47 protein-coding genes and 1 other annotated feature (2 of these 48 running past the window's edge) are annotated in these 57,671 nt (G+C 38.3%); of the genes, 14 read left to right on the top strand and 33 right to left on the bottom strand.

What is annotated here, in order from left to right:
* Both ACB089_RS05655 and ACB089_RS05650 read left to right on the top strand, forming a co-directional pair.
* Positions 1–930, top strand: the 3' portion of a protein-coding gene (locus ACB089_RS05655) for an iron-containing alcohol dehydrogenase (RefSeq protein ID WP_368635591.1). 276 nt of this gene lie to the left of the window's left edge; the window shows 930 of its 1,206 coding nt (coding positions 277–1,206); its start codon lies off the left edge, out of view; its stop codon occupies positions 928–930.
* Between the two features lie 133 nt (positions 931–1,063).
* A complete protein-coding gene (locus ACB089_RS05650) occupies positions 1,064–1,873 on the top strand; it encodes a cobalamin-binding protein (RefSeq protein ID WP_374965617.1) in 810 nt (269 codons plus the stop codon).
* A gap of 49 nt (positions 1,874–1,922) precedes the next feature.
* Here the strand turns inward: ACB089_RS05650 and ACB089_RS05645 are convergent, their stop codons facing one another.
* Together ACB089_RS05645 and tyrS are read right to left on the bottom strand one after the other, a co-directional pair.
* Positions 1,923–2,063, bottom strand: coding sequence for a hypothetical protein (locus ACB089_RS05645; protein WP_374965616.1), 141 nt, complete (start codon positions 2,061–2,063; stop codon positions 1,923–1,925).
* An 828-nt stretch (positions 2,064–2,891) separates the two neighbouring features.
* Positions 2,892–4,160, bottom strand: a complete 1,269-nt coding sequence (gene tyrS / locus ACB089_RS05640) for a tyrosine--tRNA ligase (protein WP_374965615.1) — start codon at positions 4,158–4,160, stop codon at positions 2,892–2,894.
* An 83-nt stretch (positions 4,161–4,243) separates the two neighbouring features.
* Positions 4,244–4,447: a binding site (T-box leader), on the bottom strand.
* 104 nt (positions 4,448–4,551) lie between these two features.
* Between tyrS and ACB089_RS05635 the strand changes: the two genes are divergently transcribed.
* The 3 genes from ACB089_RS05635 to ACB089_RS05625 all read left to right on the top strand — a co-directional run bounded on the left by ACB089_RS05635 (position 4,552) and on the right by ACB089_RS05625 (position 9,278).
* On the top strand, positions 4,552–7,668 hold the full coding sequence (locus ACB089_RS05635; protein ID WP_374965614.1) for a transglycosylase domain-containing protein: 3,117 nt from the start codon (positions 4,552–4,554) through the stop codon (positions 7,666–7,668).
* A gap of 96 nt (positions 7,669–7,764) precedes the next feature.
* Positions 7,765–8,646 (top strand): NAD-dependent epimerase/dehydratase family protein, encoded by an 882-nt coding sequence (locus ACB089_RS05630; protein ID WP_374965613.1) that lies wholly within the window; start codon positions 7,765–7,767, stop codon positions 8,644–8,646.
* A gap of 245 nt (positions 8,647–8,891) precedes the next feature.
* Positions 8,892–9,278, top strand: a complete 387-nt coding sequence (locus ACB089_RS05625; protein WP_375122134.1) for a hypothetical protein — start codon at positions 8,892–8,894, stop codon at positions 9,276–9,278.
* A gap of 70 nt (positions 9,279–9,348) precedes the next feature.
* Here the strand turns inward: ACB089_RS05625 and ACB089_RS05620 are convergent, their stop codons facing one another.
* The 5 genes from ACB089_RS05620 to acsA form a co-directional block, all read right to left on the bottom strand.
* Complete coding sequence (locus ACB089_RS05620; RefSeq protein ID WP_374965610.1) at positions 9,349–10,479, bottom strand: acetylornithine transaminase; 1,131 nt, start codon at positions 10,477–10,479, stop codon at positions 9,349–9,351.
* Positions 10,480–10,579: 100 nt separating this feature from the next.
* A complete protein-coding gene (gene argB / locus ACB089_RS05615; protein ID WP_374965609.1) occupies positions 10,580–11,371 on the bottom strand; it encodes an acetylglutamate kinase in 792 nt (263 codons plus the stop codon).
* Positions 11,334–12,566, bottom strand: coding sequence for a bifunctional glutamate N-acetyltransferase/amino-acid acetyltransferase ArgJ (argJ, locus tag ACB089_RS05610; protein WP_374965608.1), 1,233 nt, complete (start codon positions 12,564–12,566; stop codon positions 11,334–11,336). The genes argB and argJ overlap by 38 nt, the downstream gene beginning before the upstream one ends.
* 91 nt (positions 12,567–12,657) lie before the next feature.
* Positions 12,658–13,692 (bottom strand): N-acetyl-gamma-glutamyl-phosphate reductase, encoded by a 1,035-nt coding sequence (gene argC, locus ACB089_RS05605; RefSeq protein WP_374965607.1) that lies wholly within the window; start codon positions 13,690–13,692, stop codon positions 12,658–12,660.
* Between the two features lie 251 nt (positions 13,693–13,943).
* A complete protein-coding gene (gene acsA, locus ACB089_RS05600; protein ID WP_374965606.1) occupies positions 13,944–15,671 on the bottom strand; it encodes an acetate--CoA ligase in 1,728 nt (575 codons plus the stop codon).
* Between the two features lie 343 nt (positions 15,672–16,014).
* Between acsA and ACB089_RS05595 the strand changes: the two genes are divergently transcribed.
* From ACB089_RS05595 to ACB089_RS05585, 3 genes are read left to right on the top strand one after another with little or no spacing between them, the layout of a single operon-like run.
* On the top strand, positions 16,015–16,647 hold the full coding sequence (locus ACB089_RS05595; protein WP_374965605.1) for a GNAT family N-acetyltransferase: 633 nt from the start codon (positions 16,015–16,017) through the stop codon (positions 16,645–16,647).
* Positions 16,648–16,671: 24 nt separating this feature from the next.
* A complete protein-coding gene (locus tag ACB089_RS05590; protein ID WP_374965604.1) occupies positions 16,672–17,322 on the top strand; it encodes an acetoin utilization AcuB family protein in 651 nt (216 codons plus the stop codon).
* A complete protein-coding gene (locus tag ACB089_RS05585; RefSeq protein ID WP_374965603.1) occupies positions 17,319–18,479 on the top strand; it encodes an acetoin utilization protein AcuC in 1,161 nt (386 codons plus the stop codon). The genes ACB089_RS05590 and ACB089_RS05585 overlap by 4 nt, the downstream gene beginning before the upstream one ends.
* A gap of 106 nt (positions 18,480–18,585) precedes the next feature.
* Here the strand turns inward: ACB089_RS05585 and ccpA are convergent, their stop codons facing one another.
* Together ccpA and ACB089_RS05575 are read right to left on the bottom strand one after the other, a co-directional pair.
* A complete protein-coding gene (gene ccpA / locus ACB089_RS05580; RefSeq protein ID WP_374965602.1) occupies positions 18,586–19,590 on the bottom strand; it encodes a catabolite control protein A in 1,005 nt (334 codons plus the stop codon).
* A 187-nt stretch (positions 19,591–19,777) separates the two neighbouring features.
* Positions 19,778–20,863, bottom strand: coding sequence for a bifunctional 3-deoxy-7-phosphoheptulonate synthase/chorismate mutase (locus ACB089_RS05575; RefSeq protein ID WP_068984016.1), 1,086 nt, complete (start codon positions 20,861–20,863; stop codon positions 19,778–19,780).
* Between the two features lie 172 nt (positions 20,864–21,035).
* Here ACB089_RS05575 and ACB089_RS05570 point away from each other — a divergent pair, with 172 nt between their 5' ends.
* Positions 21,036–23,192: a cell division FtsA domain-containing protein gene (locus tag ACB089_RS05570; RefSeq protein ID WP_374965601.1), complete on the top strand. Its 2,157-nt coding sequence runs from the start codon at positions 21,036–21,038 to the stop codon at positions 23,190–23,192.
* 67 nt (positions 23,193–23,259) lie between these two features.
* Here the strand turns inward: ACB089_RS05570 and ACB089_RS05565 are convergent, their stop codons facing one another.
* The 9 genes from ACB089_RS05565 to ACB089_RS05525 all read right to left on the bottom strand — a co-directional run bounded on the left by ACB089_RS05565 (position 23,260) and on the right by ACB089_RS05525 (position 33,839).
* Positions 23,260–23,760 carry a YtxH domain-containing protein gene (locus ACB089_RS05565; protein WP_368638219.1) on the bottom strand — a complete coding sequence of 167 codons (501 nt, stop codon included), beginning with the start codon at positions 23,758–23,760 and terminating at the stop codon, positions 23,260–23,262.
* A 133-nt stretch (positions 23,761–23,893) separates the two neighbouring features.
* A complete protein-coding gene (locus tag ACB089_RS05560; RefSeq protein ID WP_368638218.1) occupies positions 23,894–24,400 on the bottom strand; it encodes a DUF948 domain-containing protein in 507 nt (168 codons plus the stop codon).
* Positions 24,401–24,511: 111 nt separating this feature from the next.
* Positions 24,512–25,825 carry a UDP-N-acetylmuramate--L-alanine ligase gene (murC, locus tag ACB089_RS05555; RefSeq protein WP_374965600.1) on the bottom strand — a complete coding sequence of 438 codons (1,314 nt, stop codon included), beginning with the start codon at positions 25,823–25,825 and terminating at the stop codon, positions 24,512–24,514.
* 227 nt (positions 25,826–26,052) lie between these two features.
* The gene (locus ACB089_RS05550; RefSeq protein WP_374965599.1) at positions 26,053–29,685 is read right to left on the bottom strand and encodes a DNA translocase FtsK; all 3,633 of its coding nucleotides are present in this window, start codon (positions 29,683–29,685) and stop codon (positions 26,053–26,055) included.
* A gap of 187 nt (positions 29,686–29,872) precedes the next feature.
* On the bottom strand, positions 29,873–30,487 hold the full coding sequence (gene ytpR, locus ACB089_RS05545) for a YtpR family tRNA-binding protein (RefSeq protein WP_368638215.1): 615 nt from the start codon (positions 30,485–30,487) through the stop codon (positions 29,873–29,875).
* Positions 30,484–31,308, bottom strand: coding sequence for a DUF1444 domain-containing protein (locus ACB089_RS05540; protein ID WP_374965598.1), 825 nt, complete (start codon positions 31,306–31,308; stop codon positions 30,484–30,486). Before ACB089_RS05540 ends, ytpR begins: the two co-directional genes overlap by 4 nt.
* A gap of 253 nt (positions 31,309–31,561) precedes the next feature.
* On the bottom strand, positions 31,562–32,080 hold the full coding sequence (locus ACB089_RS05535; RefSeq protein WP_374965597.1) for a hypothetical protein: 519 nt from the start codon (positions 32,078–32,080) through the stop codon (positions 31,562–31,564).
* Positions 32,081–32,174: 94 nt separating this feature from the next.
* Entirely contained in the window at positions 32,175–32,696 is a 522-nt protein-coding gene (locus ACB089_RS05530) for a DUF84 family protein (protein ID WP_374965596.1), read from the bottom strand.
* A 66-nt stretch (positions 32,697–32,762) separates the two neighbouring features.
* Positions 32,763–33,839: a M42 family metallopeptidase gene (locus ACB089_RS05525; RefSeq protein WP_068984025.1), complete on the bottom strand. Its 1,077-nt coding sequence runs from the start codon at positions 33,837–33,839 to the stop codon at positions 32,763–32,765.
* A gap of 180 nt (positions 33,840–34,019) precedes the next feature.
* On the opposite strand from ACB089_RS05525, the gene ACB089_RS05520 reads away from it, so the two are divergent.
* On the top strand, positions 34,020–34,334 hold the full coding sequence (locus tag ACB089_RS05520) for a peptidase M4 (RefSeq protein ID WP_053592328.1): 315 nt from the start codon (positions 34,020–34,022) through the stop codon (positions 34,332–34,334).
* A 200-nt stretch (positions 34,335–34,534) separates the two neighbouring features.
* On the opposite strand, the gene ACB089_RS05515 is transcribed toward ACB089_RS05520, so the two are convergent.
* Entirely contained in the window at positions 34,535–35,761 is a 1,227-nt protein-coding gene (locus tag ACB089_RS05515) for an ATP-grasp domain-containing protein (RefSeq protein WP_374965595.1), read from the bottom strand.
* Between the two features lie 406 nt (positions 35,762–36,167).
* On the opposite strand from ACB089_RS05515, the gene ACB089_RS05510 reads away from it, so the two are divergent.
* Positions 36,168–36,458: a hypothetical protein gene (locus tag ACB089_RS05510; protein ID WP_374965594.1), complete on the top strand. Its 291-nt coding sequence runs from the start codon at positions 36,168–36,170 to the stop codon at positions 36,456–36,458.
* 80 nt (positions 36,459–36,538) lie between these two features.
* Here ACB089_RS05510 and ACB089_RS05505 read toward each other — a convergent pair whose 3' ends face one another.
* From ACB089_RS05505 to pepV, 6 genes are all read right to left on the bottom strand, one after another.
* A complete protein-coding gene (locus ACB089_RS05505; protein WP_374965593.1) occupies positions 36,539–37,402 on the bottom strand; it encodes an MBL fold metallo-hydrolase in 864 nt (287 codons plus the stop codon).
* Positions 37,403–37,413: 11 nt separating this feature from the next.
* Positions 37,414–38,061 (bottom strand): tRNA (guanosine(46)-N7)-methyltransferase TrmB, encoded by a 648-nt coding sequence (gene trmB / locus ACB089_RS05500; RefSeq protein ID WP_374965592.1) that lies wholly within the window; start codon positions 38,059–38,061, stop codon positions 37,414–37,416.
* 96 nt (positions 38,062–38,157) lie between these two features.
* Complete coding sequence (locus tag ACB089_RS05495) at positions 38,158–39,090, bottom strand: diacylglycerol/lipid kinase family protein (protein ID WP_374965591.1); 933 nt, start codon at positions 39,088–39,090, stop codon at positions 38,158–38,160.
* Between the two features lie 3 nt (positions 39,091–39,093).
* Positions 39,094–40,095 carry a nuclease-related domain-containing protein gene (locus ACB089_RS05490; RefSeq protein ID WP_374965590.1) on the bottom strand — a complete coding sequence of 334 codons (1,002 nt, stop codon included), beginning with the start codon at positions 40,093–40,095 and terminating at the stop codon, positions 39,094–39,096.
* A 281-nt stretch (positions 40,096–40,376) separates the two neighbouring features.
* Positions 40,377–41,231, bottom strand: coding sequence for a D-amino-acid transaminase (gene dat / locus ACB089_RS05485; protein WP_374965589.1), 855 nt, complete (start codon positions 41,229–41,231; stop codon positions 40,377–40,379).
* 27 nt (positions 41,232–41,258) lie between these two features.
* A complete protein-coding gene (gene pepV / locus ACB089_RS05480; protein WP_374965588.1) occupies positions 41,259–42,665 on the bottom strand; it encodes a dipeptidase PepV in 1,407 nt (468 codons plus the stop codon).
* Between the two features lie 356 nt (positions 42,666–43,021).
* Here pepV and ACB089_RS05475 point away from each other — a divergent pair, with 356 nt between their 5' ends.
* Positions 43,022–43,243, top strand: coding sequence for a DeoR family transcriptional regulator (locus tag ACB089_RS05475; protein ID WP_049667439.1), 222 nt, complete (start codon positions 43,022–43,024; stop codon positions 43,241–43,243).
* Positions 43,244–43,609: 366 nt separating this feature from the next.
* Entirely contained in the window at positions 43,610–44,782 is a 1,173-nt protein-coding gene (locus tag ACB089_RS05470) for an MDR family MFS transporter (protein ID WP_374965587.1), read from the top strand.
* Between the two features lie 159 nt (positions 44,783–44,941).
* Here the strand turns inward: ACB089_RS05470 and ACB089_RS05465 are convergent, their stop codons facing one another.
* The 5 genes from ACB089_RS05465 to ACB089_RS05445 form a co-directional block, all read right to left on the bottom strand.
* Positions 44,942–46,456, bottom strand: coding sequence for a GGDEF domain-containing protein (locus ACB089_RS05465; RefSeq protein ID WP_374965586.1), 1,515 nt, complete (start codon positions 46,454–46,456; stop codon positions 44,942–44,944).
* Between the two features lie 174 nt (positions 46,457–46,630).
* On the bottom strand, positions 46,631–47,344 hold the full coding sequence (locus tag ACB089_RS05460; protein ID WP_374965585.1) for a pseudouridine synthase: 714 nt from the start codon (positions 47,342–47,344) through the stop codon (positions 46,631–46,633).
* A gap of 8 nt (positions 47,345–47,352) precedes the next feature.
* On the bottom strand, positions 47,353–48,966 hold the full coding sequence (locus ACB089_RS05455) for an oligosaccharide flippase family protein (protein ID WP_374965584.1): 1,614 nt from the start codon (positions 48,964–48,966) through the stop codon (positions 47,353–47,355).
* Positions 48,967–49,432: 466 nt separating this feature from the next.
* Positions 49,433–51,280 carry an asparagine synthase (glutamine-hydrolyzing) gene (gene asnB, locus ACB089_RS05450; protein WP_374965583.1) on the bottom strand — a complete coding sequence of 616 codons (1,848 nt, stop codon included), beginning with the start codon at positions 51,278–51,280 and terminating at the stop codon, positions 49,433–49,435.
* A gap of 208 nt (positions 51,281–51,488) precedes the next feature.
* Complete coding sequence (locus tag ACB089_RS05445; RefSeq protein ID WP_374965582.1) at positions 51,489–51,638, bottom strand: hypothetical protein; 150 nt, start codon at positions 51,636–51,638, stop codon at positions 51,489–51,491.
* 320 nt (positions 51,639–51,958) lie between these two features.
* Here ACB089_RS05445 and ACB089_RS05440 point away from each other — a divergent pair, with 320 nt between their 5' ends.
* Positions 51,959–53,209 (top strand): NAD(P)/FAD-dependent oxidoreductase, encoded by a 1,251-nt coding sequence (locus ACB089_RS05440; protein WP_374965581.1) that lies wholly within the window; start codon positions 51,959–51,961, stop codon positions 53,207–53,209.
* Between the two features lie 230 nt (positions 53,210–53,439).
* Here the strand turns inward: ACB089_RS05440 and ACB089_RS05435 are convergent, their stop codons facing one another.
* The 3 genes from ACB089_RS05435 to leuS form a co-directional block, all read right to left on the bottom strand.
* The gene (locus ACB089_RS05435; RefSeq protein WP_368638199.1) at positions 53,440–54,132 is read right to left on the bottom strand and encodes an AIM24 family protein; all 693 of its coding nucleotides are present in this window, start codon (positions 54,130–54,132) and stop codon (positions 53,440–53,442) included.
* 398 nt (positions 54,133–54,530) lie between these two features.
* The gene (locus ACB089_RS05430; RefSeq protein WP_374965580.1) at positions 54,531–55,802 is read right to left on the bottom strand and encodes an OFA family MFS transporter; all 1,272 of its coding nucleotides are present in this window, start codon (positions 55,800–55,802) and stop codon (positions 54,531–54,533) included.
* 1,574 nt (positions 55,803–57,376) lie between these two features.
* Positions 57,377–57,671, bottom strand: partial view of a leucine--tRNA ligase gene (gene leuS, locus ACB089_RS05425; RefSeq protein ID WP_374965579.1) — the 3' end only. 2,123 nt of this gene lie beyond the right edge of the window; 295 of the gene's 2,418 nt are visible here — the last part of the coding sequence; its start codon lies beyond the right edge, outside the window; it ends in the stop codon at positions 57,377–57,379.

Here is a 57,671-nt window from a genome sequence, read left to right as displayed (position 1 = left end):
TCAATCGTATCTCTTGGAGGAGGTAGCGCACACGATGCAGCGAAAGGTATTGGACTTATTGCTTCGAATGGTGGACGCATTCATGATTACGAAGGCGTTGACAAATCTCAAAACCCATTGGTGCCATTAATCGCTATCAACACAACTGCTGGTACTGCAAGTGAAATGACTCGCTTCACAATTATCACGGATACAGCACGTAAAGTGAAGATGGCCATCGTTGACAAACACGTTACACCACTTCTGTCAATTAATGACCCAGAGTTAATGGTTGGCTTACCTCCTGCCCTAACTGCGGCAACTGGTTTAGATGCATTAACACATGCTATCGAATCGTTTGTATCGACAAACGCAACACCAATTACTGATGCATGTGCTGAAAAGGTACTTCAGCTAGTTCCTGAATATTTACCACGTGCCTATGCAAACGGTGCAGATTTAGAAGCACGTGAGCAAATGGTCTACGCACAATTTTTAGCAGGTATGGCATTTAATAATGCATCACTTGGCTATGTACATGCGATTGCTCATCAATTAGGTGGCTTCTATAACCTACCACACGGCGTATGTAATGCTATTTTATTGCCACATGTTTGCCGCTTCAACTTAACAGCACGCACAGAGCGTTTTGCAAGAATTGCTGAATTATTAGGCGAAAACGTTGAAGGATTAAGTAAACGTGATGCTGCTGAAAAAGCAATTGCAACAATTGAAAATCTCTCTAAAGATTTAAACATTCCATGTGGCTTCCGCGAATTAGGTGCGAAGGATGAGGATATTGAAATCTTAGCGAAAAACGCAATGTTAGATGTATGTGCTGCAACAAACCCACGTAAAGCAACTTTAGAGGAAATTAAACAAATTATTACGAACGCGATGGGCCCTGTAGCGAAGAAAGAAGAGTCACTTGAAGCTGTCGCACTTTCTTAATAAACAATAAAACAAATAGAACGGCATGTCTTTTACAGGCATGCCGTTTTTGTTGAGTCGAAAATGCGTTCGCTCATTGTATGTAACGCCAACACTCGCTATACTTTTCTTAAAAAGAATTGGAGATATGAATATGCGTTTAATCTCAATTTGTCCTAGTAATACTGAGCTCGTTGCTTATCTAGGTTTGACAGATCAGCTTGTTGGTGTCGATGATTTCTCAGATTGGCCATTAGCAGTAAAAGACTTACCACAGCTAGGTCCAGACCTATCCATTAATATGGACGCATTAGAAGCATTACAGCCTGATCTTGTACTCGCATCCTTAAGTGTACCAGGTATGGAAAAAAATATCGAAGCTCTACAAGCAAGAAATATTCCTCACATTGTTTTTAATGCCAATTCATTAGAGGAAATCGCACAGGATCTCCATACATTGGGTAAAGCCTGCGGAGTTGAAGGGCGTGCAAAAGAAATTTCTGAGGAATATTTACATTGTATTGATCGTCTCCGCACGGTTGCTCAAACGATTCCTAAAAAACCTACGCTCTATTGGGAATGGTGGCCGAACCCTATTTTTACACCAGGTAAAATAAATTGGTTAACTGAAATTAGCGCCATTGCTGGTGGGCAAAATCTGTTTCAAGATGTAGAGCTCGCAAGCGTGCAAACTGATTGGGCAGATGTAGTAAGGCGCAATCCAGACTATATTATGATGGCTTGGGTAGGAGTTGCCTTCGAGCGTATTCAACCTGCAATTTTATTAAAACGTCCAAATGCCCAGGAGTTACAAGCCGTTAAAATGAAACAGCTTCACGTAATGGAGGAATGGCTTTATTGTCGCCCATCACCTCGCCTAATAGAGGGTGCATTGAAACTTGCCCAAATACTTCACCCCAAAGAATATGGGCACTTAAAGCTTCCTCGTTTTTTAGATAGCTAAAATGAAACAATATGTCAGTGGCATTTCATACTAAATAAAGTGTGGCTGTTCAACAAAGCGAGGAGTTGATTTCCGTTCTGGCTGGGCGCTTTGTTGCTGACGCTTCGCTTTCGCACAGATAAAACATTTGTAGCTGACGCTTTGCTTTCGCTACAGATAAAACATTGTTGCTGTCGCTTCGCTTTCGCACAGATAAAACATTTGTAGCTGACGCTTTGCTTTCGCTACAGATAAAACATTGCCGCTGACGCTTCGCTTTCGCGCAGAGCAGAGCTTCCTGGGGGCGTCCGATGAGCCGCTTGGGGAAACTAGATGTTTTTTGCGCGAAAGCGTAGTGCTAACGTAGCGGCAGCAGCAGATGTTTTTTGCGCGAAAGCGTAGTGCTAACGTAGCGGCAGCAGCAGATGTTTTTTGCGCGAAAGCGTAGTGCTAACGTAGCGGCAGCAGCACGATGTTGGTCACGAAGGCGTTATCACAGGACGTGATGCTCTTAGCCTTCGTTCCCCTATCGCTGTGCCCCAAGGAGTCGCCCAGCCTCCACTCCAATCAACCTACGCAAAAACGAAATATCAGCGCATGCAAAGCTGGGGAGGCGGCTCGACGTTTGCCCGCGGGAAGGCGAATAAAGAATTCCTTGACTATTTTCCAACATAACAAAACATCCCCTCAAATTTCGAGGGGATGTTCTTTTTGTGAGTCTGGAATCAATTATGCCTCGGCATAATCGCGTCCGGAATCGGCTTTGTGCTTAGGCCTGCTGGATGCAGGTCAGTTAGCCGTTATCGCAAGGATGCGATGGTTTTAGGCTAACATCCTTTAAGAACCCCATTCCGATTCCGCGACATCCGCCGGAGGCTTTAGGCCAACACGAAGTTGGTCACTCAGTCGTTGCCACAGGACGTGGCGTTCTTAGACTGAGTTCCTCTATTTCAGCGGATATTTGGACACCCGCTAAAAAGTGACTTAAAACTGCATTTATTTCCCACCTATTGAGTTGGGAGATGAATGCTGAAAGAAATTAAACAAACTTCACCATATGGTATTTTTTCTTACCGCGACGTACAATGCTAAACGCATCCTCTAAACGATCCTTAACGTCGATTACATATTCTAATTCAGTGACCTTTTCACCGTTCACGCTAATCGCACCATTCGTTACGTCTTCACGAGCTTGACGTTTTGAGGGTGAAATACCTGCTTCCACAAGTAAATCCACGATGTTTTTATCTTCTTTCGCCATTTCAATAGAAGGAACATCTTTAAACGCATCCTTCATTTCATCAGCAGAAAGTGCTTTTAAATCACCAGAGAATAATGCAGCCGTAATACGAATTGCTTGATCTAATGCTTCTTGACCATGAATTAAACGAGTCATTTCTTCTGCTAGCGCTTTTTGTGCCTTACGTAAATGTGGTTCCTCTTCTACAGATACTGCTAAAGCTTCTATCTCTTCACGAGAAAGGAATGTAAAGATTTTTAAGTATTTTACAACGTCAGCATCTGCAGCATTAATCCAGAATTGGTAGAACTCGTATGGAGAAGTTTTCTTGCCATCTAACCATACAGCACCACCAGCTGTTTTACCGAATTTTGTACCATCTGCTTTCGTTACTAATGGAATCGTTATACCAAATGCTTTCGTCTCTTCCTCATGCGTTTTACGAATAACTTCTAAACCAGTTGTAATATTCCCCCACTGATCAGAACCACCTACTTGAATGCGACAGTTGTAATGGTTGTATAAATGATTGTAATCAATACCTTGAATTAAAGTGTACGCAAACTCAGTAAATGAAATCCCTGTGTCAAGACGTGATGCAATTGTATCCTTTGCTAGCATGTAGTTCACATTAATTAATTTCCCGTAATCGCGTAAAAACTCAATTGTATTGATATCGCCAATCCAGTCACGGTTGTTAACTAACTGCGCACCATTGCCATCTTCCGCAAAGTCAAAAATACGCTCTAATTGACTACGAATACCTTGAACGTTTTTATCGATTTGCTCAACTGTTTGCAATTGGCGTTCTTCTGAGCGACCAGATGGATCTCCTATCATACCAGTCGCACCTCCTACTAGCAAAATCGGACGATGACCTGCTTTTTGGAATCGACGTAGTGTTAAAAGAGGCACAATATGTCCAATATGCATAGAGTCTGCAGTTGGATCTACACCACAGTATAAAGAAACAGACTGTTCATCTAATAATTTGATCATACCTTCAGCGTCAGTTTGTTGGTATAACAATCCGCGCCATTCTAAGTCTTGTAATAATTCATTCGTCATTTCTATTCCTCCTAATGTGTTTGATGTTTCTTTACGTGTAGAGCCAATCTAAATAAAAAAGTCCCTACACGCAAAATATTGCATGCAGGGACGTTAATCACTAACGCGGTACCACCCGGCTTGAAGATGTCATCCATCTTCCTCTTCATTCAACCGCCTTTATCGCAGGCGCGCACGTCTAAGCTCCAAGCACGTAATTCATCTCTACATTATGACCAGCTTTCACCAACCGCTGGCTCTCTAAACAGGGAATATAGACACTACTTCAAGCTCTTCATCACTAGAAAACTATAAGCATTATTCTATACGATTCTTTTTTTCATTGTCAATAACTATGTTCGAGCTAAATCAATATGTGCTATAATAAACAAGATTTTAGGAGGTCGATACATTGAAAGAATGGATTGAGAAAATCAATGCAAAGATCGAAGAATTATTAGTACGAAAATGGATGAAGAAATTACGCATTTCCGGAAGTGTTATCTGGAACTTATTTTTACTATTTTTAATCTTTGCATTGGTAGGCACTGTATTTGTCGGTTCAGTTGGTGCTGGCTATTTTGCTTCACTCGTTAAAGAAGAGCCTCTGCGCTCTAAAGAAGAATTGCGAACTCAAATTTTTAACTACGATTCAACTAGTGAGATTTATTTTGCCGACGATATTTATATTGGAAAATTACGTACCGATTTAGAACGTCGTGAAACAACTTTAAATAATGTCTCACCAGATGTAATTAATGCCGTATTAGCGACAGAGGATGAGTATTTCCGTGAACACAACGGAATAGTTCCGAAGGCCGTTATTCGTGGGCTACTTCAAGACGTAACAAACTCTTCTACTCAAACAGGGGGCTCTACGCTAACACAGCAGCTTATTAAAAACCAAGTATTAACAAATGAAGTATCCTATGAACGGAAAGCAAAAGAACTTTTACTTGCGATGCGTTTAGAGCATTTTATGACAAAGGAAGAAATTTTAGAGGCCTATTTAAACATTATTCCTTATGGTCGTAGCTCTTCAGGTCGAAATATCGCAGGAGTAGAAACTGCTGCTGAAGGTATTTTCGGCGTAAAAGCAAAGGATTTAACGCTTCCTCAAGCGGCGTACATAGCTGGTATTCCTCAAGCACCTTTTGCTTACACACCTTTTACAAATACAGGTGATCTTAAAAGTGACGAAGCTCTTCAACCGGGCATTGATCGTATGAAAACTGTTCTTTATCGTATGAAAGACGCAGGTTATATTAACGAAGCGCAGTATAAACAAGCAATCGCTTATGATATCACTGCCGACTTCCGTTCAGCCGAGATACATGCTGAGGATAGCTACCCATGGCTAACGTATGAGCTCGAAAATCGCGCGAAAGAAATAATTGCTGAAAAACTAGCAAAAGAAGATGGTGTTGATCCAGAACGCTTAAAGAATGAACAAAAATTAAAAGATAGATATATGATCTTAGCAGACCGTGATGTCCGTTCGAAAGGCTATCGTATTTATTCGACAATCGATAAAGATATGTACGATGCGATGCAAAAAGCAGCGGAAAACTTTAAATATTACGGTCATACGTATACAGCTAAAGAAAAGGACCCTGTAACAGGTGAAGAAGTTGAGGTTCAAATGCCTGTACAGGTTGGTAGTGTTTTAATCGAAAATACTACTGGACGTATTTTAAGCTTCGTCGGTGGTCGTGATTTTGAATTAAAAAGTTATAACTATGCAACACAGGCAAAACGCTCAAATGGCTCAACAATGAAGCCTTTACTCGTATATGCACCTGCAATAGAATACGGTGTAATCGGTGCAGGTAGCCCATTAGTCGACGTAAAATTCTCTATTGGTAATTGGAGTCCGAGCAACTATATTGCTAGTGATGAACGAGGACTTATACCTGCACGTGAGGCATTAGCTGATTCACAGAACTTATCTGCTTTACGTCTATATTATGATATTCTTAACAGACGTCCTGCCGATTATTTAGTAAAGATGGGGATTACAACCTTACAACCGGATGACTTCACAAACATTGCGGCCGGGATTGGGGGAGTAAAAGAAGGTATTACTGTTGAAGAGAACACCAATGCCTACTCAACTTTTGCAAATGGTGGACAATTCATCGACGCTTATATGATTGATAGAATTGAAGACCAAGATGGGAATATCATCTATAAACACGAAGTTGAACCTGTACAAGTATTCAGCCCTGAAACATCTTATATCATGACTGATATGATGCGAGATGTGTTATCACAAGGAACGGGTACAGTTGCAAAAAATACACTAAAATTCTCTTCTGACTTCGCTGCTAAAACTGGTACATCACAAAACTATAAAGATGTTTGGTTAGTCGGCTATAACCCGAATGTTTCTCTTGGAGTATGGATGGGTTATGATCAAAATCAATCACTGTATGCATTTAACAATACGTATCAGCAACCTAGTGTGCGTATTAACAAGCTATGGGGAACATTGATGAATTCTGTATATGATGTAGATCCACAATTAATTGACCCTAATACTAGCTTTAAGGCACCTAAAAACGTTGTGACTGCATCATTCTGTGGTATTTCTGGTTTAGCGCCTTCTGCAGCATGTGCGAATGCTGGTCTCGTGCGCTCTGATTTGTTTAATGCGAAAGTATTTTTACCTTCGCAGCCAGATGATAGCTTAGCTTCTTCTAGTGTAGTTACGATTAAGGGTAACACATATAATGCACTACCTAGTACACCACGAGAATTTGTAAAAGCAGGTGGTGCAGGTATTAATCAGGCATTTATTAAACGGATGCTAGGCCCACTTGGCGGTAATCCGGCTAGCCTATTACCAAAAAATTCGTCATTATCGAATTCAGCGGTATCAGCTGTTAATTTCCCAGCTGACAGTAATGCACCTGGAGCAGTATCCGCTTCAATTAATGGCAATACGTTATCTTGGTCAGGCTCTTCAAATGATGTAGTCGGTTACCGGATCTATAACGTAACAAATGGAGGTAGGACACTTGTCGGATCAGTACTTGAATCATCACATAGTATGACGGTAGCAAGTGGTCAAGCCTATGCTGTTGTCGCTGTAGATATTACAGGTTTAACTTCACCGCAATCCAATGTCGTTTCTACTGGTGGCAGCGGAAGTGAAAAAAAACCTGAAGAAAAAGACGAACAAGAAAAGCCACCAACAACTCCACCTACTAACGAAAATGATTCGGACAATAATGAAAACGGCTCCGAAAATGGCAATGGTTCCGGTGGTAGTAATGGGGATGGCTCCAATACCGGCAATGGTTCCGGGAATAACGGAAACAACTCGAATAATGGCAGTGGCTCCGGGAATAACGGAAACGGCTCAAACAATGGCAGTGGCTCCGGGAACAACGGAGACGGCTCAAATAGTGGCAGTGGCTCCGGGAACAACGGAGATGGCTCCAATACCGGCAGTGGCTCCGGGAATAACGGGAATGGCTCTAACGGAGGAGACAACGGAAATACAACTCCACCTCCTACCCAATAAAGATAAACAAGCTTACTACAATCAATTTTGAATTGTAGTAAGCTTGTTTTTTTGTCATTATAAAGAGGACTACTAATTTGAAGGGGTGGAAAAAATATGAACATTTTAGTTTTAGGAGGCACTCGCTTTTTTGGTAAAAAGCTTGTTGAACTTTGTATTGAAAATAGGCATAATGTAACGATTTTAACACGTGGTCAAAGTGGAAATCCTTTTGGTACAAAGGTGAAGCAACTAGTTGTTAATCGAGATGATGCTAATGCGTTGTCACAAGCACTATCAGGTACAACATGGGATATTGTCTATGACAATATTTGCTATTCTCCAAATGAGGCTCATCAACTAAGCAAAATTTTAGATGGTAAAACGAAAAAGCTTGTTTTCACCTCTACTCTCTCAACCTATGACATAAACAGCACTGTCAAAACAGAAGAAGATTTTAATCCTTACGATTATGAAATTCGAATGGGAGAGCGTGAAGATTTTTCATATGGTGAAGGTAAACGACAAGCGGAGGCAGTACTTTTCAAAGAGGCTACATTCCCCGTCGTCGCTGTACGTTTCCCAATTGTTATGGGTGAGAACGACTATACACGCCGTTTACATTTTCACGTTGAACGAATTTTACAGGATCAGCCTATTTCATTCCCAAATATTGAAGCAAAGATGAGTTTCATTACCGATGAAGAAGCCGCTGCATTTTTATATTTTGCTGGCATTACACCTATTGAAGGACCTTATAACGCTACAGCAACGGATGCAATTTCGTTACAAGATTTAATGGGGCTTATTGAAGAAGCTAGTGGGAAGCATGCAAAAATTTCACTTGTAGGTGGCGATGAACAGTCGCAATCGCCATATGGAATTCCAGCAGATTGGTATATGTCAACTGCAAAGGCAGAAGCTGCAGGCTTTACATTTAGTCACCTTCACGATTGGCTCCCTGCTCTAGTAAAAACATTAGTAAAAGAGCTGAAATAAAATTTTACTAAATTACCCAATAGTTTGCGGATGGCATTTGTTAAAACGTAAACCATGTAAGTTGATTGGAGTGGAGGCTGGGCGACTCCTTGGGGATCAGCGATAGAGGAACGAAGGCTAAAACCATCACGTCCTGTGATAACGCCTTCGTGACCTGCATCGTATAGGCCCAAGCGGCTCATCGGACGCCCCCAGGAAGCTCTGCTCTGCGCGAAAGCGAAGCGTCAGCGGCAAATGTTTTATCTGTGCGAAAGCGAAGCGACAGCAACAAATGTTTTATCTGCGCGAAAGCGAAGCGTCAGCGGCAATGTTTTATCTGTAGCGAAAGCAAAGCGTCAGCTACAAATGTTTCATCTGTGCGAAAGCGAAGCGACAGCAACAAATGTTTTATCTGCGCGAAAGCGAAGCGTCAGCGGCAAATGTTTCATCTGTGCGAAAGCGAAGCGTCAGCGGCAAATGTTTTATCTGTAGCGAAAGCGAAGCGACAGCGGCAATGTTTTATCTGTGCGAAAGCGAAGCGACAGCGGCAATGTTTTATCTGTGCGAAAGCGAAGCGACAGCTACAAAGCGCCCAGCTGGAACGGAAATCAACCACACGTTATGGTGATAAGTCTTTTTTGATTAGCTATTAAAAATCTGCTAAACTTCTTGTAAAAGGAAGTCTAGCAGATTCATTTTTTATCGTATTTAATTGTCCAGACACTATAGCAATATCGTTTTTAAAATTGCTATTGCTTCATCGATTTCTTCTTTTGACACGGTTAATGGAGGTAATAGACGAATAACGTTTGGTCCTGCTCCAACTAATAATAAGCCGTTTTCCTCTGCCGCAGCTATATACGAAGCTACCTCAGTATCACCACAGCCAATGCCAAGAAGTAAGCCCTGACCCTGTACCGTATACGTAGAAGGTAGATTTTCTTTCAACTGCTTAACAAAATACGTGGAAAGCTCCTGTACATTTTGTAAAAAGGCCGGTTCAAAGATATGATCAAGCACGGTTTCTGCAACACTCATCGCTAACGGATTACCACCAAATGTTGTCCCATGTGTACCAGGACCAAATGTTTCATATAGCTCAGCTGTTCCAAGCATTCCGCCGACAGGGAAACCACCACCTAGTCCCTTCGCCAATGTTACAATATTTGGTTTTAATACAGTGTGCTCATAAGCATATCTTGTTCCTGTTCGTCCAATACCTGTTTGAACCTCATCGACAATCAGTAAAATTCCTTTGTCGTCACAGGCTTTCGCTATGGCTGCCGCGAATTCTGGTGATACGCTGTTAACACCGCCCTCACCTTGAATCATTTCCAACATAATGGCTGCGACAGAATCATCAATCGTTGCTTCAAGCGCTGCCACATCATTAAAAGGAAGAATCGTAAATTTTTCAACAAGTGGTCCGAAGCCATTATGTACCTTGCCCTGACCTGTTGCAGACATCGCTCCAAAAGTTCGCCCATGAAAAGATTTTTCAAATGTAATCATATGATTTTTCCCTGTATGCTTACGCGCAAGCTTGATAGCCGCTTCATTCGCTTCCGCACCACTATTACAGAAAAATGCATAAGAAAAATGTGTGTTTACTACTAATTTTTGCGCAACTTTCTCCTGACCAGGTATATCAAATAAATTAGAAATATGCCAAAGCTTTTCACTTTGATCATGAATAGCCTTCACAATCGCAGGATGGGCATGACCAAGACTCACTACAGCGATTCCACTTGTAAAATCTAAATATTTTTTCCCAGCAGCATCTTCTACTACGGTTCCTTGCCCTTTGACAATTTGGGCACGGCGTTTTCCATAGTTTCCAAATAAAGCACTCATTTTATCATCCCCTACTATAATTTTCCACAGTTAAAACCTTCAACCATCCTCTCTAAACAACTATATTGCTACCGCAAAGCCACTAGAACGGCAACCTTATCTATAATGAGGAATGACTTTTACTGAGTGAATCTAAAATCGTCGTACCTACTAGGGAATCGCCAACAATTTGCACTGATGGAATACCTGCACTTAAGCATTCAAGAGCCCCTTGAACTTTAGGTATCATACCACCATAAATATGACCTTCCTCAATCCATTGATCGATTAAGAAAGACGTCGCTTTCGTTTGATACTCATCATTCACTCGAATGCCACTTACATTCGTAACAAGCAATAAACTATCTGCATCTATAGCTAGTGCTATTTCACTTGCTACTGTATCTCCATTAATGTTTAACGCCTGACCATGTTCATCTGCTCCAACGCAAGCAATTACTGGTACAATACCCGCACTAATTAATGCTTCTAATAAAGATGTATTAACAGCTTTTACTTCACCAACAAAACCGTATACATCTTTGTCTAAATAATCCGCTACAAGTAACTGCCCGTCAAAACCGTTTAAACCAATAGCAGCAATACCCGCCGTTGTTAATTCATGAACAAGAGCTGGATTGACCTTTCCTATTAACGTTGACTGTACAATAGTAATTGCAGCTTCGCTCGTTACACGAATACCGTTTACAACGTGTGATTCTACCCCACGCGCCGCAAGCTCACGATTAATGGCCGGACCACCACCGTGTGTAATAATAAGCTCTACACCACTATCTTGAAGCTTTTTAAAATTCTCATAAAACGACTCGTTTAAGCCTTCTAACGTACTTCCACCAAGCTTAATGACCATTCGTTTACGAGCGGTATGATGCATTGATTTGAACATAGTCATAAGTAAGATCACATCCCCAAGCATGCCCCTTGCCCTCACCCATACCAAGTGACACATAGATTTTCACTTCATTCATTTTTAAAATTTGAATTAACTCATCTTCTGAGAATGGGATGGGCTCACCATTTTCGACCATTGTTGCGCCACCAATTTGGATTGTAATTTTATCTGGATTAACTGTTGCACCACTGTAGCCTACAGCAGCAATAATACGCCCCCAGTTCGCATCACAGCCAAATACTGCCGTTTTCACAAGCGGTGAACCTACTACCGTTTTTGCAATTTTACGTGCCTCTTCATCCGAAATGGCCCCTTCTACTTCAACCTCAATCAGTTTCGTTGCCCCTTCACCATCTTTGGCAATCATTTTTGCTAAATCTTGTGCTACTGTTTTTAGAGTATAGTAAAAGTTTTGCCAATCTGGATGGGTAGGCGTTAAAGCTTCATTTCCTGCTAAGCCGTTTGCCATGACAACTACTGTGTCATTTGTAGATGTATCTCCATCCACTGTGATTGCATTAAAAGTGAGATTTGTAATATCAGATAATGCATACTGTAAAATATCTGATTCGATATTTGCATCTGTCGTAATAAAGCCAAGCATCGTTGCCATATTCGGTTCAATCATACCTGAACCTTTAGCAACCCCAGCGATAATTACCTCTTTACCGTCAATTGTCGTACTATAACTTGTGTTTTTCATCACAGTATCTGTTGTCATGATTGCTTGTGCAAAATCAATAGCACTTTCTAAATTATCCATAGGCTCTAACTGAATAATCCCATTTGCCACTGGCTCCATATTCATAATTTCACCGATGACACCTGTTGAGCAAACCCCTACTAGACTCGCCTCTATGCCAAGCTTTTCTGCCATTAGGGACTGCATTGTTAGTGCATCCTTTACACCCTGCGTCCCTGTACACGCATTAGCATTTCCGGAATTAACAATCATCGCCTGCATTTTCTTCGTTGCGTACACAACCTCTTTCGTTACTTTTAATGGCGCTGCCTGAACTGCGTTCGTTGTAAATACACCTGCAACACTTGCTGGTACTTCACTGACTAACACAGCTAAATCTTTTTTCTTATGCTTTAATCCACAATGTAAACCTGCAGCTTTAAAACCCTTTGGTGAAACAATATTTTTAATTGACAATTTTTTCATAATACTCGTTGATGCTATTAATGTCATAAATAATTCCTCCTTAGTTAATCAATTTTCCTTGGCATATAATAGTAGCTGACGTTCTGCTCTCGCTACATAAAAGATTCGCTGAAAGAAGTTAAATAAAGAATGGAACGACATCTAGTCCTGTCGTTTGAGGTAAATCAAATTGAACGTTCATATTTTGAATCGCTTGCCCCGCTGCCCCTTTGACCAAATTATCGATGACCCCAACAATTGTGGCACGATTTGTACGGCTATCTACCTTCACCAAAATATCACAATAGTTCGAACCTTTAACACGGTTTGTTCCTAGACTATTTATATCTGTTACAATTCGCACGAACGGATGCTTTTCATAAGTATTCTGCAAACAAGCTACTAACTGCTTCTCTGTAACACCAGGCATAACTGGCGCATACGAGGTCGATAAAATCCCTCGTGTCATTGGCACTAAATGAGTATTAAAGGAAATGGTTGCATCGACACCGGCAAACATTGCAATGGACTGTTCAATTTCTGGTATATGCTGATGCGTATTGGTTTTATAGATGGAGAAGCTTTCATTCACCTCACTAAAATGTGTCGTTTGCGAAGGCTTATTTCCAGCCCCCGAAATCCCACTTTTCGCATCAATCACTAAAAAGCTCGGATCAATCAATCGCTCTTTTAGCAATGGCAACAACGACAGCAAAACCGCTGTTGGATAGCACCCAGGGTTTGCGATAAGAGATGCATGTTGAACCTGCTCTGCATTCCATTCAGTTAAGCCATAAACACTTTGCCTAATGATATCCAGTGGCGCCGCCTTTTTACCGTACCACTCTTCATAGCTTGGTGGATCTTTTAAACGGAAGTCCCCAGACAAGTCTATTAACTTAGGACCTTTCCCTACCAATGGAGGTAATAGCTCACTTGTCACCCCAGAAGGCGTACTTGTAAAAACAACATCAAATTTCTCCAAAGCCCCATAATCAATTTTTTGTAATGGTGTATCAGCAATATGAACGAGATGACCAAACTTAGAAGAAAAAATTACACCTTCTTCTGAAGATGTGAATAAATCGATCCGCTCCACCGCTTTATGATTATGTAAAAATCGAATAAGCTCTAATCCACCATATCCGGTTGCACCTACAATTCCTATTTTCAATACACTCACCTCTGAAATAAGTTAAAATTAGTATACGTCTGTATATTTATTAAGTCAATTGAATTTTTATTTATTCTTATAATTTTCAAATTTATTTTCTCATGTACAAATCCATCATTAATTATCACTATAAATTCAAAAAAGAAGGCAAGGACTCTTTCACTCATCGAATGAATCCCTGCCTTCTTTTTATACACCAGATGTATAAATATCAACATGTAGAGCGTTATTTTATATTCGCGCTACAAAAATTAGTCTTCCAACGTAGATAAATCGCCAGTTGGTAAATTTAACTCCCATGCCTTTAACACACGACGCATAATCTTTCCACTGCGTGTTTTTGGTAGCTTATCCTTAAATTCGATTTCGCGTGGCGCAGCGTGTGCAGACAAGCCCTTCTTGACAAAATTACGAATATCCTCAATTAATACATCAGAAGGTTCAATACCCTCACGTAATGATACAAAAGCTTTAATAATTTCACCTCGTACAGGGTCTGGCTTCCCAATAACCCCTGCTTCGACTATATCAGGATGCTCTAGTAGTTTACTTTCCACCTCGAAAGGCCCTACCCGCTCACCAGCAGTCATAATAACATCATCCACACGTCCCTGGAACCAGAAATAGCCATCATCATCCATATAAGCTGAGTCCCCAGATACATACCATTCTCCTTTTAAGAAATAAGATTCATATCGCTCTGGATTCCCCCAAATTTGACGCATCATTGCCGGCCACCCACGGCGAACAGCAAGATTCCCCATTGTAAAAGGCGGTACTTCATTACCAGCATCATCAACAATCGTCGCATGGATACCAGGTAATGGTTTCCCCATAGATCCTGGCTTAATATCCATAGAAGGATAGTTACAAATCATATGTGCACCCGTTTCCGTCATCCACCATGTATCATGAATACGGTGACCTAGTTCATCAATACCCCAACGAATTACTTCTGGATTTAACGGCTCACCAACAGATAAAATGTGGCGTAAAGAAGATAAATCATAATTCTCAAGCATGCCACTACCAGCGCCCATTAACATTCTGAAAGCTGTTGGTGCGCTATACCAAACTGTTACACTATAATCTTCAATTGCTTGGTACCAAGCTTGTGGTGAGAATCTTCCCCCAACAATTAGCATTGTGACACCATTTAACCACGGACCGAAAATGCCATACGCTGTGCCTGTTACCCATCCTGGATCAGCCGTACACCAGTAAATATCATCTTCACGCAAATCTAGTACCCATTGTGTGGATTGATATTGTTGAAGCATTGCGTTATGGACATGTAAAACGCCCTTTGGTGCTCCAGTTGATCCAGAAGTATAATGAAGAATCATCCCATCCTCTCGCTCCACCCATTCAATGTCAAATTGAGAAGATGCCTCTTTCAGGCGTTTATTGAAATCTAAAATTTGTGATGTTTCCTCTATATTAGATCCAACTAAAAAGACGTGCTGTAAATGCGGTAGCTTTGCTAAAGGTACTCGTTCAAGCAACTCTGGTGTCGTCACCAGTACTTTCGCTTCACTATCTACCAACCTGTCATAAACAGCACCTTCCATAAACGCCTCAAATAACGGACCCACAATAACGCCCATTTTCAATGCACCTAATAATGTAAAATAAAGCTCTGGTGACCGTGGCATAAAAATAAATAAACGATCCCCTTTTTCTAAATTTGTTGCTGTCTTAAAAACATTTGCCGCTTTATTTGTCAGCTTTTTCATTTCATTGAAAGAATAAGCCTCTTTACGCTTACCATCATTAAAATAAAGAGCAACTTTGTTTTTCCGATACGTCTCTGTATGACGATCGATTGCCTCATACGCCATATTCACAAGACCTGTTTCATACCAACTAAATCCCTTTTCTGTCTCTGTCCAATCATGTACCGCTGCTGCTTCCTCATAATCAGGCAAATTGTATTGCCCTATTAAAGCATCCAACTTCTCCATCATTTTCATCCCCATGAAACTACCCCTTTCTTTGCTATCGCTTTAGAACATTAGTAAGCAAATTTCAAATCTTAATTTCACTATTTTCCCCCTTAAAATTCGCTATCTTCTCTAAAGACAAATACGTTATGTAGCAATTGTTATATAACAGTTTATGCGGTGTGAAATTAATCAATTATTATTCACACGACATTCATCTGTTAAATAACAGATGCAATATAAATATATTTTACACGAATTTACTAATAATGTCTCAATATTTTTATTTTTCCAAAAACACAGGTATATTTTGCAAAAATAAGCGTTTTTCCGCAAGAAATCAGCTATAATGGAATCATTAAACTCAGGTGGTGTAATTATGGAACATAAAAAAACTTTTTTTTCTGTCACCAAGGAAACAAAGCATGGTACTGTGTATGTGGAAGGACCTGTACCTCCAGAAAAATTAGCTACGTATTCATTCCACGAAGGTTTGGTTGCTTTTAGACCTCCAAAACAACAACAACAAGCCATTATAGAAATTGCAGGACTTCCTGAAGGACGAATTATTATTATCCGAAATGAAAATATCATTGTAGGCTACGTCACTTATCTATACCCTGATCCATTAGAACGATGGGCGGAAGACCGAATTGATAACATGATTGAGCTAGGTGCCATTGAAGTCATTCCAGAATATCGTGGAACAGGTGTTGGTAAAGCACTGCTAGCTGTATCTTTTACGGGAGATGAAATGGAAGACTATCTTGTTATCACCACCGAATATTATTGGCATTGGGACTTAAAAGGGACTGGTTTAAACGTTTGGGATTATCGCAAAATGATGGAGAAAATGATGAGCTCCGCTGACTTCGAATATTTTGCTACAGATGATCCTGAAATTACATCACATCCTGCTAACTGCCTGATGGCACGCGAAGGAAAACGTGTGCCTCCTGAGACAATGGAAAGATTCGATAGACTTCGTTTTAGAAATCGCTTCATGTATTAAACCAACACAAAGGGGATTGAGTATATGATCGTAGAAGAAATTATGAATGATGAGCCCTACACGCTGGCTCCGACAAATACAGTATTTGAAGCGCTTAAGTTAATGCGCGAGAAAAAAGTACGTCATGTGCCAGTTGTAGACGAGGAACATCACGTTCTTGGGGTTATTACTGAACGAGATATTAAAGAGGCTTTACCTTCCTCATTACGGGATGAACCAAATTCTCCAGTTTTTAATGCAAAAGTGGAAGAAATTATGGTTAAAAATCCACTTGTCGGCCATCCACTTGATTTTGTAGAAGAAGTGGCTCTTACTTTTTATGAATCCAAAATAGGCTGCTTACCCATTGTCACTGGAGGGAAATTAGTTGGAATTGTGACTACCACAGATTTACTCTATACATATATAGAGTTAACTGGTGCCACTGACCCTGGCTCAAAAATTGAAATTCGCGTATCCGATACGCCAGGAATATTATTTGAGATTACAAAGATTTTTCATGAACATCATGTAAATGTCCAAAGCGTCCTAGTTTATCCTGACTCTGAAAATGCCCAAAATAAAATTCTAAGCATCCGAGTAAAAACACTGAATCCACTCGCCATGATTGAAAATCTTCGTAAAGAAGGCTTTGATGTATTATGGCCTAACTTACCAGGTGTTTCGTTACAATGAAAAAAGCAGTATTTGTATACTCGCCAGAGCAACTCGGATATAAATTTTCAGATACCCATCCTTTCAATCATAAACGCTTGACGCTTACAATGGATTTGTTAAAAAATATAGACGCTCTTCATGATTTAGATATCGTTCCAGCTCGTGTCGCTACGGAGGAAGAGCTTTTGCTAGCACATGATCCAAAATATATTGATATCGTTAAAAGAGCAGGGCACGGTGAGCTTTCAGAGGCACAATGCGAAAGCTACGGCATAGGTACCGAAGATACACCCATTTTCGAAAACATGCACGAAGCAAGCGCACAGCTTGTTGGCGGAACGCTAACAGCTGTCGATTATGTTATGCAAGGCAAAGCCGAGCACGCCCTCAATCTAGGCGGAGGGCTACATCATGGCTTCCGTGGTCGTGCATCAGGTTTTTGTATTTACAACGATAGTACAGTAGCTATTCGCTATTTGCAGGAAAAATACAAAGCTCGTGTACTTTATGTGGATACGGATGCCCATCATGGAGATGGTGTACAATGGAGCTTTTATGAAGACCCAGATGTTTGTACATTGTCTATTCATGAAACGGGTCGCTACCTTTTCCCCGGAACTGGTAATATTACAGAACGTGGAAATGGGCAAGGCTATGGCACTTCTTTTAATTTTCCAATTGATGCTTTTACAGAAGATGAGAGTTTCCTAGAAATATATGAAAAGGCTATGCGAGAAGTCTTTGAATTCTTCAAGCCAGATGTTGTACTAACACAAAACGGCGCAGATGCACATTTTTTCGATCCATTAACTCATTTATATGGAACAATGAATATTTATAGAGAAATCCCAAAGCTTGCGCATAAATTAGCACATGAATATTGCGACGGTAAATGGATTGCTGTCGGTGGTGGAGGCTACGATATTTGGCGTGTGGTGCCTCGTGCGTGGTCTATGCTATGGCTTGAAATGACCGATCAGCAATTACCGACAGGACCTCTCCCTCAAGCATGGATAGATCGTTGGCAGGCTGAAGCACCAGTGCCTTTTATTCCAACTTGGGAGGATCCAAATCCCTTGTATGAGCCAATCCCTCGAAAAACTGAGATTGAAGAAAAAAATGCGCAAATGCTTGCCAAAGCGCTACATATTATTCGCACTGAAAAACGCGCTTAATTTTACGCCTCACGATTTTCGTGGGGCTTTTTTATTTGTTTTCAATCACCTATCCGTCTACATAAAAAACACGTAAATCATCGACTGATTTACGTGTTAAGTACCATTATTTACTTTTGACAGATTGTCGATGTTCAATGCGATGAGGTAAAATTACTGCTTTGTCCTCAACAGGCTCTTTGCTCATCAATTTAGTTAGTAAGCGCATTGCAACAGCTCCGATATCGTACAACGGTAGCGCTACACTTGTAAGCTGTGGACGTACCATACGTGCTAATTTTGAATTCTCAAAGCTGATCACTTCAATATCCTCAGGTACATTTTTTCCTACATCCTGTGCACCATGAATCAGCCCGATTGCCAATTCATCACTACCTGCAAAATAAGCAGTTGGCGGATTTTCAAGTGAGGATAATGTTTCCCACGCCTCTAAGCCCATATCATAGCTCGATTCTTCTCCAGCAATTAGTGATACATCTATAGGTAAACCTGCAGCTTGTAAGGCTTTTTTATAAGCTTCAAGTTTGAATTTTCCATTAATAGTATAAGTAAGCGGACCTGTTACAAAGCCGATTCTCTTATGCCCGTTTTGAATGAGCAAAGTAATCGCCTCATAAGCTGCTTGGTAATAATCAATATTCACAGTCGCGATGGTTTGTGATTCATCTACTGAACCTGCAAGCACAATCGGTACAGGTGAATGATCCATAGTTTGTTGCATTTTCTCCGTTACTTCATCACTCATCATAACAATACCGTCAACCTGTTTTCCCAGCATTGTATCCAGTAGCTGTAGCTCTTTATCTTCATGTTGATCTGAGTTGGCTAAAATAATATTGTAACGATACATTGTTGCAATATCCTCTACACCACGTGCCAGCTCCGCATAAACATTATTTGCAATATCTGGGATAATCACGCCAACTGTTGTTGTTTTCTTACTTGCTAATCCTCGCGCTACTGCGTTTGGACGATACTCTAATCGTTCAATTACTTCTAATACTTTTTTTCGTGTTGCTGGCTTTACGTTTTGATTGCCATTGACTACACGAGAGACTGTTGCCATAGAAACATTTGCTTCTCTTGCAACATCATAAATTGTAACAGTCATCGCACGTGCCTCCCTTTTTCCTTTTATAGCCTTATAATACGATAATTTTTATAATCTTTTCAAGAAGAAGTAAGTATATGAAAAGAAAAACCAAGTACAAATAGTATTATTCTAGACATTATTTTGTCACGATATATAGTAAAAAACCGCCTGCTACTAATTAAGCAAGCGGTTTTTATCAAAACAATTAAGCATGGATTTCATAGTTCTTCATGAAATTTTGTAATGTTTCGTAGAAAGCATCAAATGTTGGAATATCCATTTGTTGTTGTGAGTCAGATAGTGCTACAGACGGATCTGGATGCACCTCTGCCATGACGCCATCAGCTCCAATTGCGATTGCCGCCTTAGCACATGGTAATAGTAAATCACGACGACCTGTTGAATGCGTAACGTCTACAAATACTGGTAAATGCGTTTCTTGTTTTAAAATTGGTACGGCAGAAATATCTAATGTGTTACGAGTTGCTTTTTCGTAAGTACGGATACCACGTTCACAAAGAATAATGTTCTCATTCCCTTTAGACATAATGTATTCTGCTGCGTGAATGAATTCATCAATTGTCGCTGCTAAGCCTCGTTTTAAAAGGACAGGTTTGTTTGCAGCACCAGCCGCTTTTAATAATTCGAAGTTTTGCATATTACGTGCACCAATTTGGATAACATCGATATAATCCAATGCTTCCTCTAAATGACTTGGTGTAACAATTTCCGTAATAACGGCTAAACCGTATTCCTCTGACACACGTTTTAAAATTTTCAGGCCTTCTAATCCAAGACCTTGGAAGTCATATGGAGAAGTACGTGGTTTATACGCACCGCCACGTATTAATTTTTCACCTTTTGCTTTAATAGATGCTGCTACTGCTGCTACTTGCTCGTATGATTCTACAGCACAAGGTCCAAATACGAAAGATGGTTTTCCTTGGCCAATTAGCTCACCATTCACATTAATGACAGTATCTTCTGATTTCTTTTTACGAGATACAAGTAACTCTTTCTTCTTATCTGCTTCAAGTTGTTTTAAAGCTGTTTTAAAGATTTGCTTAAATATATAATCAACCGTCATTTGATTTAACGGACCTTGATTGTGTTCTTTGATGAGATCAAGCATGTGTCGTTCACGTAATGGATCATAACGATTCACACCTTGTTTTTCTTTAATCTTACCGATTTCATCAACTACAGTTGCTCGTTCGTTAATTAGACGAAGAATTTCTAAGTTTAAGTCGTCTATTTGACTACGTAAACTTTCTAAATCTTTTTGGCTCATGCTTCTTTCCCCTCTCCTCATGACAGACACTTTCAGAACTCTGAAATGTATGTTACATTTTTAGATATTAGCATCATTATAATCAATGTTGTACAGAATGTCACGCATTTTTAATTTAGCGCTTCAACTCGCTAAATTATATTAACATATTTCGAGAAAGGAAGCGAGTATTTTGAGTTCAAAATTATTTGCACTTGATATCGGTACACGTTCTGTAGTGGGCATTATTTTAACTGAAGATAATGACCGCTTTCACGTGGAAGACATCTTAATAAAAGAACATAAAGAACGCGCCATGGTTGATGGTCAAATACATAATGTCATGTATGTGGCAGATTTAATCAATGAAATTAAACATGAACTTGAAGAGAAGCACGGTCCTTTAACAAAAGTGAGTGTCGCTGCGGCTGGTCGCTCATTAAAAACAGAACAAGCAAGCGTGACAATCAATATACGTAGTCGGCCAATCTTTACAGAAGAGGATATAAGTCGTTTAGAACTACAAGCTGTTCAACAGGCACAGCAACAACTTCTACAACATAAAGAGGATACCAAAATAAGCCACTATTATTGTGTTGGTTATTCAGTTCTATATTATCGATTAGATGGTGAAGAAATTGGTAGCCTACTCGATCAGCAAGGTGATGAGGCACAAATTGAAGTTATTGCTACGTTCCTGCCTCGAGTTGTCGTAGAATCACTAATTGCGGCTCTTAAACGCGCGGATTTAGAAATGGATGCACTAACGTTAGAACCTATTGCCGCTATTAATGTCCTGATCCCGCCTACTATGCGCCGTTTAAATGTTGCACTTGTTGATATTGGAGCTGGGACTTCCGATATTGCCATTACTGATAAAAGTACTGTTGTCGCCTATGGTATGGTGCCAACAGCTGGTGATGAAATAACAGAGGCTTTAAGCGACCACTATTTACTCGACTTCCCTGTTGCTGAAAAAGTGAAACGTCAACTGCAAACAGAAGAAGAAATTTTAATTCAAGATATTTTAGGCTTTGATCAATATTATCCGAAAGAAGAAGTTTTTCAAGCAATTGATCTTGCTGTCAAACAACTTGCAAAAGCCATTGGGGAAGAAATTTTACGCCTTAATAATCGTACAGCTCCTAAGGCGGTCATGCTGGTTGGTGGAGGAAGCTTAACACCCAACCTTACGACTGAACTTGGACTAGTACTAGATTTACCAGCAAATCGTATTGCCGTTCGAGGGATTGATGCCATTCAAAACTTAACGAAAGAAGAACATATTAAAGCATCGCCTGAATTGGTTACACCAATCGGTATTGCCATTGCAGCAAAAAAAATGCCCATTCAATATATGAGTCTAACTGTCAATGAACAAGTAGTTCGCCTTTTTGAATTAAAGGAAATGACCGTTGCCGATGCATTTTTAGCAGCCAATATTCGAGCAAAACAATTATATGGTAAACCTGGACATGGATTATCAGTGAGTGTAAATGGACACGATATTTTCATCCCTGGTGGTCACGGTCAACCGGCGGAAATTTTAGTAAATGGGCATCAGGCATCTACTAAAACGATGATTAAAACAGGCGATGCCATCCAGTTAATTGAAGGCCAAGACGGTCAGCAAGCTACTGCTACAGTAAGAGATATTGTAGATGATGCTGCCATCAAAACAGTCACGATTCAACACACAAAATATGTAATTGAACCACAAATTACTGTTAATGGTTCCTATGCATCTCTAGATAGTACAATTAATGATCGAGATGTTGTTAAGTTTGAAATAGCTGAAACAGTAGAGGATGTATTTAAAAACACAAATAATTGGGAGTTATTAAAACAATTTGAGTCATTTTATATTCAAGTAGACGGAAAGCCACTTTATTTACCAGAGTTTTCAGCGCAATTAATGATTAATGGTAAACCTTCTAAAATGACATATGCTGTACAAGATGGTGATGTTATTACATTTCAGCAACAAACATTACCAACTGTTCAACGTATTGCTGATCAAATGAATGTTTTACTTGAGGATAACATCATCATACATTTCCAAAATGAGGTGTTGGAGCTAAAGAAGATGGCAAACGAAGTACTCGTTAATCAAGTAGTCGTATCACCACTTTCAACAACACCAAATGGAGCAACCCTTTCATTTAAAGAAAAAGACCGAAGTCGTTGGATTTACCAAGATGTATTCCGCTTCTCCAATTGGCAACTACCTACTACATTTAAAGGTAACTTTACAATTTTACGAAATGGTCAACCGGCAAGCTTTGATATGGAGATTTTCGGAGGGGATAAATTAGAAATTTTACTAGAAGAAGCGTCTATATCTCACTAAAAAAACGAAAAGGGATCCAATACGTCATTGGAAAGACGTATTGGATCCCTTCTTTATCGCTCATGCATTAAGCGCGAACTTCTTCACTTTTTTCATCAGCTTGCACTTTTTTTTCACTAGCATCCTCTGCTTTAGGCTCTTCGCTAGGAATGAAATCCCCTAGTGGCTCTTCACCCTCGAAAGAAACAGTACCATCATCAAAAACAGTTGGTGCCTTTGCTGATTTTAATGTTTTAACTTTCTCTACTAATTGTGTAGATTGCTCTTGAAGTTGTTTAGATAATTGAACCGTTTTATCTTTTGCAGTTGTCGAGAAATCTGCACTCTTATCCTTAAAGTTAACAGCTTGTACTGCTACATCGCTACGTAAATCTTTTCCTGATTTTGGAGCTAATAATAAGCCTGCAGCTGCACCTACTATACCCCCAACTAATGCGCCAATAACAAAATCTTTCATGTTCACACGCTCCTCTTCATAAATCGATTCTTGCGGATGATAAAGCTGAGGCAATGAACTTTCAAGTTGTTGTTCCTTCACTTCATTAAAATTTGGCTTTTGAGTTGTCATGCAACAATTCCTCCCCATAAAATAATCTAATTTGCCTAGACTGGTTGTCCATCTGCTTTCGCGGATGCATCTTCAACTTATGCCTAAGACTTTATTTTTATTCAGTTGACATTCAATGTCTACCGAATAATAATCACTTTTTACGGCCCCATCTTCTTTTCGATTTTTCCGACTGCTCTGGTTCAAAAGAGTAAAGATCTTCTTGACCCATGTCATGTGCCTGATCGATGATTTTACGCTTCTTCCACTTATCAGCAATACCCATTGCGACATTGCTCCACTGAACAACCTGTGCAATTTTTTCTTCATTGTGTTCTACACTTTTGGAAATCGAAGAAGTGATTTGCTGTACAGACGTATTTAGACCGTTCACAGAGTCACCAATGCCCTTGACTGCATGAACAACGGAATTTAACTGCTCAGATTTTTCTTGAATATCCTCTGCTAAGCTATTTGTTTTGGATAGCAAGGAAGTCGTTTCGCGTGTAATACCCTCCATTTGTCCCTCAATACCTGATAATGTCCCAGCTAAGCTGTTAAGAATTGATTTGAGCGAAAATAATGTCATGCCGACGCTCACACATAAAATTAAAAACCCGATTGCTGCAATGATTGCTGCAATATACAAAATAATTTCCATAACTAGACCTCCCGGAAGTAAAAATTCTCTTTACTATTCCTTTCCATATCTTCGACAAAAAAAACTAATTTCCTCCTCATTTTTGAGAAAAAACAGCTTATTCCTTACGGACTAAGCTGTTTCGTTGTTTTTTAGCACGTTTTCAAAGGCATCTTGGAATTTGTGAACATCTCCAGCACCCATAAATAAAAATACTGCGCGCTCATGCTTTGTAAGTACTTCAATTCCTTCAGTAGTAATCACTGCACTACCTTCAATTAAAGATGCTAAATCTTGGATTGAAAGTGCACCTTGTGTTTCCCTTGCAGAACCAAATATATCACATAAGTAGGCTGTATCTGCAAGACTTAGACTATCTGCAAAATCCTGTAAAAAAGCTTGCGTACGTGTAAATGTATGTGGTTGGAAAATAGCTACTAGCTCACGATCTGGAAATTTTTGTCGTGCCGATTGAATCGTTGCACGTATTTCAGTTGGATGATGTGCATAGTCGTCTATTAAAACATTATTTCCAATATCCGTTTCTGTAAAACGTCTTTTCACACCTTTATAAGTGATTAAACGTTCTTGGATAATGTCTGGTGATATTCCTTCGTACTCGCAAAGTGTAATAACCGATAATGTATTTAATACCGCATGATCTCCAAACAATGGGATAAAGAATGTACTATAAAATTCATTGCGAACAAATACATCAAATTTTGTACCCTCTGTTGTTTTTTCAACATTACGAGCCTCAAAATCATTTTCAGCTCCAAAGCCATAATATACAACCGGTACCTTTGCTTGAATACGTTGTAGCTGTTCATCATCACCACAAGCAATAATTGCTTTTTTAACCTGTAATGCTAATGATTGAAAGGCTGAATAAACATCCTCTATGTTTGCAAAGTAGTCTGGATGGTCAAAATCAATATTAGTCATTACAGCGTAATCGGGATTGTAAGCTAAAAAGTGTCGACGGTATTCACATGCCTCCATTACAAAGAAGTCAGCATTTTCATGCCCAGCTCCTGTTCCATCACCGATTAAATATGAGGTTGGTTTATAACCTCCTACAACATGCGACATTAAGCCTGTCGTAGATGTTTTACCATGTGCACCAGTAATAGCAATCGACGTATAATTACCGATATATTCACCTAAAAATTTATGGTAGCGAACAATTTCTACACCGATTTGACGAGCACGTTCTAATTCGGGATGGTCATCAGGAAATGCGTTCCCTGCAATAATTGTCATACCTTCTTTAATATTATCTGCATTAAATGTAAAAATTGGAATATTACGTTCACGTAACGGTTGCTCCGTGAAGAAATATTTATCAACATCTGAGCCCTGTACTTGTTCACCAGCATCAAATAAGATTTGTGCAAGTGAACTCATGCCAGAACCTTTAATGCCTGTGAAATGAAAAACTGTCATTAATTAAACCCCCCGGGAATTCAATATCCCTTCTATCATCTATTAGGTGTATCGTATCTTTTACTTATTATTAGGTATTAATACCTTTTCAAGTGTTAAAAAATACGTACTAATCAACACATCTTGTCTATTATAGCACTATTTATGCACAAGGATAAATGTGTAACTTTTCTAAAAATACGAAATTTGACGTAAAAAAGATAATCTATACGAAAACAATGCAATTATTATTCAAACATAGCAATTAAATCTTCTTCCGTAATGTAGCTTTCTCGTGGTTTACTTCCTCTTGCCTCAGACACAAAGCCATGAGACTCTAACATATCGATTAAACGAGCAGCACGATTATAGCCAATATGATATTTTCGCTGAACCAAGGAAGTCGATGCTCCTCCCTGTTCATACACAAATCGGCAGACATCCTCAAACAGATCATCTTGCTCAGCTGAAACTTCCGTTTTCTTCAAAAGTTCCTCTTGATCAAATATATAATCCGGCTCTCCTTGCTCACGAACATGATCAATAATTGCTTCAATTTCATCATCTGTCACAAATGTCCCCTGCAAACGCACTGGGGCAGACATACCATTACCTAAATATAACATATCGCCTCGTCCAAGTAATCTTTCTGCGCCTTGCCCATCTAAAATAGTACGTGAGTCTATTTGTGATGATACCGCAAAGGCAATACGTGTAGGAATATTTGATTTAATAAGCCCTGTAATAACGTCAACAGACGGTCTTTGAGTTGCAACAATTAAATGGATACCACAAGCACGCGCTTTTTGTGCAATACGACAGATCGCTTCTTCTACATCTGCAGGAGACATCATCATTAAATCTGCTAATTCATCAATGACAATTAGAATATACGGTAATTTTAAGCTATGTTCATTATTTTTATCCGCGATTGCATTATAACGTGTAATATCACGTGCACCTACATGAGCAAATAACTGATAACGACGCTCCATTTCCTCCACTGCCCATTTGAGTGCAGCAGTAGCAGCCTTAACATCTGTGATGACCGGACTAACTAAATGTGGGATATGATTAAACGGTGCTAACTCTACCATTTTAGGATCAATAAGCATCAGCTTTAATTCATGTGGTGCAGCTTTATATAGCAAACTAACCAAAAGTGAATTGATACAAACTGATTTACCAGAACCTGTAGCTCCAGCAATTAAGCCATGTGGCATTTTTCGCAAATCAATGGTTACAGGCTTCCCTGTTAAATCCAGACCCAACGCTGCTTCTAACGGTGAATCTGACTCGAGGAAAGAAGCACTATTTGTCACTTCTGATAGTCGAACTGCGCGAGATACACGGTTCGGTATCTCAATGCCAATTGAGCTCTTCCCAGGAATCGGAGCTTGGATGCGGATATCTTTCGCTGCCAACGCAAGTTTCAAATCATCTGCTAAATTACGGATTTTGCTAACCTTCGTACCATGACTCACTGTTATTTCAAATTGTGTCACGGCTGGTCCTTGCATAATAGATTCTATTTGAGCTGAGACTTGGAAGTAAGACAAAGCTTCAACCAATGTATCACCCTGTTGCTCCATCCACTCAGTATCCTGTGTTTTTTCCTCAGGCGGCTCTAAAAACTCATCATTTGGTTTTTGATACACATGAACAGGTTTTTGAGGATCCTCCATTACTTGATTCTCTACTAATGTTTCATCTGATTTGGAAGGTCGCTCTGGATATTCACCTGTGCCATTAGAATCCTTCTCAGAAATCTCTATGTTGTTTGTAGGAAGCTCCTGTTCAATAGTTGCGTCTGTTTCCATTTCGGTAGTTGCTGAAATTTCGTCAGAACTCTCAATGTCTAGTACTTTCTTTTCTAATGTCGAAACGCTAGACATTGTTGCTACTGGTGACATAGTAATAACTGAAACACTCTCTGTTGCAGCATTGATTGGTGCAGTATTTTGAATAATAGCTTCGTTTTCCTTCGTCGATTGCGGTGCTGTTTCATTGTCCATCTCTAACTCACCAATCTCTGAAGATAAAGGATTTTTATTTTCTTCTTTCTTGGATGGTATTAATCTCTGTTCTACATCCAAATGAATAAGTTCAGAAGAAGGCTCTTGGGCTTCTTGGACTTCTTGAGCTTTTTGGGCCTCTTGGACTTCTTGGGCTTTTTGGGCTTCTTGAGCTTCTTGAGCTTCTTGAGCTTCTTGGACTTCTTGAGCTTCTTGGACTTCTTGGACTTCTTGAGCTTCTTGGACTTCTTGGACTTCTTGAGCTTTTTGGACTTCTTGAGCTTTTTGGGCTTCTTGGGCTTCTTGAGCTTCTTGAGCTTCTTGAGCTTCTTGAGCTTCTTGAGCTTCTTGAGCTTCTTGAGCTTCTTGAGCTTCTTGAGCTTCTTGAGCTTCTTGAGCTTCTTGAGCTTCTTGAGCTTCTTGAGCTTCTTGAGCTTCTTGAGCTTCTTGAGCTTCTTGAGCTTCTTGAGCTTCTTGAGCTTCTTGAGCTTCTTGAGCTTCTTGAGCTTCTTGAGCTTCTTGAGCTTCTTGAGCTTCTTGGACTTCTTGAGCTTTTTGGACTTCTTGGACTTCTTGGACTTCTTGAGCTTTTTGAACTTCTTGGACTTCTTGAGCTTTTTGGACTTCTTGGACTTCTCGAGCTTTTTGGGCCTCTTCAACAATTGTTGTGGTTGGCTTCGTATTTTTAAATTGCTGTTGTATTCTCCATTTCTCTTTATCTGTTTTAAGCATTAGGACATTAAAAGGAATACCGCTTTTTTCATGCTTGGCTTCTTCTACAGATTTCTCTTCTAACACCTCTTGCTCACCAGCTTCAGTTGTTGGCGGCTGGATTACTGTAACTTCCCCAATATGGATGGTAGAATTTTCTATTTGCACTTGTTCTACAACTACTTCTTTTACATGAATTTCTGATTGATTCTCTGAAAGTTGTTCACCATTCAGCTCGTGCTGAACGGCCTCTTTCACTTGATCTTCAAATTCTACGGCAAAGGAAGTTGTTTGCAGTGCAGGTAATTCCGTGTTCGTTTCATCACTAGGCTGGTTCGTTTCATCTGTAAATTTTTCATCAAAAGTAATCGGTTGCTTTATTGGTGCTTCAATTTTTTCATGGACTTCAAGCTGTTCAGGTTCTTCTTTCTGAACTGTGCTCATAGGCTCTTTTTCTTTTAGTATATTTTCAATAGCCTCATTTGTTGTCGCTTCTTTTAAAGTCTTAGTTGCTGTAGGTATTGCAGACTCTTTCTTGTCATGCTCTTCCTTCCGCTTCTCTAATAATTGCTCAATTGGGCTCGGCTTAGAAAAACCATAAACCGGTGATGGGACATCACTTGGTACAAAGCGCTTGTGATTAGCAGCTAAATCACGTTCAACTGTCTTTTCTGGTGAATTATTAGTTTCTTTAGGAGTAATAGGTGGTTCATTTTGTGCATCTCGAAAAACAAGACTTGCTCTTGTCCGATTCGTTTGTTCAGACTGACTTCGTGTAACTGTCGTTCTACCAGTTCGCTTCGTACGATTTGCTAATAAATCTCGAATTCCTGAAACCTCAATATCATAAACACTCGAATCCACAATATGATTATTTAAATGCTTCGGCAGAGATAAATCTTCAATTTGTCCGTAATTAGCATCCTCCATTTGATTGAATGCTTCTTTTGATGATGTTGTTGATGGTGAAGCTGAAAACTCCTCATCCTCAATTAACGGAAAACGAAAAGTTTTTTGCTGTGATCCAGGTGCTTCTTTAAATGAGTGCAGCTGCTCAGATTGTTCTTCTTCATAGTCTTCATAAAATTCCTCATATTCGTATTCATTGTCATCTTTATTTACAAATTTATTTATTTGCTTTTTAAACCAATTCACATTATTCACTCATTTCTATTACACTTCATTTATAGCATCGTCTATGTCATTTCAAAAACAAATTCAATGTCTATAACAAAAAGCATACCATAAAAATGTGATAGAAACTTGCATATAGAGGCTCATTCTAGACAAAAAAATCGTTATGTTACTAGCATATTAGTAGCATAACGATTTTAATTATATTTTATCTAGTTGGCGTTTCAAACGCACTACCAATTACTTCATCTTCTGGTAATACTAAAATTCCTTTTTCAGAAGGTGCATTTGGTATTGCTAATTCACGTGCTGAACATAACATACCGTATGAATCAACACCTCGTAAATTACCTTCTTTAATAAGCATACCCGAAGGCATCACTGCACCGATTTTTGCCACGACAACTTTTTGACCTGCTTCAACATTAGGCGCACCACATACAATTTGTAATGTCTCCTCACCAACGTTTACAGAACAAATGCTTAGTTTATCAGCATTTGGATGCTTGTCCTTAGTTTCTACATAACCCACAACAAATTTTGGAGAAAAATCTACATCAAGACTAATTTCAGCGCCATTTTTTGCAATAGCTGCCTCTAGCTGTGCAACTAATTCTGGAGTAACTTCAACTAAACCTTTAGCATCAGTTTGTATATAGCTGCTGGCATTAAATAAATTAAATGCTTTTATTTCTCCTGTCTGTGCTTCCTTTAAAATAGCGATATCGCCTGCACGTTCTACCTCTGTTTTCACGATTGATTCTGTTGCTAATTGTACTAGCAATACATCTCCTACATGCTCTTTGTTGTAAAATACATTCATTGTTTCTCTTGCTCCTTTTTAACTCTGTTTTTTGCTAATATAAAGATTGGTTCTAACTCCCCATCTTCATAAATAAAAGATAATGACGTAATCGGTACGGTACCGACAGCGAAGAAATGCATCGTCATCTGTGCTAATACATCATACCCTGTTTCATTCCGAATATCACCTACTATTAATACGTCCTGATGTGGCACAGATAACGTCATATCGCCCTCAATTTTAGTCTGCATGTCTTTCAAAAAGTTTTCATTTAAAATGCGACTTGCATCGTAGCCATCATTAGCATTAACAAAATAAAAAATATTCCCTGCAACTTCATCTTTCTTATAAATTGTTGGTAGTTGCTTTACAGAAAATCGTGCCATTTCACGAATTTGCTCTACTGTTAATTGTAGTACCTCTAACATGGATTCATCAATAAAACGATAGGTTTTTCCTAAATCAAGCGCATAAAAAATACGTGTTTCAGCTGTATGTTCAGTCGTGATGAATGCATGCCCCTCCTTCGAGGCTTGAGGGTAGGATGTTGCGCGAATAACGGGATAAATTTGCGAAGTAGCTTGAAATCCTTGTTCCATCTCTTGCTCCATAGCATTAAAGGTTTGCTCGATTGTATAAACAACTTCATCGATTGCAGCCCCTTGCTTGTCATTATATTTTGCTAAAATACCTGGTAGAGATAGCTCCATCCCTTTACCAATCTTTTTATGATTTAAACGTAATTTATCGTACTTTTTGTCAAATTCAAAATCAAACGTTTCCTCATTTAATTGTTGCTTTAATAGGGACACAAGTTGTTCTGATTTAATTTGTTTCACCTAGCTCACATCCTTTCTTTAAAATCAATATTGCCTCGGCGTAATTGAAACTGTCGCTTCGTTAGTACTACACTTTCGCGCAGATAATTTGCTACAGGACGTGCGTACTTAGACTGAGTTCCTCTACTTCAGGAATCTACACCCTCATTCAACTCATCAACTATAGAAGGCGAAATCTTTCGTAGACTAATAAATGCTGAATGAGAGAAAACGGCTCACATGTTTGTGAACCGTTCTGTTCAAAACTATCCAATTACTTAATCTTAACCGAATGAACGATTTTCGTCATCTCATGTAAATTATCTTCAATATGTTTTACCGGAGAAATGGTCGTCATTTTTACGCCACCGCTACTGACAATAAGCTCATATTCGTCTTCATTGTCAGTTTTTGAAACAGCTGAAAAGCCGAAAATACCATCCTTCTCATACGTATTTTCTTCAATTATCTTTTTTGAACTATCCTCTTTTAATAAATTGTAATAGAGTTTACTATCTGCATCTTCGCGATCATTGATGAAAAGAACATAACTCTCTTTTCCTTTAGTTACCAATATATTATATGCATCTGAACTATCTTCAACTTTAAAGTTGGAAGGTAAGTATAATTCTACATCCCCAATACTATCTGTGTGCTTCTCTGGCTCTCCTGCAAAGACAGTGTCTGTTGTTTGAAGTCCATTTTTAATTTGTTCATCAACAGATTGATTACAGCCAGTAAGTCCCAACAGTAAAAGCATTAAGCCTACCGCTCGTAGCCATGTATGAGACATATTTCTCTTCCTTTCATTGCTAACTTTTATTTATTTTAAAAAAATTTATGTAAAGTTGCAACTTCACTGTTCCAATATCACTAATTCAAAAACATTACTCATGTGCTAATGTGAATAAATATTGACCAACAAGAAGCGAGACAATATGCTCAAACATCATCTGACGACTTACTAACCCTTGCGTAAAAATACCTACAGCTCCCGCACCTTGTCGAATATCTAGACGTTGTGTATATTGCTCCATCACTGGCCCAAGTTCCTTCCCGGCTCTTATTTCCTGGGCAATTTCTTCTGGTAATATAATTTGTGCGCCAGCAGCTGTATAAGTTGTGCCATTTGTTACTGTAAGAGCTCCCCAGTTACATACGTACATAACACCACCAATTTCCGTTACTCCACCCTCTAGTCCAAACGATAATTGAGCCCCCGTCTCATTCATTGCATTTTTCGAACGGTTTATGGCTCCCATTCGTGTTTCTTCATGAGTCATCGGTTGTTCAGATACTTGTGAAGCAGCCTTAACATAAGTAAAAATCGGTTTATCAAAATATTTTCTAGCTATAACTTCAACTGCCTCTGTTTTTGCTTTGTTTGTTGTCCCAATAGCTATCTTCATTTTTCCAATCCCTCTTTCTTTTCATAGAAAAAGATGCCCCTAAAGGCACCTCCGGCGGATGTTACTTTACACATTAGCGCGAATCGTCTCTAATGTCGAACGATCTGCTTTTTTCACTAGTTCCACAATTAAAGCTTTTGCAGCTGCATAGTCATCAATATGAATAATTGATGCAGCCGTATGAATATAGCGTGAGCAAATACCGATTACTGCACTTGGGACACCATCATTTGCTGTGTGTACACGCCCTGCATCAGTTCCACCTTGTGATACAAAATATTGATAAGGTATATGATTTGTTTCAGCCGTATCTAAAATGAACTCACGCATGCCTCGATGTGTGACCATTGTACGGTCCAAAATACGCAATAAAGCACCTTTTCCAAGTTGACCAAATTGATTTTTTTCTCCTGACATATCATTTGCAGGTGAAGCATCTAGAGCAAAAAATAAATCTGGTTTAATCATATTTGCGGATACTTGAGCACCACGCAGACCAACTTCTTCCATTACATTCGCGCCTGAATATAAATGCGAGGCTAGCTTTTCATCCTTTACTTCTTTCATCAATTCAATTGCCAATCCACAGCCATAGCGGTTATCCCAAGCTTTCGCCATAATTTTCTTCGGATTAGCCATTGGTGTAAATGGGCAGACAGGGATAATTGATTGACCCGGACGAACGCCAAGTGCAATAGCATCCTCTTTATTGTCTGCACCAACATCTATTAGCATATTTTTAATATCCATCGGTTTAGAACGTTCAGCATCTGTTAGTAAATGTGGAGGTATTGATGAAATCACACCAGGAATCGCACCATTTTTAGTAAATACTTCAACACGTTGCGCTAGCATAACCTGATTCCACCAGCCACCTAATGTTTGAAAGCGGAGCATCCCGTTGTCGGTAATAGAAGTAACCATAAATGCCACTTCATCCATATGACCTGCAACCAATATTTTTGGTGCATCAGCAACATCACTATGCTTTACACCGAAAATTCCTCCTAAATTATCCTGAACGATTTCATCCGAGTACTTTTCCAACTCAGAACGCATGAACGCACGTACAGCATGTTCATTACCCGGAGCGCCTGGTAATTCCGTTAACGTTTTAAATAATTGTAATGTTTCCTCATTCATGATGACTCTCTCCCCACGAAGTAGAATATTCTTCCTTGCTATTGTAACACCTTGCTATTGTAACACATTTATTTCTGAATTCGAAATATTGATACATTTCCTAAAAGCGCTCATGTGTGAACGTGCATTCACTCCGTATGCTATGTTAAAATGAACCTATAGAAAAAGGAGGAAAAAAGCATGAAATTACGTGATTTTTTAATTGGTGTCGCAACTGGCCTAGCTGCCGCAGTCATTGTTAAAGAAGCAAGTGAAAAGGTTTCTCCGTATGTACCTGCTGGACAAGTACTCGAAAACATAAAAAAAGAATTTAAAAAGGATTCGCCGATTGATGGTTCTTGGATTTTTATGAAAACTGACAATTTCACAAACGGCATTATGACAATTCCAGTATACCGTGGAGGTATCTCACGTATGCATGAGGGCGAAATGCAAACCTTTGAATTCGCTGCTGACGCCCGCTCAGGTGTAGTTGTCGAGCTAACAGAAGTGTAATCTTACTCTGCCATACGCGATCAAAAATTATAGAAGCCTACAAAAGAGGCTGGGACAGAACTCGATTATTTTGAAAAATAGCGAAAACAGATAATAACTTTTTCGCTTCAATGAGTAGAGTGTTCCTTCCTAAATCAAAAAATGTTAGACCGAAATGCAATCGGTCTAACATTTTTTCTTTTTGTCCCAGCCTCTTTGTTTTACTCAGACAATCCTTTATTGTTGAAGTATTTTTTATATTTTCGATAATAATTTAAATTATTTAACGTTAGCTTCACCCAACGTTTTGCATTCATATCTTGATTATAGTAAAGAGAGTTTGTATATTTCCCTTCACGAATTAATTTTTTCGCTTCTAATTTAAGCTTTTCATTTGAGGCATATTTGAATAATACGCCCTTAGGAATGATCATCCATAAATGCTTATCTTGAACATACGTTACATCCTGTTCAATATTTAACATATGGTCATCGGCTACATACTTCATTAAATTATGACCACTTGCTGTTACATAATAGCTCGAGCGACCATTACGTAGGTTAATTTCAAACAACTTATACTGTTTGTCACGCATATCGTATTTCATATCAAAGTTAGCAAAACCTGTGTAACCGATATTTTCTAAAAAGGAACGTACTTGATCCAATAATTCTTTATCGTATGTTGTAACGATCGCTGCATAACTACCAATACCCTCAGGTGAATGCTCTTCTAAGATTGGGTTTCCTAGACACATTAGCTTCACTTTGCCGTCTTTCCCGACATAGGCATTTAATACACGCATATATGAATCATCACCTGGGATGAATTCTTGAATAATCATTGTATCCTGATAGGTTGAGCTATAGATTGCTTTTAAAATGGCTGTTTTTTCCGCTTCGTCATGAGCAACGAATACTTTTTTCTTACCTGGGAATTTACATGCCCAGTATTCCACTGAGTTCGATGCCTTTAAAATAATTGGGTAATCAAACGGCGGTGTAAAGTTTTCGTAATTGTCAGCTGTCACTGTCGTCGTACCTGGATACTTAAAATTGTACTTATCACACATTTTATAGAAATTTTCTTTTAATAAAATTTCATCCATTAATGATTCATCGATATAGGGTACTGTAAAATGCTCCTGCAATGCCGGCTTATTTTTGATAATAAGTTTTGCATAGTCATCACCACAAGCTAACAACAGTAGTTTTTTATTAGAATATTTTTTCGCGACTTCTGCAAGTGCAGGTGCAAACACATCCTGTTCATTTAAGCGGTCAATTGCTTGGAAATTTATAATATGGCTGTCTTGCGTTGCCGTTAAATGTGAACGCCCTAATACAAGTGGTTTAATACCATATGCCTCGTAAAATGCACGTGCCATACCATATGCATTCATATCTGATCCTAATAATACTGGTAAAAATGGTTGTTCAGTTGTCATGTAATTTCAACTCTCTTTTGTGTTTTAGTATAGCTTTTAGTGTATCATATTTTCCAAAATGTTCACGAAAAAAGTGTCAAAAAAATGGGGTATAGACAATTAAGCATATCTTCATAACGTTAAGTTGATTACTGTTCCTACTATACAACTACAATAATTTATATCACATAGCTTACGTTTACATAAAACAATAAGTGAAGTTCCGATTTATCACTATAAATTAGAGTGACATACCAGAGATACATACTATGTGAAGCGTTTGATTGGAGTGGAGACTGGGCGACTCCTCGGGGATTAGCGGTAGAGGAACGAAGGCTAAAACCATCACGTCCTGTGATAACGCCTTCGTGACCAACATCCTGTTGCCCCAAGCGGCTCATCGGACGCCCCCAGGAAGCTTTGCTCTGTGCGAAAGCGTAGTGCTAACGTAGCGGCAGCAACAATAAATGTTTTATCTGCGCGAAAGCGAAGCGTCAGCGGCAAATGTTTTATCTGTGCGAAAGTGCAACGACAGCAACAACAAATGTTTTATCTGCGCGAAAGCGAAGCGGCAGCAACAACAAATGTTTTATCTGCGCGAAAGCGTAGCGTCAGCGGCAAATGTTTTATCTGTGCGAAAGCGAAGCGGCAGCAACAAAGCGCCCAGTCGGAACGGAAATCAAACCCTAGTTTTGCCAAAGAGCGATACTTTTTTTAATTACCTTAATTTTATTGACACAATAGTTTTCAACACTATGAAAAAAACGTGCGAACACAAAGGTTCACACGTTCTATTAATTAGAATGTAATAACAGCTTGTCTGCTACGTTCTAGTTTAGCTACAATTTCTTTACCTGTTTCATCCCATTTAATCATGCGATAATAGGCATCATGATAAAAGATAAAGCCATAACCATTCGCAAGCGCTTCTTTCATAATACGTTCTTTTGCAAAGACACTCGCCATTGGATAATCATCATACGCTAATACCCATAATGGATTTTGATGCGCATGTGTCGGCATAATATCCGCCATATGCAATAATACTTCGCCGTTTTGTGTTAATTTTATAACGGCATGTCCATCACTATGACCACCAGTATGAATCATTTCAATACCAGGCACTATCTCTAACGTACCTTCATACGTTTCAACTAAATGCTGAACTGGCTCCCAGTTTTCTTTCCAATACGTATTTTTTGAGCGAATATTTGGCTCACGCATCTCGTCCCACTCAATTTTCGTCACATAGATTTTTGCATTCGGGAATGTTGGTACAAGTACTTCGCCTTCCCATTGCGTTAAACCACCAGCGTGATCGAAATGTAAATGCGTCATTAACACGACATCAATATCAGCTGTAGTTAATCCTAACTCCTGTAAGCTAGCCGCTAATGTTGATTCTTCAGTAACACCAAAGTTACGTAGCTGTTTTTCATTTAATTTGTTAAAGCCAACACCCGTATCAATAATATAGTTTTTACCTTCATATTGAACTAAAATTGGCTCAGTCGGTAACTCGATTTGATTTTTTTCGTTTACCGGATACTTGCGTGACCAAAGTGGTTTGGGCACAACTCCAAACATAGCACCGCCATCAAGGCAAGTGACACCCCCGTTTAGCCATGATAATGACATGTTGTGAAACTGTAACTGATCCATCCATACTCCCCCTATTTAGTAATGAATTGTGATTCTAGACGATAAATTGGCTGTCCTTTCGCAGAAAATTTCTGCTCATATTCAGTCATCACATTATCCTCAGGCATATTCGCATGTAAGTCGAGTGATACATACTTTAGTAACATACCGTATTCAGACACACTAATTAACGAATACTCAAACAAACCACGGTTGTCCGTTTTAAAATGGATTTCCCCATTATCCACTAAAATCGACTCATATAATTTCAAAAAATCCCCGTGCGTTAAACGTCGCTTAGCATGGCGCGTTTTCGGCCAAGGATCTGAGAAATTCAGATACACACGGTCTACATCATTTTTACCAAAATATTTATATAAATCTGCGCCATTTACTTTAAATAATCGTAAATTCGCTGGAGATTTAGCCTCTAAAATTTTTTCCAATGCACAAACGATTACACTGTCATAAAGCTCAATGCCAATATAATTTATATCTGGATTTTGTAAGGCCATACCCGTGACAAATTGCCCTTTCCCAGTACCTACTTCAATATGTAGTGGGTTGTCATTTCCGAAAACAGCCTGCCAATTCCCTTTAAAGTCTTCAGGATTCGGAATGATCACCTCTGAATGATTCGTAATCATTTCCTCCGCCCAAGGCTTATTTCTTAATCTCAATTTTTTTCCTCATTTCTTTCTCGTGAAATTATTGATTTGTTATAGTATAACTTATAACTATCAAATTCGCATGAAATTATTGCGAAATGATATTTTCTAATAGTTCTTTGATATAAACTGCCACGCATCACGTTGGACTGTACAGTGAATCCTCGTACCTTGTCTAATTTCCCCAATATAGTTACCATCTGTATGACAATCTACGTCATTTGCATGCACAAAAATATCAAATTGATTGCCTTGCAAAAAAGAAATTTCTTTAAATTTTGTATGTTTTCCAAAAAACACAGTGACAAATACCAGTAGTAATTTGAGACGTGAAATACTGTGAACGATTATTATTTCGATTTGTCCATCATTAGGTTTAGAGGAAGGCGAAATTTTCATGCCTCCTCCGAAATAAGGATGATTGCTCATCGCAACAAACCATGCCTGCTGAAATTGCCACTCTTGCTCGTTTGCTTGAATGATTACATCAAAACGTTCAAAGCTAAATAGTCCTCTTACAACAGCCACAGCATAGGATAACTTGCCGAGCCCAATTTTATTGAGATAAAGCTTTAAATGAGATTTATTAATGTGCTTTGTAACAAATGCGTCAAAGCCCACACCTGCATTATTAACAAATATCTCGTGTTGGAGTGCTCCAAGGTGAATAATTCCGACATCCATCGTTTTATTGGCAATCTCCGTCTGCAAATAGGTTTCGATTTGTTTTACATTTTTAAAAGTAGTAAAGTATCGTGCAAAATCATTTCCAGAGCCAGCACGTACTACACCAATAACTATAAACTCATTATGTAAAACACCACTCACTACCTCATGTATTGTGCCGTCACCGCCAACTACAACAATTAGTTTTTTTGTACGTGTATCTTCCGCACATTTTTTCGCAAGTTCCTGTCCATGTCCTTCATATTCTGTAAAAGCAACTTGATAATCAATTGTTAAATAGCGTTGAAGATGGCACCAAACTTTCTTACCTTTTCCATTCCCAGCTGCTTCATTTACAATAAATAATACTTGCATTCATTAATCCTCAGCTGATTGAGAAGATTTCTTCCAAATATCCCGGTTAAAGGATGTTGTTTGTACATTGTTTAAAATCGTTTGGGCAGCTCGAATTTGCATATGCTTCATCGGGGAAGACACTTTCTTTAATTGTTCCATCCATTCTCCGTAATTTCGACGATCAATAAACTGAATGCCAAAGGATGAACCTGGATAATCGAAGTAGCCATTACGTGTTAAAACAACTTTACGAATTGGCATATCTATATTGCCCTGCTTAAATAATTGAGTTAATACAGATTCCATACGATTTAAATTTATCAATGGATTAAGGACTTTTGAATCTTTCGTTCCTACTTTTTTTATCCAGAATCGTTCACTGCCACCCACATAAACTGCTTGGTTTTCCGTATCTAGCACTGTAATGCAAATACATTCTGTTGGTGACATTAGTACGACATCAAGCTCTATGGGTGCTTTTCTGATTTGTAAAATAGGGTAATAAAAAAGCAGATAATTATCTGGTAATTTTTGCAACAAATCTCGCAACAAGGAATCACGCATAAAACGAGGATCTACATACGACTTTTCACGTAGTGTTGAACTTGCCCATTTCATCTGAAAATGGAAAAATTGATCGATAAACATTCGCTTTAATTCATGGATAGATTGCGGCGCATAAACAATTTTCGGTTCAAATGTTAAAGTCGTTTCTTCTTCTGGTATGCTATCTTCATCACTCACCAGTTCATTCGTTATTTCTACCTGTTCAACGTCCCTACTGTCTGCCTTTTGGCGTCCCGCAAACCATTTTTTCAATAAAGAAAATCGCTCTTTCTCTTCAAAAGAATCATTTTCAGAATCGTTGTCATGTTGCCACTCACTAATTTCTTCTCCTAACTCCCACTGTCGCTTAACACGTTCCCATTGACTATTCTTTAAGCGTACAAATTGTGTTGGATATCTCGCTAAATCAATTTGATAGCGTGAGATATAATCTTGTAATTTCACTAATTGTGCCATTTTAAGGTCACTCCAATCTTACTCGCCCTAATATCTAAACTCCCTGACTATGTTTTTGAGTTTACTCAAAACATGATCAATAGCTATTTGCATTCATTACATCGTCATTTGTTCTTTGATTTTAAATATGTAAACTTCAGGCTATGTAGGTAAATCATCATCTTGTTTATTTTACATGACGTTCCAAAAGAAAACATCCATAATTTGTTCTATAGAAAAAGAGAACTACCCTAGTAGCTTGGGATAAAACCAAGTTAGGGTAGCTCTCTTGAATGCGTAACTTATTTAGCATTAATGGAAAGCGGTAATTTCGCCTCAAATGCTTGCTGTAATTTTCGAGTCCATTCACCTGGAACTCCAGCACCAATTTTGTTACCATCAACATCGATCACCGGTGTTACTTCAGAAGATACTGATGATACAATTATCTCATCCATCGTTAATAAATCAGCCTTTGTCATCGGTTCTTCAATAACAGTTAGGTTAATCTCCGCAGCACATTTTAAAATAACTTGGCGTGTAATACCGTTTAAAATGAAGTTATTTGCAGGGTGTGTATAAAGCTGACCATCTTTAATGCCATAAACATTCGCCGATGAACATTCTGTTACGATGTCTCCACGATGTAAAATAGCCTCATAGCAACCTTTTTCAGAAGCTTCTTGCTTTGCCAGTACAGCACCTAGTAAATTTAAGGATTTAATATCACAACGTAACCAACGGATATCCTCTACAAAAGTAGCCTTAACACCTTTTTCAAAATTTTCATATGAACGCTCGCCAACTTTAACATTCCCTGTTAATACAGCTGGAACACTTGCATCTGGGAAAATATGATTACGAGAAGTTGTACCACGTGTAATTTGGAAGTAAACATGTCCAGTTTCTAAATTATTTGTCTCAATAAGTTCATGTAATAATTTGTGTAATACGTCTTTAGTATAAGGAATGACAAGACGAATTTTTTCGGCACTCGCATAGAAACGATCAATGTGTTCTTGTGCTGTGAACATGTTTCCGTTATAAACTTTAATTACTTCATAAATGCCGTCACCAAATTGGTAACCTCTGTCTTCTGGGGATACTGCAATAGATCCTTCTTCAACGATTTGATCATTCCATAATGAATATGCCATGTTTCGCTCATCCTTTTCATATCTAAATTATTTGTTTCCTGCAAGTTCAACAATTGCTTCAGCGTAAATAGCTGTTGCTTTTATAAGATTTTCAATGACAACAAACTCATCTGCACGATGCGCTACGTCAGGTTCGCCTGGGAACAGCATACCGAATGCCACACCTTTTTTCATGACACGCGCATACGTACCACCACCTGTAGAAAGTAAAGGCGTTTCATAATCTCCTGTTTGACGTCTATAGATATCAGCTAAAGTCTGAATCAATGCATCATCCTCACTTACATAATGCGGCTTTGAGTCATCTTGAACATCCAATGAAAATCCTTTAGCCACCGCTATACGTTGTGCTTCGGTAATTTTTTCATCAAACGGATAAGTGACTGAATAACGCATACTAATCACCATACTGCCACCTTTAGCTACATCAAAGCTCACAATTCCTGGATTTAATGTAGTTTTACCAGACATTTCGTCCTCAAATTGTAGTTCAAGCTTGTTGCCATAATGATCTTGATAAAAAACATCTGCGGTAAAGTCGACAAATTGCTTACTTGCCTCTGTCGTCAACTCATGCTGTAAAAATGCTGCAAGATAAACAGCTGCATTGATCCCTTTTTCTGGCTCCATAGCATGGGCTGCTTTACCTTTGATAGTTATTATATAGTGAGAACCCTCGATTAATAAAGAGCCTTCTAGCTGATTTTTGCTTAAAAATGTGTGAAAATTCTGTTCGAATTGCGGAGAAACAAATTGCACTGTCGCTTCTGCAAAATCAGGTACCATATTTGGTCGCTTTCCAGCATTAAATAGTAATAGCTGTTCTTTCGTTGCATCACCAGTTTTATTTTGAGAGAACACTAGCTCTGCAATGCCTTTTTCTGCATTGATGAGCGGGAAATCCGCATCTGGCGCAAATCCAATAGTCGGCATTTCCTCGTGTTTAAAATAGTGGTCGACACAGCGGAAGCCTGTTTCTTCATCTGTACCAATAATCATTCGTACTCTTTTATCAAGCTGAATGCCTGCATCTTTAACAAGTTTCATGGCCATCCATGCTGCAATAGTTGGTCCCTTATCATCTATTGCACCACGGGCGAATAGCTTACCATCTGCAACAGTGCCACTAAATGGTGGGTATGTCCAATTTCCTTCATCACCAACAGGTACTACATCAACATGACATAAAATACCTAATAAATCTTCACCTTCACCCATCTGTATGTGCCCTGCATAATTATCAATATTTTTCGTTTGCAGTCCTTCAGCTTGGCCCTTTGCTAATAACCATTCAAGAGCCTTTAAGGGACCATCACCGAAAGGTACTTCAGTAGTGATCGTATTCTCATCGAGTACACTATTAATTTGCACAAGCTCCTGTAAATCTTGTATTAATTCATCTTGCCTTTCTTTTGCAGCTTGTAACCAATCCATACGATGTACCTCCTCCAATGTAATAACATTATTCTACTCTTTACACCATAAATTACAATCATCTTTCTGACAACTTTTTTTACAATTCACCTCCAACACTACCATATATAGCATGTTCTTCACTTTTTCCCACAAAATACAGTATAAATTTTTTATTTAAATTGTAAATTTCCCTTGCATTCACTAGAAAATCAACTAGTTTTTCTATATAATAAAGTTATCAGAAAAATTGTTCTGAATATAAAATTAGAAAAGGGGATGTCTAAGGCAGCTACTTATTAGCCTAAGTGCACTCCGCACATATTGTCGTCCGCTAGTCTTTGCCAAGAGAAAAAAGATGAAGGAGTGGTTCATTTATGAAACCAACTACTGATCGAATGCTTAATCGTATTAAAGACGTGTACATGTTTATTTTAGACAAAGGAACCGTGTCTACACAGGATTTAGTCGAAGAGTTTAGTATCACTCCTCGCACCGTTCAAAGAGATTTGAACGTGTTAGCCTTTAACGATTTGGTGATGAGTCCAAGTCGAGGCAAATGGACAACGACGAAGAAAAAAGTAAAATTGACGTCTTAGTTTTTACGTTTAACACGTAAAGCATTTTGTATTGGAAAAGAATGACCTTTCGTCGTGGTCATTCTTTTTTTGTTGTCTTGTAATTGTTGATGCCCTCATCTATTCATCAATTATGCCTAATTGCGTCCGGAATCGGCTTTGTGCTTTCACAAAGAACTCTTCGGAACAGAAATCCCCCACGTTTTAATCCGTTTCACTTATACGGGGATTCTAGTTCATTTCTCCCCTCAATTTGCTAAGAATTACATGCATTTTTATAAACATTTTGTTCTTCAGCGTTACCTCTATAGATTTTTTTGACTATTTACAATTGCTCAACAATCCGTTAAAATCGAAACATTCTATATTTTGGAAGGGAGATTTTCTATGAAACTTTCCAAACTGTTCCATCCACTCGTTTGGATTATTTTAGGCGGAACTATTTTCACACGCATTGCAAGTTTTATGGCGATGCCCTTTCTAGCAATTTACCTACATAATGAAATTGAAGCCTCGCCTTTACAAATAGGTTTGACGATTGGTATTGCACCATTAATCTCCACTGTAGGAGGTTTCATAGGTGGTTATTTAACAGACCGATTTGGTAGGAAAAGGATCATTTTGCTTACTATTATTGTTTGGAGTATCGTGTTCTTCGGCTTTGCAATTGCACAGACTGTTTGGGTCTTCGTAGCATTAAACGCCTTGAATGGCTTATGTCGTTCCTTCTTTGAACCTTCCACTCAGGCATTAATGATTGATTTTACTCCCGCTGACAAACGAAAGAGGTTGTTTTCATTGCGCTATACGGCGATTAACATAGCTGCGGTGATCGGTCCCGTTATCGGTGTTTATATTTCTCAATTATCCAGTCCAAGTATTCCTTTTATGCTGACAGGAACTATGTATATTATTTATGCTGTATTTTTATTTTTCATTTTGAATCGCTATGAAATGCAACAACAAAAAGCTTCAACACAAACAAAAATAATGCAAACCTTTACAATACTATTAACAAATCGTGTACTACTAAGTTTTATTTTTGGTGCAATTTTAATAAATATTGGCTACTCTCAATTTGATTCAACACTGCCACAAATCATTGAGCTTAAAATTGAAGAAGGTTCTAAGCTTTATTCTCTCTTAATCTCACTAAATGCAGCAGTTGTACTATTACTACAATTACCGATTAGTATTCTTTCTGAACGCTTTTCATCGTCAGTTACTCTATTAGTAGGAATCTTGTTCTTGGCATTTGGCCTTTTATTATTCGGCTTCTCAAATAATTATCCACTGTATATGATCGCTATGATTTTCTTTACGATTGGTGAAATTTTCGCCTTTCCAACTATGAGTATCATGATTGATGAAATTGCACCTGATACACAAAAGGCAACTTATTTAGGTGCAGCACAATTTAAAAATTTTGGAGGCTTTATTGGACCAATTATCGGTGGGTGGCTATTATCACATTATATGAATGCATTGTTTGCAGTCATCGCTGTTATAGTTTTATGCAGCTGTGTATTTTATAGCTCAAAACTTAAGCCACAACAGTAATAAAATGTAAGTAATAGGACTTTTAAAGGCGTTAATTTCAGATAAAAAATCACTCCATTTCTATAAGCGAATCTCAAGCATTTGAAAAACTTACTTGGACTCACTATTAGGAATGGAGATAGCAATATTACAATTTATCCTTAAAAATTTTAAGTGGTTTTAGCTTTCTTCATCAGCAGCAACCTCTTCATAACTGGAGTATTGGTCTTTACCAGCATTTTTCGATTGATATAATGCCTTATCTGCACGCTCAAATAAACTTCTTTCTGACTCATCCGGATGAATGCAAATGGCACCGCCCATACTGACTGAAAGTACAGACCATCTTTCAATAGTGACTTTATCTACATACTTCAAGTGGCGAATTTTCTCCAAAATAGAATTCGCTATTTGCTGTATAGCTTCTTCCTTCGCGTCATACAAAACAACTGCAAATTCATCCCCACCAAACCTTACAACAAAGCCATTACTTTCCACTTCTTGTTTTAAAATTCTTGCTGTTTCAATCAGGATTTTATCGCCTTCACCATGTCCAAACCGATCATTTACTTGTTTAAAATTATCTAAATCTAGCAACAATAAACCAGGTTGATTCATCTTCCTTTTCCTTAATAACTTGTCCATTTTTCTACTATAGGTAGCACGATTATAGACATTTGTTAACGGATCGTATGTTGCAAGATGAATCGTTTTGGAAAGGAGTTTATTGATGACTAATAGCATTATGAAAGAAGTTACTAAGGCAATACAAAGCAATATCTGAAACTGCTTTGTATTTTTAGCTAGCGCCTTTCTTTCTGTGAAATTACCATATTTCACAAACACAACCCTTTTAGAAGATTCCCCTTGAACCGTTTCTGCTTCATATGGTAAAAAACGATACTTTTCAATATAGCCATTTTGAAACTCCTCTTGAAATTCCGTTGGCTGCATCGTTTTTCTTGCTAGCTCAAAATGCTCTTGAAATTTTTTCGATTGATCTTTTACAGTTGTTTTACCGGCTTTAGAATAATCAAAGAAAACTCCCCCCGCATTTATCGTTTGTACCTCTAACAAATCAGCATATTTATCAATTAAATATTCAGAAGTCTTTTCAAAGTTAAAAGTTTGGAACACAGGATTATCAAGCAAGTCTATACCTAACTCAAATAAATATTTGTTATCAGGTGTCGCTAAATAGCTAAATTTTCGATAGCCCCCAGTAGTTGTCGAAATATCTATGCCATCACTGTAGAATTCCCCGCTTGCTCGACGTTCATCTAGTAAAGCAGAAAAACGTATGCAGCATTTTGAAAAATTTAATCCTTTATCTTTTTCAAAAGTTGTATAAATTACAGTATTTGATTGATCGAGTATGTACACATCCATACCATGTTCGTTTTTAATCTTCTGCAAATCCCACATCGCTATATCTGGATTTTCACCATAATATGTAATTAGCTTCCGAAGTTCTTCTTCCATTTTATCAGTGATATTCTTATCAAAATAATAATGGGCATTATCTACAGTTTGCATATCTGTCAAAATATGATTTTCAATTAGCTCTCTATTCAAAGCTTCTTGTTCTTCTATACCTGCCATTAGTATTTGCCTGTTGACATAAGAAATGACAGCAACCAGTACTAAAGCAAAGACAATTAAAGATATGAATAGTTTAATTCTCAGGTTTTTCATTCATTTGTCCTCTACTTAATTTCACCATCTTTTTTTCTGAAAGATTTAGAGATTTTTTAGTACCATAGACTAAATAGCTATTCATTAAAAGTTATATCATATTATACAGTCACTGGTATAAGTATGTATATAAAAAAACCTCGATACTAATTGTCCTTAGCATCGAGGTATTCTTTAATCCCTATTCTGTAATCCGGCTAGCTCTTCAGCAGTTAACTCTCGATATTCACCTAATTCTAGATTGTCATCTAGCTTTAGGTTCCCCATCGACAGCCGCTTTAAATATGTTACACGTTTACCTACTGCCTCAAACATACGCTTCACCTGATGAAACTTACCTTCTTGAATCATTAACTCAATTTCTGATTGCTGAGCAGATTTTAATATGATGAGCTCTCCCGGTTTTGTTACATAACCATCGTCTAGCTCAACACCTCGAGCAAATTTCTCACAGTCTTCATCCGTGACAATACCTTCTATTTGTGCATAATAGACCTTTGGCACATGCTTTTTTGGAGACAATAAATTATGTGCTAATATGCCATCATTTGTTAACAGCAATAGCCCCTCTGTATCTTTATCTAAGCGACCTACCGGGAACGGCTCGAAATGTTGAAGTAAAGGATCTAACAAATCAATGACGGTTTCATCCCGTAAATCTTCTGTTGCAGAAATAACTCCCGGAGGCTTATTCATCATAATGTATACAAATTCTGTATAAATAACACGTTCTTCAAAAACGGAGACATCTTGCTTTTCAGGGTCAACGTGCAATGCTGCATCCTTCACATATGCACCATCCACTGTCACTGCTTTTTGCTTTAGAAGTTGCTTAACTTCCTTGCGTGACCCATAGCCCATATTCGCCAGTAATTTATCTAATCGCATAATACCTCCTATTTCAACCCCAGTTTGTTCGTAATTCTTGTCAATCGTTCACCGAGTAGTTTTTGTGCTAAACCTAAGCGTAAAGACAAATAGCCATATACGGCTACACCTACTCCAGCACAAATAACAGAATACACTAATGCGGAGAATTTACCATCTACTGGCCCCATCAATAACTCTAAAAGTTTATGAACAATTAGTACACTAACCGCCATGGCCATAGTCAAACAAGAAATAAGCATCACACGACGTAAAACCATTTCCGATCTGTAGTTTAGTGTTTGTCGTAGCACAAGTATATTAATGATAATTGATACACTATAGCCAATAGCTGTAGCAAGAATCGCACCATCCGCCTCCATCCAACGAATTAAAGGAATGTTAATGGCTAGCTTTACTAAAATCCCAGATAATAAGCTTAAGACAATCCATTTTTGGAAATCAATACCCTGTAAAAGAGCCGCTGTTACTTGGAACAATGCAAATAAAATTGCTACAGGTGCGTAATGGGCTAAAATCGTAGCCCCCATCTCACTTTCAGAATAGAGCATAAAGTATATTTCATTTGATAACAACGAGATACCGACTACCGCTGGCAATGTAATAAAAATTAATATTTGATAGGTCTTATCCATTGCATTTCGTAGTGATAAATATTCACCTTGCGTATAATATTTTGTAATCGTCGGTACAAGAGCCATCGAAAAACCTGTAGCTAGCATTACCGGAATAATGACAACCTTATGTGTTGTAAAGTTAATCATTGATAAATAACTATCTGTTACTCCCGCTAATCCGATTGATGTCATAGCTCCGTTAAATGTTAGCATATCTACTAATTGGAATAACGGATTAGCAACGCCTACAAACACCATTGGAATCGAATACGTAATAACTTCTTTATATATGTCGGACATTGGTAGCTGCTTAGACGTAACGCTTTGACTGCGTAGTAAATCAAATTCAGGTTGGTATTTTTTCCAATAATAATAGAGTGTCAATAACCCACCAATTGCCCCGATAAATGCAGCAAATACTGCGAAGGAGATCGCCGTTTCTGGTTGCCCATTGAAAACTACTACAACTAAGAATGAACCACCTAACAACACAACAATACGAACAATTTGCTCCACTAACTGCGAAACTGCTGTAGGCTCCATTTTGTCATAACCTTGGAAAAACCCACGCCAAAGACTCATAAATGGCACGATAATTAATGCAAAGCTAACCCAGCGCATTACTGAGGCAATTTGATCAATCGTAAATGCCTGCTCATCACTTTTAATAATAAGACCCGCTATTGGCTTAGCTAGTATAAAGAGAGCAAAAAACGCAGCAATACCAGTAATCAGCATAATCATTATGCCTGATTTCATCAGCTTACGACCTGACTGGTAATCACCTGCTGCATTGTATTTAGAAACAAACTTGGATACAGCAATTGGCGCACCCGAGATGGCTACGGCCAGCATAATCGAATAGGGAATGTATGCATATTGATAGAGCGCAATATTCTCCTCACCCACAATTGCATAAAACGGAAAAATATAAATTAATCCGAGTACCTTCGATAAAAACATCCCCATTGTTAATATCGCAGTACCTTTCATTAAATTGGACATCATACCCATCCATTCATCGTAAAATCAAGATTTTCATTATCATAACACTTAGAAAAACACTTATTAAATAATTGCCGTAAAAGACGCTTGCTACGGTAGCACCCTATCTTTTTATAGGTATCTGAGTGGTTTCCCTTGCTACCCGATCACTTTTGAGCAATTCAGGGAAACTGTTTGATTTGCAAACGCTGTCACACACAATAGCCGTCTCTAGATAGCTTAATTTCACTGATCAACAATATTCAGCAAAACGACATGAAAAGACAACATACCCAAATATTAAATAAGTAAACCAACTGTAATCTTAACATATTTATAGAATACCGACGCATAAATACATTAAAAAGTTCTAGAAAAACACAGTTCATTCAAAAAATAACGGTTATGTCCTCCTTAGGGAAAGGAGCAGGTTCAAAATAATCGGTGGAGATTTAGAAAACCTCCACCGATTAAAGCTACTTCCCTATTACATGTCTACGAAAAATTGTTTATACCATACTAAGAACACATAAGTTGTCCAAATATAACGTCCACGATTCGCTTGTCCTTCATAGTGCTCATCTAGATAGCCTACTAATTGTTTTGTATCAAAGAATTCATTGGCAAAGTCAGTTGTAAACATTTCTTTTACCATCTTGTAATACTTTTCTTCACGTAGCCAGTGACGAATTGGCACTGGGAAGCCAAGTTTTGGACGTTTTGCCCATTCTTCTGGCAATTCCTGATGTGCTGCTTGACGAAGAACATATTTCGTATCAATGTCATTTACGCGGTATCTCGATGGAATGTTTTTCGCTAATTCCATCACTTCTTTATCTAAAAATGGTACACGTAATTCGATAGAATGAGCCATACTCATTTTATCTGCTTTTAATAAAATATCACCTGGCATCCAAAGATTTAGATCAAGATACTGCATTTTAGTAACATCATCATCACCTGGTACTTCATCGTAAATACGTTTTGTAATCGATTTTACAGATGGACCATTTTTATAGTCTGGTTTTAAGACATTTAATGCATCTTCTTCATCCCACACAACCGCTTCACCAATAAAGCGTTCTTCTACTGTTTGACCACCTTTAACAAGGAAGTGCGTGTATTGATTTTTAGGTAACGCCTCTGCAATACCACGTAATGCTTTACGAATACCAAATGGGACTTTCTCATATTTTTGCATTTTGCCTGAGTTTTGGTACCATGAGTAGCCACCAAAAATTTCATCCGCACCTTCACCCGAAAGTACAACTGTTACATCCTTCGAAGCTAACTCAGAAAGGAAGTAAAGCGGTACTGAAGATGGATTCGATTGAGGCTCGTCCATATGCCACTGAATTTTTGGTAATGCTTCAAAACACTCATCTGCCGAAATATATTTACGCTCATTTTGAATATCTAATGTATCAGATAAATCTTTTGCTAAGTTTGTTTCATTAAACATATCTTCGTAGTCAGAGAAACCAACAGAGAAGGATTTATCAGGGCGTAATAATGAAGTAATATAACTTGAATCAATACCACCTGATAAGAAAGAACCAACCTTTACATCACTTATTTGATGCGCATCTACTGATTCTCTTACTGTTGTGCGAATGTCCTCAACATATTTTTCAATAGGAGCTTCTTTTGCATGGAATTTTTTATCCCAATACTGCACAATTTTCTTTTGCCCATTTTGAATAAGCATATAGTGTGCTGGTTGTAATTTGTACACACCTTTAAAGAACGTTTCGTCCATTGAAGAATATTGGAACGTTAAATAAGGACGTAGCGCATTTTTATTTAATTCTTTAATAAATGCTGGGTGTGGTAAAAATGATTTAATTTCTGAACCGAAAATAAAAGTACCATCTGTTGTATTTTCTGTATAATACAGTGGCTTAATACCAAAACCATCACGAGCGATGAATTGTAAATCATTCTTTTTATCCCAAATACAGAATGCGAACATTCCGCGAAGTTTTTTGACAAATTCTACTCCGTATTCAACATAACCATAAATAATAACTTCACTATCAGAGTGTGTTTTAAAATTGTGTCCTTTTGCAATTAAATCAGCACGTAACTCTTGGAAATTAAAAATTTCTCCATTAAATACGAGAACGATATTACCATCCGCACTGTATAACGGTTGATTTGCCACGTCTGATAAGTCGATAATACTTAATCGACGGAATCCTAAAGTTACTTTATCGTCACTGTGAATCCCGCCACTGTCTGGTCCACGGTGAATAATTGTATTCATCATATTTTCGATCGTTTGATGATGATCGATCACATTTGTTCCATTAATATAGCCTATAAATCCGCACATTCTATTTTTCACCTCATAATTTAGTGCATAACCTTTACCATAATAGCATGAAAAGACATTCATTTCATGCAGACAATACAGATAAAGCAAAACTTTCATCAGTGAGGTTATTCTACACCGATTATTCGTTCAACTAACTAGCGCTTTATCTCTCTTAAAAACACTTCAATTTTCTAATTTTCATCTAAAATTTACACATGAAAGCTTATCACCGTAACGTGGGGTTGATTTCCGTTTCGACTGGGCGCTTTGTTGCTGCCGCTTCGCTTTCGCACAGATAAAACATTTGTTGCTGCCGCTTCGCTTTCGCACAGATAAAACATTTGCCGCTGACGCTTCGCTTTCGCACAGAAAACATCCGCTTCGCTCCAGGGTCTCGGGGCAACACGATGTTGGTCACGAAGGCGTTATCACAGGACGTGATGTTCTTAGCCTTCGTTCCTCTATCGCTGATCCCCAAGGAGTCGCCCAGTCTCCACTCCAATCAACTTATATACATAGCATATGTTTAAACAAATGTTATTTCCAACTTTTGATGATAAGCCACTGCATTAAAGTAGAAGATAGAAAATTATAAAACACTTTTGTGTTATTTTCAATGTGAAAGAAGCCCCTCTATATAGACTTCATGTATAATAGGAAAGATTCCTAATTTGAAGAGAAAGTGAGTTTTAATATATGTACGATGTTATCGTTATCGGTGGTGGCCCATCAGGTTTAATGGCCGCTATCGCTGCTGGAGAGCGTAAAAAGAAAGTACTATTGCTAGAAAAAGGGACAAAGCTCGGTAAAAAATTGGCCATTTCTGGCGGTGGTCGTTGTAATGTTACCAATCGTTTACCTGTAGAAGAAATAGTCAAGCACATCCCTGGAAATGGTCGTTTTCTTTACAGTCCTTTTACGGTTTACAACAACGAAGATATTATTGCATTTTTCGAAGGACTTGGCGTTGCATTAAAGGAGGAAGATCATGGGCGTATGTTCCCCGTGTCTAATCGCGCTCAAGATGTGGTCGATACTCTTATTCGTCAACTTCAGCGGCTACATGTTGAAGTACGCTTAAACACACCAGTTAATAAGCTTCTTATGGATGAGGACAAAATTCTCGGTGTACGCCTTACAGATGGTACTGAAATTCGCAGTGAGTCCGTAATCATTGCCGTTGGTGGAAAAGCTGTTCCACAAACAGGTTCGACAGGAGATGGTTATCCATGGGCAGAACGTGCTGGTCATACAATCACAACACTTTTCCCTACTGAGGTCCCTGTTATATCAAAAGAGGATTTTATTCAAGCTCGTGAACTACAAGGGCTAGCGTTACGAGATGTCGCTGTTTCCGTTTTAAACAAAAAGGGCAAGGTACTTATAACCCATCACATGGATATGCTATTTACGCATTTCGGAATAAGTGGCCCTGCTGTATTACGCTGTAGTCAATTTGTCGTTAAAGAATTAATGAAAACAGGTTACGAGCCTGTGACAATGCGTATTCAAACACTTGTTGATTATAATGAAGAAACGTGCCTGCAATATTTAAACAGACTTATTAAAGAAGACCCGAAAAAAGCGGTAAAAAATGTGTGGAAAGGAATTGCGCCTGAACGCTGGTTGTTATTTTTATGTGAACGTGCGGATATCGATGTACAAATGACAGGCATTGAATTATCACAGGAAAAAATTCGCAACTTAGCTAGACTACTTGTCAACTTCACAATGTCGGTTAGTAGTACGCAGTCTCTTGAAAAAGCATTTGTCACTGGGGGTGGAGTTTCTGTTAAAGAGATTGAACCAAAGACAATGGCCTCGAAGAAAAAGGATGGGTTATTTTTCTGCGGAGAAATCCTTGATATTCACGGCTACACAGGTGGCTATAATATAACGTCTGCACTCGTTACAGGACGTATCGCAGGGATGAACGCAGCACTGTAATATTACTGTATCGCGGACTTCTATCAGCGAACTTTCGGGAGTTATCAGCGATTTTAAGTCTTTTATCAGCGATTTCCTGCAAGTTATCAGCGATTCTGGGCTTTTATCAGCGATTTCCTGTAAGTTATCAGCGATTCTGGGCTTTTATCAGCGATTTCCTGTAAGTTATCAGCGATTCTAGATCTTCTATCCATTAAAAAAGCGTGTCCTAAAAATATGGACACGCTTTTTTAGCTTTCTTTAGACACATATACTTCCTCAAACGGCTGAATGATGACAAATCCTTCACCTGAAAATGCCATTTGAATAGATTCACCACTACCGCGTCCGATAAACGTACGGAAGCTAATATCTGTTTTAAATTCTGGTTTCAAATTGCCTGACCATGCTACTGTTGCATGTGGGTCCGTATAAACCGTTTCACCAGGCTTCACTAACAAGGTAAGCGGTTCAAAATGAGTTGTAATAGCTACCTTCCCTTTTCCTTGTAACGTTACATTAAACAACCCACCTGACATGACTCCAGCCATTTTACGCATTAAATGAATATCCCATTCTATACTCGGTTCAAATGCGAGTAAGTCATTACCATTGACACAAATACTTTCACCCTTTAAATCGAAGATCGTTATTTTTTTTCCTTGATCGGCTAAGTACAGTCGCCCTTTCCCATTCGCTTTCATAAGTTGTATACCTTCGCCTGTTAATGCCTTTTTAAACATTTTACCTAATCCATGCTCCAACACACGCTCACGCTCAAACTTAATATCGCCTATGTAGGAAATCATTGCGCCCATTTTTGACCATACTTCACCATCTAGATTGACCTCTAATACACGTTCAGTTTCTAACTCGAAATATTCATTTTCGTTGTCGTCCTGTTGTGTTTTATTGACAAATTCATCTAAAGAAAATTTACCCATTCCAATTCCTCCCTTTTTTTATTATATACGTTTAAACCAATGAAAAGATTCAATTCATTTTAATCCCTCTTGAATTTCGCACTCTAACTAAACTTACAAACTTTATCGTTAACGGTTGTGCCTAAATATTTCTGACAAATACATCCCCAATTCTAGGTCCCCCCTTAAAGATTGATTAATGAGCCCTGCATTTACTTTTCGTTACAAAAATTCTCTTTTGGTAGCAAAATCACTTTATTTCCCGTAATGATATTGACATCAGACAACAGCTGTTATACATTAAACAAAGATTAATCGAGTGTTATATAACACCAGCTACAAAAAAAGACCATACAAGCGTCATGTGCGAAATGACACTCATATGGCCAATACCTTCAAGTGCGAATTGAAAGTAAAATTTATCGTGTAGCGGAGACGTCTCCAACCTTTTGAGAAGCTTCTTTTAATGCTGTTTGTTTACGTACATCGGCACGTAAAGTTATTGAAATTATTAATGAGGCTGCAATTAATCCTGTAAACACATAGAATACTGGAATATAACTTCCATAAGCATTTTTAATTGCGCTTACTAAAAGTGGTCCAAAAACTCCACCTAATGACCATGTCGTTAATAAATAACCATGTATAACACCAAGTTGCTTCGTACCGAATAAATCACTTGCAAATGCAGGTAAATTCGAGAAGCCTCCACCATAGCAACTAACAACTAAGAAAATAAGTGCTTGGAAAATAATAGCGTTTGTTGTATATGGTAAGACGATAAATGTAACTAGCTGTATGATAAAGAAAATTACAAAGACGTTAGAACGACCAATATAGTCAGACACAGCAGCCCATACTAAACGACCACCACCATTAAATAATCCCATAATTCCTACCATTGCTGCGGCTCCCGCAACTGATAATCCTACAATTTCCTGAGCCATTGGAGATGCAACAGAAATCATCATAATACCTGCTGTTACGTTTACTAAATGCATCGCCCATAGCATCCAGAAATGCTTAGTTCTTACAGCTTCACGCGCTGACATGACAGCTAAATCTTTTTTCACAACTTCTTTCCCATTGTTTGCAGCAGCCTTCATATTCGCTGGCATATAACCAGGTGCAGGCGGCACTATATATAAAGCCCCTAAAATCATTAACGTGAAATAACTTGCCCCTAAAATAAAGTACGTTGTAGAAATACCCACAGCCTCCATTAAGTTAGCTGCGACAGGTGCTGTAATGAGTGCCCCTGATCCAAACCCAAGTACAGCCATACCTGTTGCCAAACCACGACGGTCTGGGAACCATTTAACTAATGTCGATACAGGTGAAATATAACCAATACCCATACCCAACCCACTTAGTAAACCATATGTTAACCAGTACATTGTTACGGAATCCATTTCAATCGCTAGACCAGCACCAGCTTGTCCTGCTCCAAATAGAACAGCTGCAATCATCGCAGATTTACGTGGCCCCATTTTCTCTACTAAGCTACCAAATAATGCTGCGGAAGAACCCGCAAGCCCCATCATTATTGTAAAGGCAACCGTTACGTTTGTTTCACTCCATCCCATCTCTGTGACAATCGGTAGCTTATATACACTGTATGCATATGCTCCACCGATCGAAAGATGAATAGCGATTGCGGATAATGCAATTAACCATCTATTTTTATTCATAAATTCTCTTTTCTCCCCTCTTTTGCTACCTGTGAAAGTTTTATGAACGTCCATGTAAAACAATTTACCATTTAGAATTATTCAAATGCAAGATGTTTTTCAAAAAAATATTATTTCCCCAAAAAGTTTTTTATTTTTCACCCTTGTTATATTACATCGAAAACCCTACAACCTCTAAGTAAATAGCTGTTTATTAAAGGAAAACCACAACACTTTTTAGCTAATATTACTTTTCCACACTATTACCTCAGTTCGTAATAATTATTCTGATATAATTAAATTTGTGCATATTTTCACATTCAAACAATGTATAGTTCATATTTTTCTGACTCACTTATTTTTTTCGCCCTTCTCATAAATCATAATCGAATATTAAATAGGTAGAAATATTAAGAATAAAAGAGAATTTTAAAACCTAAACAAAAGAAATTTGCCACACAAAAAGAAACCAAAAAATAATATTAAATGATATTTTTAACTTTTATTAAATTTCCACTTCAATAAACCAAATCCATATTGTGCATATTTCAAGTTAGATGATCAGTACCTATTCATTTTTATTATTCAAATATATATATTTTCTTTCAATAGAAATTGTGTCATCCTTATTTAACTATGGCTAGTGATGTTATTTAAACCTAAAAGCAACTATTCCAATTAGTTTTCATCAAATACATTTGTTATAGCGCGCAAATGAAAATTTTACTTTTTAACTAATATTGTATTAAAGCAAATTATTAATTTTATAATAGATTTCAACTTCAAATAATAGGAATTTTATTAACGAAATGACTTTATAGGAGATGCGCTAGCTTGTTGGAGTGCGCGTTGTCGTAAATTTTTGAGGGCTCTTCAGGGGGCTATCTATTAGGGGTTGTTACATCAACTGTATCAGTAGCTATTAGGAATTACTGGTTTGTCGATTACTAATTCAGCGCAGGTAAAGTAGGAATCAATACCAACCGAACTAGCATGCTTAGGCTTTTTATCACACATACCTTAACTCCTGTCACAGTTAATCGAACAGCTGTCTATCAATAGAAAAGTGCTAGAATTTTATATCTTGTGTCCTATCATATTGGCGTTGCTTTGGGGAGTACATTGGTCGCTTTTCAAATGGCCGGGAATTGTCATTATTAAGATTTTCTGGCTTATCACCAAAAGTTGTGGATGACATTTGTTAAAACATATACTATGTAAATAAGTTGATTGGAGTGGAGGCTGGGTGACTCCTTGGGGATCAGCGTCACAGATGAGACCCTGGAGCGAGCAACGCGAGTGAAGCGGCTCATCGGACGCCCCCAGGAAAGCGCCCAGTCGGAACGGAAATCAACCACACGTTTTGGTGATAAACCGATTTTCTTCCTATAATATATACTTATATTACATTACGCAAGAAAGCTCAAAAAAAATAAATAATGTCAGGTGTGTTGATTAGGAAAAAATAGGTTAATTATTGAGTAATAATATGATTTTTCATTACTATTTTGCTGATATATTCTCATTTTCAACTGATTGCAGCGGTTTCAGTATAAAAGAAAAAAGTGCCCAAATTTTGGACACTTTTATCATGATTATTTAACTACGATGTTAACAAGCTTGCCTGGGATAACAATGATTTTTACTAAGTCTTTGCCTGCCATATACTCTTGTACTTTGTCATCTGCAAGTGCTACTTTTTCGATTTCCTCTTTTGAAGCATCTTTTGCTACGATGATTTTGGCACGTACTTTGCCGGCAACCTGAACTGCGACTTCCACTTCATCATCAACAAGTTTAGACTCGTCATATGTTGGCCATTGCTCATATGAAAGTGTTGCATCATGACCTAATAGCTGCCATAACTCTTCTGCAACGTGTGGAACCATT

Origin of the sequence: Lysinibacillus sp. RS10, from assembly GCF_041956855.1 — a bacterium.
Taxonomy (GTDB): Bacteria; Bacillota; Bacilli; order Bacillales_A; family Planococcaceae; genus Lysinibacillus; species Lysinibacillus xylanilyticus_A.
The sequence above is the reverse complement of the archived record's forward strand: the minus strand, read 5'-3'. Positions and strand labels throughout refer to the sequence as shown.

Excerpts from the sequence above, each read along its gene's own strand:
- ACB089_RS05650 (WP_374965617.1), top strand. The coding sequence starts at position 1,064 with ATGCGTTTAATCTCAATTTGTCCTAGTAATACTGAGCTCGTTGCTTAT.
- tyrS (WP_374965615.1), bottom strand. The coding sequence starts at position 4,160 with ATGACGAATGAATTATTACAAGACTTAGAATGGCGCGGATTGTTATAC.
- ACB089_RS05630 (WP_374965613.1), top strand. The coding sequence starts at position 7,765 with ATGAACATTTTAGTTTTAGGAGGCACTCGCTTTTTTGGTAAAAAGCTT.
- ACB089_RS05620 (WP_374965610.1), bottom strand. The coding sequence starts at position 10,479 with ATGAGTGCTTTATTTGGAAACTATGGAAAACGCCGTGCCCAAATTGTC.
- argB (WP_374965609.1), bottom strand. The coding sequence starts at position 11,371 with ATGACTATGTTCAAATCAATGCATCATACCGCTCGTAAACGAATGGTC.
- argJ (WP_374965608.1), bottom strand. The coding sequence starts at position 12,566 with ATGACATTAATAGCATCAACGAGTATTATGAAAAAATTGTCAATTAAA.
- acsA (WP_374965606.1), bottom strand. The coding sequence starts at position 15,671 with ATGGGGATGAAAATGATGGAGAAGTTGGATGCTTTAATAGGGCAATAC.
- ACB089_RS05595 (WP_374965605.1), top strand. The coding sequence starts at position 16,015 with ATGGAACATAAAAAAACTTTTTTTTCTGTCACCAAGGAAACAAAGCAT.
- ACB089_RS05590 (WP_374965604.1), top strand. The coding sequence starts at position 16,672 with ATGATCGTAGAAGAAATTATGAATGATGAGCCCTACACGCTGGCTCCG.
- ACB089_RS05585 (WP_374965603.1), top strand. The coding sequence starts at position 17,319 with ATGAAAAAAGCAGTATTTGTATACTCGCCAGAGCAACTCGGATATAAA.
- ccpA (WP_374965602.1), bottom strand. The coding sequence starts at position 19,590 with ATGACTGTTACAATTTATGATGTTGCAAGAGAAGCAAATGTTTCTATG.
- ACB089_RS05575 (WP_068984016.1), bottom strand. The coding sequence starts at position 20,863 with ATGAGCCAAAAAGATTTAGAAAGTTTACGTAGTCAAATAGACGACTTA.
- ACB089_RS05565 (WP_368638219.1), bottom strand. The coding sequence starts at position 23,760 with ATGACAACTCAAAAGCCAAATTTTAATGAAGTGAAGGAACAACAACTT.
- ACB089_RS05560 (WP_368638218.1), bottom strand. The coding sequence starts at position 24,400 with ATGGAAATTATTTTGTATATTGCAGCAATCATTGCAGCAATCGGGTTT.
- murC (WP_374965600.1), bottom strand. The coding sequence starts at position 25,825 with ATGACAGTTTTTCATTTCACAGGCATTAAAGGTTCTGGCATGAGTTCA.
- ytpR (WP_368638215.1), bottom strand. The coding sequence starts at position 30,487 with ATGAATGTATTTTACAACAAAGAGCATGTAGGAGATGTATTGCTAGTA.
- ACB089_RS05535 (WP_374965597.1), bottom strand. The coding sequence starts at position 32,080 with ATGTCTCATACATGGCTACGAGCGGTAGGCTTAATGCTTTTACTGTTG.
- ACB089_RS05530 (WP_374965596.1), bottom strand. The coding sequence starts at position 32,696 with ATGAAGATAGCTATTGGGACAACAAACAAAGCAAAAACAGAGGCAGTT.
- ACB089_RS05525 (WP_068984025.1), bottom strand. The coding sequence starts at position 33,839 with ATGAATGAGGAAACATTACAATTATTTAAAACGTTAACGGAATTACCA.
- ACB089_RS05520 (WP_053592328.1), top strand. The coding sequence starts at position 34,020 with ATGAAATTACGTGATTTTTTAATTGGTGTCGCAACTGGCCTAGCTGCC.
- ACB089_RS05515 (WP_374965595.1), bottom strand. The coding sequence starts at position 35,761 with ATGACAACTGAACAACCATTTTTACCAGTATTATTAGGATCAGATATG.
- ACB089_RS05505 (WP_374965593.1), bottom strand. The coding sequence starts at position 37,402 with ATGGATCAGTTACAGTTTCACAACATGTCATTATCATGGCTAAACGGG.
- ACB089_RS05495 (WP_374965591.1), bottom strand. The coding sequence starts at position 39,090 with ATGCAAGTATTATTTATTGTAAATGAAGCAGCTGGGAATGGAAAAGGT.
- ACB089_RS05490 (WP_374965590.1), bottom strand. The coding sequence starts at position 40,095 with ATGGCACAATTAGTGAAATTACAAGATTATATCTCACGCTATCAAATT.
- dat (WP_374965589.1), bottom strand. The coding sequence starts at position 41,231 with ATGGCATATTCATTATGGAATGATCAAATCGTTGAAGAAGGATCTATT.
- pepV (WP_374965588.1), bottom strand. The coding sequence starts at position 42,665 with ATGGATTGGTTACAAGCTGCAAAAGAAAGGCAAGATGAATTAATACAA.
- ACB089_RS05475 (WP_049667439.1), top strand. The coding sequence starts at position 43,022 with ATGAAACCAACTACTGATCGAATGCTTAATCGTATTAAAGACGTGTAC.
- ACB089_RS05470 (WP_374965587.1), top strand. The coding sequence starts at position 43,610 with ATGAAACTTTCCAAACTGTTCCATCCACTCGTTTGGATTATTTTAGGC.
- ACB089_RS05465 (WP_374965586.1), bottom strand. The coding sequence starts at position 46,456 with ATGAAAAACCTGAGAATTAAACTATTCATATCTTTAATTGTCTTTGCT.
- ACB089_RS05460 (WP_374965585.1), bottom strand. The coding sequence starts at position 47,344 with ATGCGATTAGATAAATTACTGGCGAATATGGGCTATGGGTCACGCAAG.
- ACB089_RS05455 (WP_374965584.1), bottom strand. The coding sequence starts at position 48,966 with ATGTCCAATTTAATGAAAGGTACTGCGATATTAACAATGGGGATGTTT.
- asnB (WP_374965583.1), bottom strand. The coding sequence starts at position 51,280 with ATGTGCGGATTTATAGGCTATATTAATGGAACAAATGTGATCGATCAT.
- ACB089_RS05445 (WP_374965582.1), bottom strand. The coding sequence starts at position 51,638 with ATGTTTTCTGTGCGAAAGCGAAGCGTCAGCGGCAAATGTTTTATCTGT.
- ACB089_RS05440 (WP_374965581.1), top strand. The coding sequence starts at position 51,959 with ATGTACGATGTTATCGTTATCGGTGGTGGCCCATCAGGTTTAATGGCC.
- ACB089_RS05435 (WP_368638199.1), bottom strand. The coding sequence starts at position 54,132 with ATGGGTAAATTTTCTTTAGATGAATTTGTCAATAAAACACAACAGGAC.
- ACB089_RS05430 (WP_374965580.1), bottom strand. The coding sequence starts at position 55,802 with ATGAATAAAAATAGATGGTTAATTGCATTATCCGCAATCGCTATTCAT.